A 57,671-nucleotide genomic window follows, 5' to 3' on the forward strand; every position below is an offset into this window, starting at 1 on the left:
TCGAGCAGATCAGGAAGCTGATCGGTGCCCAGCGTATCGAGGTTGTGAGTGAGCACGGCGAGGTCGACGGGCTGACCTTCGATGCTCAAAGCCTGGATCCGCTGATCAGCCAGGCGCGAAGCACATGCCGGTGGTAGCGCAGGTATCCGCGGCCGAAGTCGCTCGGCTGCTCGCACCGATTGATCCAGCGGTGCCTGCCGGGCTGTTCGATGTCGAGGACGAAACCTACCAGGCCATAGACCAGGAAATGGTCAAGCTGGGTGGGCTGCAGGACGCCTCGATCGACTGGGTCTACATCGAAGAAGCGTCCCGACAGTACCTGAGCCAGCAATGCAAGCATTTGCGAATTGTTGCGCACCTGAGTGCCGCATGGCTGCGTAGCGGCTGCTGGCAGCGTTGGGGATTCAGCTTGGCGCTGTTGGCCGGCATGATCGAGTGCTACTGGGAAACTGCTCATCCCAAGCCTGGGCCGAAAGGCTTTCTGGGCAAGCGCAAGTTGGTTGGCCTGGTGGTCAGCCGCTTGGTCGAGGCGCTACCGCGTCTTGACCGTTTCACCTTTAGTCCTACTCATGCAGCGGCGGCGCAGGCGGCGTTCAACCACCTGCAGCAACAGGGCACGGCACAGCTGGAGGCAGCTGTTCTCGACGAATTGGGGCGCCTGCTGCGAAAGCACATAGAGCTCGCCAACGGTGTCGGCGAGGGTGCGATACCCAAGCCACCGGCGGCGAGCGTGAAACCTGCGCCGCTGGCCGACGTCATCGCCACACCCGCGTCACACCTGTCGATGGGCAATGAGCGTGAGACACGGCGGGCTGTGCTCGCCATGGCCGAGCTCATCAACCAGCAGGACCCTTATGACGCTACTGGCTACCAGTTACGGCGTTTTGGGTTGTGGGCGCACATTCAGGCTGCTCCCCCGGCCAGGCAGGGCAACCGTACGGAATTGATGGCGGTTCCGCTGGATATCACGCGGGTCTATGAAGAGGCCATTGCCAGTACGGCATTTGACCCTGCACTGCTTCAGCGTATTGAAAAAAGCGTGACGGCTTGCCCCTACTGGATTCGTGGCAGCTTTCTGGCTGCGACCGTTGCCGCACGGCTGGCGATGGGCGAGGTGGCTGAAGCCATCCGTTGTGCGACTGCCCGGTTTGTACAGCGAATGCCGGCGCTGCAGCAGTTGTGCTTCAGTGACGGCACGGTGTTTGTCGACGACCAATGCCTGGCCTGGCTCAAAGGCATGCAAGGGCCCTCCGAGCAAAGTTCAACCTCCCACGAGTTTGGCGGCCTGCGCGAGGAGCTGGTCAGCCAGCTGGAAACCACTGGTGTAGAGCCGGTGCTCCTCAGGCTGCAAGGGCTGCAAGCGGGCTTTCGTGCTCCCCGTGAGCGCTGCCACGCCACCGTGATCGCTGCCGACCTGCTGGCCGCGCGGGGGGTGTCGTGGCTGGCCCAGAACCTGTGCGCCAGCGTTGCCCAAACGATGCAGCAAACCACCGCCAGCGCGTGGGAGCCAGAAGTGTTCCAGCGGCTTCAGCAGTACGCGACATCCCCAGCGCTGGCAGTTCAAGACAAGGAACAGGAGCCTCGATGAATCAAATATGGACGCAACTCAAACGTTGGGGCTTGCCGTGGGTAACGCGCATTGGCCTGGCGCTGCCGCTGCTGCTTGGGCTTGGCGCCTTGCTGATGCTGGTCGCTATTTGGTGGCTTGGCCCGCAATGGATGTGGCGTGAGCAACAGCCGCTGGCAAGTGTGGCTCATCGCAGCGTGGCAAGCCTGGTACTCGTGCTGGTGCCGCTTTTGTGCTGGCTTGTGGTGGTGCGCCGGCGCTTACGCCGCCTGCAAGCAGAACGCCGGCAGGCACGCGCCGTCGAACTGGATGGCACGCTACCGTTCATGCAGGCGCAAGAGAAGGCGTTGAGCCAAGGGCTTGAGCGATACCTCGACAATGCCGGTGGGCGACGCGCCCTGTACCGGCTGCCCTGGTACCTGGTGTTGGGCGATGAAAAATCGGGTAAAACCAGCTTCATCGACCGCACCGATCAGCGCTTTACCCTGACGCGAATCGACCAGGCCCAGGCACGGGGTCGACAGGCTGAAGCACTGGCCTACCCGGTCGGTTGGTGGGTCAGCGACGATGCCGTGATCATTGATCCGCCCGGTATCTTCATCAGTCAAAAGCCCCCGGCTGGTTCGGCCGCCAACGACCCCTCCGAGTCTGAACCCTTCGCGACGCTCGGTACCGAGGCCCGGTTGTGGGAGCACTTGTTGAGCTGGCTTGTGCGTAATCGAAGCCAGCGGGCGCTTAATGGTGTGTTGCTGGTCGTCGACTTGCCGGCGCTGTTGAATGGCAAGCCCGACCAACGCGTCGCGCTGGCCCATGGGTTGCGCACACGCCTGTACGAAGTCAGCACCCAGCTGGGGTCGCGCCTGCCACTGTACGTGGTACTGACCAAATTCGATCTGCTGGACGGCTTCGATCAGTTCTACGGCAAGCTTCCCGCCGCCAAGCGTGAAAGCCTGTTGGGATTCACGTTCAAGCTGGATGCAGTTGAGGCGTTCGATGCCTGGCTGGATGAGTATGACGAGCACTACGGACAGCTTCTCGCCACATTGAACGAGCAGGTGATCGATCGCCTGGACGTACTGGGCAAAACAGCGCCGCGCGGGCGCCTGTTCTCACTGCAAGCCCAACTGGTCGGGTTGCGACCCATACTGCTGGCATTTCTGCGCGAAGCCTTGGCAAGTGACCGTTTCACCACGCCACCGTTGGTACGTGGTGTGTATTGGTCGTCAGTGGTGCAGCACGGCGACATGAGCAATGCATTTGTCCGTGAAGCGGCACAGCCCTACAAGACGAAACTTCCCCTGCGTGAGGGCAAGGCACAGGGCAAGGCGTTGGCCTATTTCATCCAGCAAGCATTCAGGCGGGTTATCTATCAGGAGGCCGGCCTGGCGGGCGACAACGTCCGGGTAGCGCGCAGCAAGCGCCAATTGCTGTGGATTGGTTCTGGCGTAGGCCTCCTGGCGTTCAGTATCGCCATCGCCAGCTGGCAGCGCTACTTCGATATCAATAGCTCCAAGGCTGCCAGTGTGTTCGCCAAAAGCCAGGAGTACAGCCGTCACGAAGTCGATCTGCGGCTTGATCCGACCGGGCGCAACCTGCTGGAGCCACTGGACCAGATTCGCGATGCGGTGGCGGTGTTTGGCGACTATCGCGCGGCGTGGCTGGGTGTTGCCGATTTTGGTCTGTATCAAGGGCGCAACATTGGCCCCCTGGTTGATGAGGCGTACCTGAGCTTGTTGTCCAGGCGTTTCTTGCCGGCGTTGGCCAGTGGTGTGATCGATGCCATGAACGCAGCACCTTCTGGCAGCGAGCAGCAAATGGCCGCGCTCAGGGTTTACCGGATGATCGAGGACCGCGACAGCCGCCGGCCCGAATGGGTCGAGGACTGGATGGCCCGTCATTGGCAACGGGCATTTCCTGGGCAAGGGCAACTGCAGCGTGACCTCATGCAGCATTTGAAGTACGCCTTGGCCTATGCAGACACGGATTTGCCGCAGTACCGCCAGCGTGTCAGCGAAGTGCAGCAGGCATTGCGCAAATTGCCGTTGCCACAGCGGGTCTATGCAGGGCTGAAGCAACAGGCGCAAGAGCAGTTGCACAGCGGTCTGGACCTGCGCCACCAGGTAGGGCCTGCGTTCGATGTGGTGTACCAGCCGTCTTCCGGGGCCAGGCAAGGGGAGGAGGAGGTACTGCTGGCCGCCATGCTTACCGCCAAAGGCTTCAGGGAATACTTCGAGCCGCGCAGCCAGCGGTTCGCTGAAATGGCGATGGTCGATCAGTGGGCCTTGGGCGAGCGCAGCCAAATCGACTATTCGGACGTCGACCGCAATGCGTTGACCGAACGGCTGCATAACCTCTACAGCGCCGATTACATTGACAGCTGGCGACGCGCCTTGAATGCATTCACCGTCGCCGACTTCCGTGATCTGGACCATGGTGTCACGGTCCTGCAGCAGTTGACCGGCCCAGCAGCACCTTTGCAGCGGCTGCTGGATACGGTGAGGGATAACACCTCACTCGCTTCCCCGGCTGGTGTTGAAATAACGGGTGAACTGAATACGCTGCGCTCAGCAACGCGCAAACCCGAGCAACAGCAAGCCTTGGCCATCCAGCGGGCGTTTGCAGGCTTGGGCGCGATGCTGCAGGCCACAGGAGAAAAGCCGAGCTACTACGATGAAACCCTCGGCGCTGTTGCGGCCGTGCTGGACTACGCCAAGGCCGTACAGGACAGCCCGGACCGCGGCAAGGCCGCACTGCAAGCTGTGCATCAGCGCTTTGCGATGACCGGGCATGACCCGATAGGCACCCTTCAACGTATTGCCACAGGCTTGCCGGAGCCCATCAACCACCAGGTCAGAAAGCTCGCCGACCAGACCGCCCAGGTGCTGAACGTTGAAGCACTGCGCGAACTGGAGCGGCGTTGGGATGCTGAAGTTTACAGTTTCTTCCAGCAACGTCTGGCAGGCCGCTACCCCTTTATGGTGAAGGCACCCGATGCTTCACTCGATGACTTCGAGGCGTTCTTCGGGCCGAAAGGGAGGCTGCAGCAGTTTCATGATCAATACCTGGAGGTCTTCCTGAAGGAGAACCTTGAGGCCTTGCAATCCGCTCAGCACGGGCAATCCTTGATTCGCGCCGACGTGATCGAGCAACTCGAGCTGGCGGATCGCATCCGCGAAACCTTCTTTGACCAGCGCGGCAAGTTGAGTGTGCAGTTCAGCATCGAGCCGTTGGGGCTCAGCGCTAACCAGCGCACCAGTCTGCTGGACCTCGATGGTCAGCTGATTTCCTACACCCATGGGCCGAGCCAGATCACCGGGATCGTCTGGCCCAATACTTTGGGGCAGCAGGTGCGCAGCAACCTTACCTTGCTGAGGCAGAACGGTAACAGCAGCAGCCTGGAGTACCGCGGGCCGTGGTCGATGTTCCGCTTGCTCAGCCGCGGCTCACTCAATGGGCGGACGCCAACCAGCGTAGACCTGAGCTTCCGGACCGGTGATGGCGTGATGCGCTATCGACTGAATGCTGAAAAAGCCTTCAATCCCATCACCCAGCAACCGTTCAAAAGCTTCCGGTTGCCGCGAGGGTTGTTGCAACAGCCGCCCAAGGTGGCTCAGGTAGAGCAGGCGCATGGGCAGCCTTTATGAAAACCAGCCCTTGCGGTGTTCACTGTGAACGCAGGCCACTTAACGCTCTACCGGCCAGATACCCAAAGGTCATCCCCGGGCCAAGGGTAATACCACCACTCGGGTAATACCCGCCCATCACGCTGTGCATGTCATTACCCACCGCAAACAGCCCGGGTATCGGCTGCCCCGCGTGGTCCAGCACCTGGGCCGAGGCGTCGGTGCCCAGGCCGGCGAAGGTGCCAAGGCTGCCTGGCAGCAGTTTAACCGCATAAAACGGCCCCTCCAGCAACGGCCGAAGCGACGGGTTGGGTCCCTGCTGCGGTTCACCCTGGGCCCTGTTGTAGGCCGACGTGCCGCGCTGGAAGGTCGGGTCTTCACCCTGTGCCGCAAAGTGGTTGAAACCGTCCACAGTGCGCTGCAACTGCCCGGCATCGATCCCGCAGCGCTTCGCCAGCTGTGCCAGCGTAGCGCCGCTGTGCAGGTAGCCACAGCGTTGGTAAAAGCGGGTAGGGAAGGGAAACGGTTTGGCCCAGCCGATGCCGTAGCGGCGCTGCGCCGCGTGGTCGCAGATCAGCCAGGCTTCAGGCGGCTCGCCTTGCGGCGTGGCAGCGAACAGTGTGTTCATGAAGTCATGGTAGCAATCGGCTTCGTTGACGAAGCGTCGGCCATCGCGGCGCACGGCAATGAAGCCGGGTTTGGCGCGGTCGATCAGGTGCGGGAAATGGCCGAAGGTTCCATCTTTGCGTGGTACCCGCGAAACCGGTGCCCAAGCGCCGGCTTGGGCCAGCTCGGTGCTTACCAGGCCACCGGCCTGTTCGCCCAGGCGCAGGCCGTCGCCGCTGTTATCTTTGGGCGCGGCAGAGTAATGCCGGGTGCCATCCGGCGCATGCGCCATCAATTGAGCGATGCGCTGGCGGTCGTGCGGGAAGCCGCCACAGGCCAGCACCACACCCCGGCGTGCGTGAATCGCCTGGCCATCGGCAAACAGCGCGCCGCTGACCCGGCCTTCTCCCAACAGGCGGCTGGCCGGCTTGTCGGTCAGCAGCGTCACACCCAGGTCCAGGGCGCTGCGCAGCAGGCGTGCCACCAGTGCGTTGCCATTGACCAGTTGCTGGCCGCGTCGGTGTAGCAGCAGGTCGCGCCCGTGGCGCAGCAGGCGCTTACCTACATGCAACGCTGCCTTGAACGAGCGCGTGGCATTGAAAAAGGCGGCCATGTCGGTGCCGCCGGCAATGCCCATGCCGGCCAGGCTGACGATGTCCAGCGGTGGGCGCAGCCTGTGCAGCCAGGGCCCTAGCAGGCGGCCGTCGTAGGGCAGTGCGCACAGTGAACGGCCGCCGTGTGCGCTGCCGTCACCTTCGCGCATGTCGGGCATGCGGCTGCCGGACTGAAACTGCACAGCAGTGTGCTGCTGGAAAAACGCCACCATCTCGGGGCCGTAGCGCAGGAATGCCCGCTGACGTGCGTCCAGCTCGTGGGTGTGGGTTTGCGCACGCAGGTAGCGTTCTGGGGCATCGTCGGTTTCGACGATGCCTTCGGCAATGGCCAGCGGGTTGCGCGGTACCCATAGCCAGCCCCCCGACCAGGCGCTGGTGCCGCCCAGCTGGCTGGCTTTTTCCGCAACGATCACGCGCAGGCCGTGATGCGCAGCGGTAACGGCGGCTGCCAGGCCAGAAGCACCGGAGCCGATGACGAGTACGTCACATTCGAGGGGTTGCATGCAGGGGTTCCGCTCAGGGGTTGATAGAAGGTCGCTTACGGTTTACTTCAGCGGCGAAAAGCCGGTGGGCCGCATCAGTCGCGATTGCAGGCGTACTACCGCACCCAGTTCGCGGTTGCGCCGCGAGAATTCTGCCCAGCGCGGGTCTGATGCCATCGCGGCGCGGCGCGCTATGCGCTCATCGAGGCTGGTATAGCCCCAGATGTGCACCACCTGGTTCACGTCGCCAAACTCGCTGGTAAAAAAGCCCACCAGGTTACCCAGGTGTTCGCTTTGCACTTCCAGCGCATGGCTTTGGTACAGGGCCAGCCAGTCGGCCATTTTCAGGGGGTCTAGGGTGTAGGTTCTCAATTCGTAGTACATGCAGAGGTCTCCGTTTGGGTGGCCGGCGCCTGCAGGCGCGCGGTGATGTGGTTGGCAGCGAGCCAGCCGAAGGTGAGCGCAGGGCCCAGGGTGATGCCGGGGCCGGGGTAAGTGCCTTTCATCAGTGAGTTCATGTCATTGCCGACCGCGTACAGCCCGGCAATCGGCTGGCCGCTTCGGTTCAGTACATTGGCATCGGCGTTGGTCACCAGGCCGCAGGCCGACCCAAGGTCGCCGGTGTGAATGCGAATGGCGTAGAACGGCCCGCTTGCCAGTGGCGCCAGGCACGGGTTAGGGGTGTGTTGCGGGTCGCCCATGTAGCGGTTGTAGCTGTTGCCGCCTTTGCCGAACGCGCGGTCGATGCCATTGCGGGCATCTGCGTTGAACTGCTCGAGGGTTTGCGCAAGCACCTGTGGGTCAACGCCGATGGCTTGGGCCAGGGCCTCTGGTGTTGCGGCCTGGTACAGGTAGCCGGCGTCGATCAGCGCCTGGTTGTTTACCGGTTTAGGCCGCGCCAGGCCCAGGCCGTAGCGGTTCATGGCCTCGGCATCGCAGACCAGCCAGCAGCTGGCAATGCCGTTGGCGAACATGGTCTGCACGAAGTGGTGGTAAGAGTCCGACTCGTTGACGAAGCGCCGCCCGGTCGGGTCTACCGCGATTACGCCAGGCTTGGCGCGGTCGGTGACCAGGTGCGGGAAGCGTTCACGCTCGCCACTGGCATGGCGCAGTTCGGAAACCGGCGCCCAGAAGAAGTTGGCCGCCAGGCCCTCGCCCTGGGCTGCCGACACAGCCTGGCCAAGGCGCAGGGCAGCGCCGTCGTTGGCAGCGGGCGACATGGTCAGGTGCGGTGTTGGCTGGGCGGGCCGGTAGCCAGCGGCGAGCGCGCCCGCCGCGAACCCACCCATGGCGCACACCACACCGCCACGCGCCAGTACCCGCACACGGCCCCCCTCGTGTTGTACCACCACGCCCGTGACCACGCCCTGTTCAACGATCAGCTCCAAGGCCTCGCTGCGCAACCACAGTTGGGTGCCATGGGCGAAGGCACTGGTGGCCAGGCGTGCGATCAGGGCGTTGCCGGTAGTCAGTCGGGTGCCACGTGGGTGCTGCAGGCGGTCCCGAGCGTAACGCGCCATCAGTTTCAGGCAGTGCCACAGCGACCTGGGTGAGCGGCGTATGCTGAGAAAATGCTGGATATCCACGCGGTTGACCATCATGCCGCCGAACAGCAGCATCCCGGGCGGTGGCATCTGCAGGTCCTTGAAGCGCGGGCCGAGGTGCTTGCCGTCGTATTCGACCATTTCCAGCGCCCGACCAAACTGGGTGGCGCCGGGCGCATCGGGGTAATAATCCGGTGAGTGCGGGCGCAGGGCGTAGCGCAGCTCGGTGTGCTGTTCCAGCCAGCGCAGCGCCTGGTGGCCCTGCTCGATGAAGGCGTCTGCCAATGCAGGCTCGTAGCCATCGCCGATAACGTGCCTGAGGTAGGTGCGCATGGCCTCGGGGGAGTCTTTGGCACCGGCGGCGCGGGCCTGGTCGGTGCCATACAGCCACACCGCCCCGCCGGATATCGCCGACGTGCCGCCGAAGTGCTCGGCCTTTTCCACCACCAGCACCTTCAGCCCGCGCCGCGCTGCCGTGGCTGCAGCGGCAAAACCTCCGGCGCCGCTGCCCAGCACAATAAGGTCAAAGCGCTGCTGTATGTTTTCGATAGTGGCCATGGCCTCAGATCTCCAGTGGCGTCACGCCCATGAAGGCGCCGAGGTGGCCCAGTTGGGCGAAGGCCATTTCCGGGCCAGTCTGGATCGCACAGCCAACCTGCCGAGCCCGGTGCAACAGCGGGGTGATCTCGGGCGAGGTGACCACGTCGGCGACCAGGGTGTCGGGCTGCAGGGTTGCCAGCAGCGCGGCAGACAATGGCAGCTCTGCGCTTGTACCCATACCGACGGGGGAGGCATTGGCCACAAGGTCGAAGTCTTCAAGCCCGCAGACCTGCGTGCTGATGCCGAGCCCGGGGAAGGCCCTGCCAAGCAGTTCGCATAGCGCGCCCAAGCGTGCAGCACTGGGGTCATGGAGGGTGATGCTGGCAATACCGGCCTCACCCAGTGCATAGCTGATGGCACTGCCGACTCCGCCGCAACCAACCACCAAGGCCCGCTTGCCCGCCGGCTCGAAGCCATGCTTGCGCGCAGCCCTCAGGAAGCCGGCGCCGTCCACGTTGTCGCCCAGCAAACGCCCGCCAGGCTCGCGGCGAATCACATTGACCGACCCCAGGGCGGCCGCGCGCGCGCTCAGGCCGTCCAGGCAGTTGGCCAGGGCTTGTTTGTAGGGCACAGTGACCACGCAACCACGCAGGTTCTGCCAGCCGCGCAGGCTGTCTGCAAAGCTGTCCAGCGCTGCTTCGTGCAGGTCGATGGGCAGCATGGCGATGTTGCAGTTGTTGTTGGCGAACCAGGTGTTGAAGTTCTCGGGGGACTTCACCTGGGCGATGGGCGAACCGACGATTGCGACGAGTTCAGTGGAACCACGAATCATGCTGACCTCCTTATTGTTTTGTTGTGGAGGCAAGCGTGCTGCACGGGCGGGGGCGTCAACAATGCGCTGATCGGGCTTTTAGTGCGATAATCGCAATCATGAGCCGGTTATCGCAGTGAACGGCAGTTTTGCAACCCGTTATGAGCCAAAACAATGAACACGTCCGTCATCCACTCCCGGGACCTGATCGCCGGGTTGCAGAAAGGCCTGGCCCTCATGCAATTGTTCAGCGCCGAGCAGCCACGCCTCAGCGTGCCGCAGGCGGCCAGGTTGTCTGGCCTTACCCCCAGCGCCACACGGCGGTTTTTGCTGACCTTGGTGCACGAGGGATTTGCCGAAACCGACAGCCGCGAATACTGGCTGACACCCAAGGCTTTGCGTATTGGCCAGGCGTATGTGGACTCGGCGCAACTGCCGCGCATGCTGCGGCCGATCATCGAGCAGGTGGCGCGCCAGACCCAGGAACATGTGTCGGTGGGTACCCGCGATGGGGACGAAATCATCCACCTGGTGCGCAGCCGTTATAGCCATGTGGCTTCGTTGTCGATCAGGCCCGGCTCGCGGGTGCCGATGTATTGCACGGCCGGGGGGCGGATCTGGCTGGCCTGGCTGGGTGAGGGGGAACGGGAGGCGTACTTTGCACGCAACCCCCTGCGGCCGTTGACGCCTTATACGCTGACAGACCGGGCGCAGCTGGACGCGGAGTTGCAGCGGGTGAAGGGGCAGGGTTTCTGTATCGTTGATCAGGAATTTGAAATCGGCATGCGGGTGCTGGGTGTACCGTTGCTGGACCGGGCCGGTCAGTTGAAAGCGACGCTGACCATCACAACCCACGCTTCGCGGTTGAGTGTTGATGAAATCCGTTTGCGCTATCTGCCACCGCTTTATGAGGCGCAGGCGCTGTTGCGGCCGGTGCTGGATTGAGGCGTTCATACCGCAGGTAGCCCGCTGCGATCCGAGCTGCGATAGCTGGCCTGGCGCACGCGCGACCACTGTGGGAGCGGGCATGCCCGCGAACACCGGCGCAGCCGGTGCCATCCTTCGCGTCGCCTGCTCCCACACTGTCCGCGTCAGCTTCAGCTGAGCCTATTCAACCACCTCGGCCACGCCCTGGTCTTCACCCAGGAACCCACCACTCTGGTGCTGCCACAGCCGGGCATAGGTGCCATTCTTCGCCAGCAGTTCGGCGTGTGTACCTTGCTCGATGATGCGCCCTTCATCCATCACGATCAGCCGGTCCATGGCGGCAATTGTCGACAGCCGGTGGGCGATGGCGATGACGGTCTTGCCTTGCATCATTTCGTCCAGGCTTTCCTGAATGGCCACTTCCACTTCCGAGTCCAGCGCACTGGTGGCTTCGTCCAGCAGCAGGATCGGCGCGTTCTTCAGCATTACCCGGGCAATGGCGATGCGCTGGCGCTGGCCGCCGGACAGCTTGATACCGCGCTCGCCCACCAAGGTGTCGTAACCGTTGTGGCCCTGGCGGTCGCTGAGCTGGCTGATAAAACCATCCGCTTGTGCATTGGCTGCAGCGGCGCGGATTTGGGCGTCGGTTGCGTCCGGGCGCCCATAGGCGATGTTATCCCGAATCGAGCGGTGCAACAGCGAGGTGTCCTGGGTGACCATGCCGATGGCGCTGCGCAGGCTGTCTTGCGTGACCTTGGCGACGTTCTGCCCATCGATGCGGATTTCGCCACTGTCCACGTCGTAGAAGCGCAGCAGCAGGTTGATCAAGGTGGACTTGCCGGCGCCAGAGCGGCCGACCAGCCCGACCTTTTCGCCTGGGTGAATGTGCAGGCTCAAGTCGTTGAGCACCTGGCGCTCGCCGTTGTAGTTGAAACTGACCTTGTCAAAGCTCACCGCGCCGCCGCGGGTTAGCAGCTCGGTGGCACCTGGCGCATCCTGTACCTTGGGACCGCGGGTGAGGGTGGCCATGCCGTCCTGCACGGTGCCGATGTTCTCGAACAGCGAGGTCATCTGCCACATGATCCAGTGCGACATGCCATTGATACGCAGGGCCATGGCGGTAATGGCCGCGACTGCCCCAGTGCCGACCTGGCCCTGGTGCCACAGCCACAGCGCGTAGCCGCCGGCACCAAAGATCAAGCCCACCACCAGTGCCTGGTTGACGATCTCGAACTGGCTGACCAGGCGCATCTGGCGAAAGCCGGTCTGCTTGAAGTCCTCCATGGCCGCGCGGGCAAAGTGCGCTTCGCGTTTGGAGTGCGAGAACAGCTTTACCGTGGTGATGTTGGTGTAGGCGTCGGAAATTCGCCCGGTCATCGACGACCGTGCGTTGGCCTGTTCTTGCCCGACCTTGCCCAGGCGGGGCACGAAATACAGCATGGCCAGCCCGAACAGCACGAGCCAGGCAATGAACGGCAGCATCAGCTTCAAGGCAAAGCCACCGGCCAGGGCGATGATTGCAATGAAGTACACACCGATGCCGGGCAGGATTTCGATGAGCGTGAACAAGACCTCGCGCACCGCCAGCGCCGTTTGCATCACCTTGGTGGTAACCCGGCCAGAGAACTCGTCGGAGAAGAACGACAGGCTCTGGCGCAGCATCAGGCGATGGAAGTCCCAGCGCAGACGCAACGGCAGATTGATTGCCAGCACCTGGTGCTGCACCAGGGTGCGCAGGGCCACCAGCCCGATGCTGGTCACCAGAACGATGCCAATCCCCCACAGTACGTGGCTTTCCTGTGTGCTTGCCGCGCCACCGGCCTGCCAGGCCGAGAGCAGGTCGACCACTTGGCCGAGAAAGGCAAACAGCCAGGCTTCGTAAATCGACACCCCGGCACTGAGCAGTGCCAGGGCAAGAATGTAGCCGCGGGCGCCCCGGGTGCAGGCCCACATGAAGCGCAGCAGGCCAACCGGCGGCGGCGGTACCTCGTCGGGGGGGAAGGGGTCTAGCCAGCGTTCAAAAATGCGAAGCATGCATGTCTCCGGTAAATCAGCATCTGCCTGACAGGTAACCATACCGCACATCGGCATGTTCGACCTGCGCTACAGCAGGTTGACAGCTTGTCCGCCGCCCGAGCATTATCCAGCCATACCTACGCAACGGGTTTGCCAGCATGTCCATGTCCAACCACGCCATTTCCGCTTCGGGCTTCATTGCTCAGGCAGGTGCGTGCGTTGCCGTTGCCAAGAAATCCAAGAAACAGCCGCTCATCTGACCGAGGCGCGCTGTCTCGTCAGGTGGGCTGACGAGACAGAAGGCGCCAGGTATCCCTGCCAGACCACTTCGACTCTTCACCCGCTGACGCTGACTTTCGGTCAACATCAGGAGTTTATGCATGTCGAATTTTCGTGGTATCTGGATCGCCCTTGTCACACCCCTGCGCGCCAATGAAGTTGACTTCGCCGCCCTTGAAAAGCTGGTGAAGAAGCTGCTCGAAGAAGGCGTGGCCGGTTTTGTGGTGTGCGGTACCACGGGGGAGGCGGCGGCACTGTCCAAGGCCGAGCAACTGGCTGTGCTGGACGCTGTGCTGGCCTGGGTGGCGCCAGACAAGGTGGTGATGGGCCTGTCGGGTTACAACTTGCGTGAATTGCTGGCCTTCCAGGCCGAGATCCAGCGGCGCAACATTGCTGGGCTTCTGGTACCGGCGCCTTGCTACATCCGCCCTTCGCAGGCCGGTATCGAAGCCTTCTTCAACACGGTAGCCGATGCCGCCAGCGTGCCGCTTATCGTGTACGACATCCCTTACCGCACCGGCGTGCGCATCGAGCGCGAAACCTTGCGCCGGATTGTGCGCCATCCGCGCATCGCGGCAGTCAAGGACTGCAGCGGCGACAGCGAAACCACGATGGCCTTGATCCAGGACGGCCATGCCCAGGTGCTGGCCGGTGAAGACCTGCAGATATTCAACAACCTGTGCCTGGGCGGTGCAGGGGCCATTTCGGCTTCGGCCCATGTGCATGCGCACCTTTACGTGCGCATGCTGCGGCAGGTCGATAGCAGTGACTGGGCGGCTGCGCGTGGCACGTTCTACCAGCTGCTGCCCTGGATCAGGATGGCCTTTGCCGAGCCCAACCCGGCTGTGGTCAAGGCGGCATTGCAGTTACAGGGCTTGATGACCGACGAGCTGCGCGAACCGATGCAGCCTTGCACTCAACCAACCAGAGACAAACTGCTGGCGGTGCTGGCGCTACCCGGAGCCCTGTAGGAGCAGCCTTTTTGCTGCGAGGAGGCCTTGAAGCCGAACAAGGCCTTCAGGCCCGGCGCGCCACGCGTGCCGACGGCGAGGTAAAAGCCCCTGCGCGCGTCGTGGACTCCCCCGCTGCGTTCAACAGTAGGGTGGGTGCGGTGCTGGCGGCCCTGCCGGGTTAAAGTGTCTTTACTGCGACTGAAGCTGGCATCGTGACTGGAGGCGTTGCAATGACAAAGACCGTTGTTAAAGCCCGCTTCGAAGCAACGCTTCTTCGTCCGGCAAACCCTGGGGATGATTCGTCATGGGCATTCGTGGTACTGCCAAAAGAGGCGAGTGCACAGCTTCCCAGGCGCGGAAGGACGACAGTTGAAGGCACATTGAATGGATACCCTTTCCAGGCAACCCTTGAACCGGATGGTCAACTGAGCCATTGGCTGCAGATCAGCTCTACGTTACTCGACGCTGCAAATGCTGCCATTGGCGACATCGTTACACTGGAGGTGAGCCCTGTGCCGAAGGAGCCCGAACCTGGCATCCCTCCCGATTTTCAGGAGGCACTGGCAGCCACGCCTGAGGCTCGTCTGGTCTGGACCAATACGACGACCCTCGCACGAGTAGACTGGATACACTGGATCACGTCAGCCAAGCAGGCCCAGACGCGCGCAAAACGAATCGCCAATGCATGCGATATGCTTGCCTCCGGCAAGAAGCACGTTTGCTGTTTCGACCCGTCTGGTTACTACAGCAAGGCCTTCCGTGCGCCTGAGGCGCAAGATTGAGAAACGCCGCCGCGGGTGGGAATCCTGAAGCACAAGGGGTCAACCACCCATCCCAGATGCCTCACTAGCACCAAGCATACTCATGGATCGAAAAGCAAACCCGTCATCCACCCCTGACTGGGTCATACGCAGCACTACGCCTGGCAGCGTGGAGCGCATCGAAGCCTGGTTTGGTGGCCATGGCTACGACCCGCATCGTCATGACACATACTCGATAGGCCGTACCCTTGCCGGTGTTCAGAGCTTTCACTACAAGGGGGCGCTGTGCCACGGCGTGCCAGGCAATACCCTTGTGCTGCACCCGGATGAAGTACATGACGGCATGGCTGGCACGGAGGTGGGCTTTCGATACCGTATGGCCTACATCGACCCGTCGTTGATCCAGAACGTGCTCGGGGGCGAACCGTTGCCTTTCATCGCCGGCGGGCTCTCCTGCGACCCGCGTTTGTACCGCGCCAGCGAGGCGTTCGTACAAGCCTTGGACCATCCTCTGGAAACACTGGAGGAGCAGGACGCCGTGTATGACCTGGCCATGGCGCTGCGTGCCGTCGGTGGTAAGCCACGTGGCCGCAAACGCCTGGACTACCGCAGCGCCGAGCGCGCCAGAGCGTTCATCATGGAGCATCTGCACGTAGGCATCACGCTGGAGATGCTCGAACAGGCCAGCGGGCGTGAGCAATGGAGCTTGTCGCGGGACTTTCGCGCCCTCTACGGCACCAGCCCTTACCGGTTTGTCACGCTACGGCGCCTGGACTGTTTTCGCAGGCTGATCCTGGACGGCTTCACCCTGGTCGATGCCGCCCTCGCCGCAGGCTTTCACGATCAGAGCCACATGACCCGGCACTTCACTCGCACCTACGGCGTACCGCCATTGCGTTGGTTGGAACGCTTGCGTGCTGTTCGCTGAGTTGCAGGATCGTACAAGAAAGCCGTGTTTCCCATTCGATAGGCTGGTCGCTCCAACTAGAGAGGATCGGCCATGTCCTGCATACATCAGCAATGCGTACCGCAGCCTGTGAACCTGACTCAAAAAGCTTCGCTTATCGAGCAACAGTGGAGTCCACGGGTGGTCGCGGAAATGAACGACTACCAATTCAAGGTGGTTCGCATCGAAGGTGAATTCATTTGGCACTCGCACCCCGAGACCGATGAAGCGTTTCTGGTACTCGAAGGCCTCTTGCGCATCGATCTCCCAGAGGGCTGCGTGCATGTGAAGCCGGGCGAGCTGTATGTGGTGCCGCGTGGGGTAGAGCACAGAACAGCGGCAGAGACGGAGACGAAACTCATGATGATCGAGCCGCGAGGTGTGTTGAATACCGGTCATGAAGGCGGGGAGCGAACGGCTGTGAATGACGTCTGGATCTAAGTTGACGTCTCTGATATTGGCTGGCTTCTTCAAGACTTGGAACAGACAACTATCCGAGGTGGAGGGGCCGTTTCGCGAGTCACTGGCGACAAGTTCAGCTTCCGTCAGTGTTGCGTAGCCCTGGAGGTTTTGGTGCAATTCTTGTCGGAGCCGGCTTTCAGGCGATGAGGCCGGTATTTGACCAGATGAGGTCGACAATCGTCATCCGCCAGCGGTTGACAAGGATATGGCGAGGCTCCTGCATAAGTGATAACTTAGATTAATTCTCATTTGCAGCCAATTGTCATGGACCGACCTCGATCACCTTCTTCCGATCCCATTGGCGAGCTGTATGCGGGGCACCACCCCTGGTTGGTGGCGTGGCTGCGGCGGCGCCTGCAATGTCCGCATCAGGCTTCGGACTTCGCCCAGGACACGTTCTACCGTGTACTCACCGCCGGGCAGTATGCTTCCCCTCGTGAGCCTCGTGCATTTCTTGCGACCATTGCGCGCCGTATCCTGATCGACAACGGCCGCCGCTTGCGCCTGGAGCAGGCATACAGGGAGGCGCTTGAGGCCAGTGTCGAGCATATGGAGCAGGCGTTCTCGCCCGAGCAAATCCTGCAGGCCATAGAGCTGCTGGAACGTATCGACCGAGCGCTGTCACGCATGAAGCACAGAGTTCGTGAAACCTTTATCCTCCGTCACCTTGAAGGCTTGTCCCAGGATGACATCGCACGCCATCACGACATTTCGGTGAGGACTGTACAGGCCGATTTAGTCGAGGCCATGCTGGCTTGCGACGCTGCCATGGAGGTGAGCGATGCCTGACCAGACTGCCGATTCGGTCCTGCGCGAGGCTGCGCGCTGGCTGGTGCTACTCGACGACGAGGCCGACGTTCAGTTACAGGCGCAATTCCAGGCATGGATCAGCGCGGCCCCTGAACATGCGGCAGCGGTCGCGCGCTTGCAAGGGCGTCTGAGTTCGTTGCAGCAACTACCCCGCCAGGCTGCCGGAAAAGCCCTCCGCCACGCACCACGCGCGCCCCAGGCCAGCAAGATGCAGGCCCTGGCCTTGACGCTGGCCCTGCTTCCCATGGCCTGGATCACCACGACTTGCTGGCAACAGGGATATCTGCTGGCAGACCTGAGCACCTCAGGGGGCGCTTGGCTTGATCGCCGACTAGACGATGACAGCGAAATCCATCTGGACGGGGACTCGGCCGTGAACGTGCATTTTGATGCAGGTGAACGTCGGGTCGAGCTGCTGCGTGGCGAAGTGTTGGTCGATGTGGCCAAGGACCCTCGCCCATTCCTGGTAGTGACTGCACATGGCAGTGTGCGGGCGCTTGGCACGCGCTTCACGGTGGCGCGGCAAGGCGACTCGACGCAAGTGACCATGATCGAGTCGACCACCGCCATCAGCAGTGCCGGCCACTCACTGAAGCTGACGGCCAACCAGCGCGTACGTCTTGGCGCACAAGGCCCAGGCAACGTCGAACAGGTACGGGCAGATGCCCTTGAACAGGCTTGGCACAAGCACCAGTTGCTGGCCGAAGATGAGCCACTGAGCGATGTGCTGACGCGCTTGTCGCGCCACTACCCAGGCCTGCTGTGGGCCGATCATGCTGCCCTCGCAGGGCTACAGGTGACGGTGATGCTGCCGCTGGATGATCCGCGCCAGGCATTGCGGCTGCTGCAACGCACCTTGCCGATCCAGGTCAGCCAGTACACCCCTTGGATAACCCGGGTAACCCTGAAGCCCGAGGTGGGGCGGAAATAGTTTCAATAATCATTTCGTGTTTTCGAATTTCGTCCGTCCTCCCATGGCCAACACCATAGGAGTATCGAAAACATGAAGTCGCCGATTCGAGCGCTTACCCGTTCTACCGCGCACGGCCTCTACCTGGCCGTGCGCCTGGCACTTTGTACGGCACCACTGGCAGTGCCTGCCAGCGCATTGGCCGAGCAATCCCTGCAGCGCTATGACATCGCTGCCGGGCCGTTGGGCGAAGCCCTGGGTCGGTTCGCCCAGGCCAGCGCAACGCCCATCTCTTTTGAGTCCCGCCAGGTGCAAGGATTGACCAGCCCCGGTGTGCACGGGAGCTTCACCATCGATGGCGGTTTTGCACAGGTACTGTCCGGGTCTGGACTGTTAGCGAGCCCAACCGAAGATGGCTATCAACTCCAGCAGGCCGTACCGGTCACAGGCGCAGTCAACCTTGCAGCGACCACCATTGCCGGCAATACACCCGGCTCGATTACCGAGGATAGCGGCTCCTACACCACAGGATCGACCAATACGGCGACCAAGATGGCCCTGAGCCTGCGGGAAACCCCGCAATCGGTGACGGTGATCACCCGCAAGAAGATGGACGACCAGAACATCCAGAACCTGGACGATATCGCGCGCACGGCAACCGGTATCACCCTGACCAAGATTGGCACTGACCGCTCCACCTATTACGCGCGTGGCTTCGAGATCAGCGATCTGCAATACGACGGGATTCCGACCAACATCTCGGAAAACTACTCGATGGACGTCATGTCCACGTCGAACATGGCTCTCTACGACCGTGTCGAAGTTGTACGCGGGGCCAACGGCCTGATGCAGGGCACGGGCAACCCGTCGGCGGCGATCAACCTCGTGCGCAAGCGGCCGACCCAGGACTTTCGCCTGGGCGCGGAATTGGGTGCAGGCTCCTGGGACAACTACCGGAGTCAGGTGGATGTTTCCGGGCCATTGACCGCCACGGGTAATATTCGCGGCCGCGCAGTGGCCTACTACAACAACGCCAACAGCTACCGGGACGGCGCCGAGCGGGACAACCAGTTGCTGTATCTGGTCGGCGAGGCGGATCTGAACGACTCCACCGTGCTGACGCTAGGTGCCACCCTTCAGAAGGACAACCAGAACGGCTATGACTGGGGCGGCCTGAATACCCGCAGTGACGGCTCCTTCTACCCGCTCTCGCGCTCCACCAACCTCAACGGCAAGTGGGCGCACCTGGATCGCAACAACTACACCCTGTTCGGCGATGTCACGCACAAGTTTGACAACGAATGGACGTTGACCTTGGCCATGAACGCGATCTGGTCGAACGCCGATTTCCTTTCGGCCTATCCGAGCCGGGTATCGGGCGACAACTATCGCATGACCGTCTCCCAGGCTGACTACGACGACACCCAGTTCGCGCTGGACCTCTATGCAACCGGGCCCTTTGAGCTGTTCGGGCGCAAGCACCAATTGATGTTGGGGGCCAACAGTCGCCAGGACGAGTTCACTGCCGTCATCAAGAGCGCGGTCAACAACCCCACGATCACCATCACCGACTTCGACTACAGCGCTCTGCCCAGCCCCATCCTCAATGCGCTCGGCTCGGACTACAACTACAAGCGCAAGGAGCGAGGCCTGTACGGTGCCTCGCGCTTCAGCCTCACGGATGACCTGAGCCTGATCCTCGGCACGCGGGTGAGTTGGTCGGACTACGAGGTGGCCAGCCCGTACACCAATGATCGATACCGGGAGAATGGCCGGTTGGTGCCGTATGCCGGGCTGGTACTGGACCTGGATAAGCACCACAGCTGGTATGCCAGCTACACCGAGATCTACAAGACTCAGAGTTACTACGGTGTCGGTAACACCTTGCTTGACCCTATCGAGGGCGACAACTACGAAACCGGCATCAAGGGTGAGTATTTCGATGGCCGCCTGAACACCACGCTGGCCATTTTCCAGACCAACCTAGAGAACATGCCCGAAGCCCTGTCGGTGTCGCCAACCTGTGGCGTGACGGGTACCAGCAAATGTTATGAAGCCGGCGCGAAAGTGCGTAACCGCGGCTTTGAACTGGAGATTTCAGGCGAACCACTGGAGAACTGGAACCTTAGCGCTGGATACACCTACAGCGATCCAGAATATGTGGCTGGCAGTAACAAGGGCTCGGACTACTATCGCAAGATCCCGCGCCGCCTGCTAAAGGTGTCGACGGACTACCGCTTGCCCGGTGCCCTCGACCAGTGGCGCGTGGGTGGCGACGTGTATGCCCAGAGCCGCACCGCCGCCGATGTCAACGGGTATGCCATCAAACAAGGTGGCTACGCATTGCTCAACGTGCACGCCCATTATCAAATCAATCAACAGTTCAGCGTGCAGTACAACCTCAACAACGCCTTGGGCAAGGTCTATTACCAGTCCTTGCCAACTTCAAACAACTTCGGTGGCCTGTACTACGGTGATCCGCGCAATGTCGCAGTCACGCTACGCTACCAATATTGATGCCGTGGGTATTGGATGATCCGCATGCGCTACATGCGTGAAGCCTGTCGGATCATCATGCGGGCTCCCGAAGCAGTTGCCAACCCGTTCCGCAGGGTCATTTGAGAGATGACACGAGCTGAGTGGCCTGGCAGGTCGATAGTTAGCCATTGGTTCTCATCGGTTTGACTGACCCCCCAAGGCCCCCCCAAGGCTTCAACCTTGGGTGTCCGGTAGGTAGGGCAGCAGTCGCTCGGTTTCTTTCTTCACCACCGCGTAGCATTCGCAGCTCAGCAGTTCCAGGCGTGCCCGGTCCAGTACCCTGATCTGCCCGCGGTTGTACTCGATCACCCCCAGGCGCTGCAACTTGCCGGCGGCGTCGGTCACACCTTCGCGGCGCACGCCCAGCATGTTGGCGATCAGTTCCTGGGTCATGCACAGGCGGTCGCCCGGCAGGCGGTCGAGCGACAACAATAGCCAGCGGCACAATTGTTGGTCGATGGAGTGATGTCGATTACACACCGCTGTTTGTGCCATCTGGGTGATCAGTGCCTGGGTGTAACGCAGCATCAAGGTCATCAATTCGCCATGGCGGTTGAACTCGTCCTTGATCTTTTGCACGGGCAGACGGTAGGCATGCCCGGCGCTTTGCACGATGGCCCGGCTGGGCGTGCTTTCGCCGCCCATGAACACGGCGATGCCAACCACCCCTTCATTACCAACCACGGAAATTTCGGCTGAGGCGCCGTTTTCCATCACGTACAGCAGCGAAACGATGGCATCGACCGGGAAGTGGACATGGCGCAGGCTATCGCCGGACTCGTACAGTGCCTTGCCCAGGGGCAGGTTGACGTGCTCCAGGTCCGGCGCCAAACGGCTGAACGCCTCTGGCGACAGGGCAGCCAGCAAGTGGTTGTGTTGGGGTTTTACCGTGTGTTGCATGCGTGGGACCATCGATGGCAGCGGCTGTGGCAACAAGATTAGCCTAGCTGGGCCAAGGCTTGCGCAAGTGCGGCCGTGACGCGCCCAACGGTTCAGATGGCAGGCAAGGAGCAGCCCCGGCACTCGGCAATGACGTGGTGCTCGCATCTGTCATCCTTCAGCCGCAGCTTGGGTTCGACAAGCCGTTCGCCGTCCAGGCTCAGGCTCAGTTCGCTACCGTTGCCGTTGCGTACCTCGATGCGGTAGTAGGTGCTACCAAACCGGTAATGCAGGACATAACCCGGCCAGCCTGCCGGCAGCAACGGTTGCAGGCGCAGGGTGTCGCCACTGCGTTGCAGGCCCAGCAGGCTTTCGACGATCAAGCGGTACATCCAGCCGGCAGAGCCGGTGTACCAGCTCCAGCCACCCCGCCCGGCGTGGGGCGCAACCGCATAGACGTCGGCGGCCATCACATAGGGCTCGACCTTGTAGGTATCGATCAACGCGTCGCTGCCCTGGCGCACCGGGTTGATCAGGCGCAGCAGTTCCCAGGCCTTGTCAGCGTCGCCCAGCTGCGCGTAGGCCATGCTCGCCCAGATGGCCGCATGGGTGTACTGCCCGCCGTTTTCACGCACCCCTGGCAGGTAGCCCTTGATGTAGCCAGGGTCCAGGTGGCCCTGGTCGAAGGGTGGGTCGAGCAGTTTGACGATGCCGATGTCACGGCGTACCAGGTGGCTGTCCAGCGCCGCCATGGCCAGGCGGGCTCGTTCGGGCGAAGCAACACCCGACAGCACTGCCCAGCTCTGCGACAGCGAGTCGATGCGGCATTCCTGGTTGCTCGCCGAGCCCAGTACCTGGCCATCGTCGAACCAGGCGCGGCGATACCAGCCGCCGTCCCAGGCGTGCGCTTCCAGTTTTTCGGCGAGTGCGGCGGCCTGGGTGGTGCAGCGCAGCGCAAAGGCGCTGTCGCCCTGGCGCAAGGCGACGCAGCCGAATGCCCGCAGCACCTCGTGGCCAAAGAAGCCAAGCCACACGCTTTCGCCTTGCCCTTGTTCGCCGACCCTGTTCATGCCGTCGTTCCAGTCGCCACTGCCCATCAACGGCAGGCCGTGTGCCCCGCACTGCAAGGCGTGGCCGAGGGCACGCTGACAATGCTGGTACAGGCCCTCGACCAGGGCCGAGTGGCCAGGCAGGTCATAGTAGGATTCTTCCCCGGCGTTTAGTGCGCGACCTTCCAGATAACCGACCGGCTCGTCAAGCACAGCATAGTCCCCGGTGGCCTCTACGTAGCGGCTGGCGGCAAGCGGCAGCCACAGCAGGTCATCGGAGCAGCGGGTACGCACCCCGCGCTGCAACGGTGGGTGCCACCAGTGCTGCACGTCGCCTTCGACATACTGACGCGCAGCGCAGGCCAGCAGGTGCTGGCGCGCCGCCGCCGGCGCGGCATGGACCATGGCCATGCTGTCCTGCAGCTGGTCGCGAAAACCGATGGCACCGCCGGACTGGTAGAAGCCACTGCGCGCCCAGAACCGGCAGGCGATCACCTGGTACATCAACCAGCCGTTGGCCAGCACATCCAGTGCAGGTTCCGGGGTCTCGATCTGCACGGTGTCCAGTGTGCGTCGCCAGTAGGCGCTGACCTTGTCGAACTCGTCCATGGCGGCCTGCAACCCCCGGTATTGCTGGACGCAGCGGGTGGCGGCGCGGGTGTCCCGGGCGGCGCCCAGGCGGAACACCACCTCCCGGCTTTCGCCAGGCTCCAGCTGCAGCGCCACTTGCAATGCCGCGCAGGGGTCCAGACCGCCGCCGGTCCGCCCCGACAGCCGTGACTGGCGCATGCCCAAAGGCGCCTGGCAATCGCCGTTGCGCCCCAGGAATTCGCCGCGATCACAGGTCAGGCCCTGTATCGGCAGGTCGCAATCGAGAAACGCCACGTGCGTGGAGAATTCCACCGAGTAGCTGTTGCGGGCGAACAGCGCGCCGCTGAAAGGGTCGGTCTCACTGACCACGTGCATGGCGGTTTTGCCAGGCAGGTCGCCCAGCACCCACTCGACGAAGCAGGTCACCGACAAGCGGCGTACCCGTGCTGACGTGTTGTGCACTTTGAGCCGGCTGAACTTGACCGGCGCATCCTGCGCCACATGCACCCAGAGCTCGCTGCGCAGGTCTTGTTCGACATATTCGAACACGCTGTAGCCAAAGCCGTGGCGGGTGCAGTAACGGCCAGGGCCTGGGCAGGGCTGCGGCGTCGGTGACCAGTACTCGCCGGTATCCTCGTCGCGCAGGTAGAAGGTTTCACCACTGGCGTCGGTAACGGGGTCGTTGTGCCAGGGCGTCAAGCGGTACTCGTGGGCGTTTTCGTACCAGGTGTAAGCGCTGCCGGCCTCGGAGAGCACGCTGCCGAACTGCGGGTTGGCCAGGATGTTGACCCATGGCGCGGGTGGCGGTGAGCCGGGTAGCAGCGCAATGACGTACTCGCGGCCGTCGGCGCTGAACCCGCCATAGCGATTGCCCAGCATCACCGTGGTTTGTTCGGTCGGTGAGGGGTTGGCAGGTGCCGGTCGGCGGCTGGCAGGGTTGGCTTGAACAGCCGCCGGGACCTTTGGCTGACGGCGCAGCTGCAGTTGCTCTTCCAGCGTGCCGAGCGTGTCGTCAAGCACCAGCCGGGCGACGGACAAGGTCAGCAGCCGGTCCTCGGCAGACAGTTGCTGCGCAGGCCTTACATAAATGCCGCCGGGGCGGTCGAGCAGGGCCGCTTCACTGCCGGAGGTGACGATCCCCATGATCAGGTCTTGCAGTTGCTGGCGGTAACCGGCCTGGTCTTCGTTCCAGATCAGCAGGTCGAGTGCGAGCCCTTTCTGGCGCCAGTAGGCATGGGCCAGCACCATTTGCTTGACCAGATGAATGTTGGCCGGGTCGCCGATCTGCACCAGCACGATCGGCAAGTCGCCCGATACCCCCTGGCCCCACAGGCCGGACTGGTTGCGCCGGTTGCTGGCCAGCAGCGCTGCGTTGGGCCGCAGGCTGGCGTTGGGGTACAGCACCGAGGCGGCCATCTGTTCGAACAGCCTGGCGTCGGCCAGCGAGCCGTTGAGCTGGTGCAACAAAACCTGGCTGTGCGGCCAGGCGAGGTCGAACACCCGGTCGGCCAAGTGCCGGTCGCGGTACTTGGCCACTTGCTGCAGGCAGGTGTCGCGGCTGTCGGCGATGCCTGTGACCAGGTCGACCGTGGTCGCATGGCCGGGCATCAGGGTAATGCGGCAGCGGATGGCCACGATCGGGTCCAGCACCGCCCCCGCGCTATCGGACAGCGCCTCGCTGTCTTGATCCATGGCCGCCGGCCGCGCCAGGGTGCGCCCGCGGCCGATGAAGCGGGCCCGATCGGTTTCGTAGGACAACGCCTCGATGTCGGCCCCGTGCACCGCCAGCACGTGGCACATCCACGGCACGGCGTCCAGCTGCGAGCGCGGCCGCCGCGTGCACAGAATGGCTTGCAGCGGGCGGATCAGTTCGGTCTGGATGAACAGCTTGCTGAACGCCGGGTGCAGGGCATCGCTCAAGGCCGGTGCCAATACCACTTCGGCGTAGCTGGTCAGCTCCAGGGTGCGGGGCTGGTCGCCATGGTTGGTCAGGTGCAGGCGTCGCAGTTCGATGTCGTCTTCGGGCGACACGGCAATTTCGGTATGGCAGTCGAAGTCGTGTTCGCGCACGCGAAACTCCGCGCGGCCGTCGCTGAAGATCGCTTCCTGGAGTTTGGTGCGGTGCCGTGTTGGCTGGTAGGAGGTGGACCAGTAGGCGCCGCTGGCGACATCGCGCAGGTAGCAGAAGCTGCCCAGGTCGTCGCGGCTGGCGTCTTCGCGCCAGCGGGTCACCGCCAGTGTGTTGCGCTGGCTGTAGCCACTGCCCACGTGGTTGACCATGACGTGATAACGGCCGTTGGACAGCAGTTGCACAGCCGGTTGGGCCCGGTTTGGCTCTTTGAACACCCGCAGCCGTGCCTCGGGGTCGCGTTCGGCGGCGTCCTCGGCCGGGGCCTGGAGGGTATGCAGGTACGGCGCAGCGGTTTTCGGCACGCGCTCCTGCAACAGCAGCATACTGGCCTGGAACCGCGGGTCGGAGGCGAAGCGCCGTTGCATGGGCTTGTTCAGCAGCAACGCGGTCAGGGCCAAAAAACCCATGCCCTGATGGTGGGCCATGAAGGAGCGGATCACGACGGCGTCTTGCCCGGGGGGCAGGCGTGCCTCGCTGTAGTCCACGGCCTCGTAGAGCCCGAACCGGCCAGCCAAACCAAGTGTGGCCAGCCGCTGCAGGTTATGGCAGGCGGCAGCGGGCGTCACCATCAAGGCCAGTGCGCTGGCATAGGGCGCCACCACGCGCTCTTCTCCCAGGCCACGCTTGAGGCCAAGCCCTGGTACGCCGAATGCCCGGTACTGGTAGTTGAACTGCGCGTCCAGCGCGTTGTAGGCCGATTCCGAGACACCCCAGGGCAGGCCCGACAGTTTGCCGTGTTCGATCTGCCGTTTGACGGCGGCATGACAGGTTTGGTCGAGGAGTGTGCCCTCATAGTTCGGCATCACCAGCAGCGGCATCAGGTACTCGAACATCGAGCCGGACCAGGACAACAACACAGGCACGCCGGCATTGCTGGTGAGCAGCCTGCCGAGGGCGAACCAGCTGTCCTGGGGCACCTGGCCCTGGGCGATGACGACGAAGTTGGTCAGGCGCATCTCCGATGCCAGCAGGTCATAGAACGCGGTGTCCAGGCGGTGTTCGTCGGCGTTGTAGCCGATGGCGAACAGGTCGCGGTGGCTGTCGTACAGGAAGGTGAAGTCCATGCTGGCCAACGCGTCAATGCGGTTGGCCAAGGCGTGTGCCTGGGCGATGCGCTGGCGGGCAACTGCCCGGACGTTGGCCACCGCCAGGCGCTCGGGGGGCGGCCACTGGTCTGCGTCAAGCTGTGCCAGCTGGCGCCAGGTCAGCGGAGCGTGGGGGGCCTGATCGTTACCGGGGGGCAATTGCAGCTGCTGCAGTTCGCGGTTCAGGTCCAGGCATTGCTCATTCAGGGCATTCAGCCAGAACGTACAATCGTCGGCAGCTTCTGTGCCAGGCGCCAAGGCAGCCCGTTGCGTGATCAGCGGCTGCAACTGTTCGACCAGCATCGGCAACAGCGTGGCGTATACGTCGCCCACTTGTCCATGAGCGAGCCGCACCTGCTCGCGCAGGGCCGTGATCGGTTGGGTGTCCGCGCTTGTGCGGGCATAGGCGGCCAGCAGCGTGTCGAAGGTGTCGAGCAACCCCTGGGTCAGTCGCCGGTCGAGCAGGGATGTGTCGGCCATTTCCAGCAGGCCGGGCCTGAGCGTCAGCAGCAGGGCGGCCAGGTTGCCGCTGTCCACGCTGGAGACATACAGCGGTGGCAATGGTTTGAGGGTCTGGGTGTCGTACCAGTTGTAGAAGTGCCCTTTGAAGCGTTCCAGGCGGGCCATGCTGTCAAGCATGCAGGCCAGGCGCTCGAACAGGCGGCCCGTACTGAGGTAGCCGAAGTCATGTGCCGCCAGGTGCGAGAGCAGGGCCATGCCCATGTTGGTTGGGGAGGTGCGGTGAGCGATGCTGGCGAAGGGCGGTGCCTGGATGTTGTCGGGGGGCAGCCAGTTGTCGGCAGGGCAGACGTAGCGGTCGAAGAAGGCCCAGTTGGCGCGGGCGAGGCGATGCAGGAAGACCATGTCTTCGGCGCCGGGCATGAGGGCGGTCAGGGCACTCGGGCGGCTGAGCCACCAGGCCAGCGCCGGGCCGAGCAACCACAGCGCAAGGATCGGCGAGGCCATCAGCAGTACCATCGGCTGCATCGCCAAGGCACCGGTCAGCACCGCCACCAGGGCCGGTTGCCCCCATTGCTCGCGATACACTGCCTGCAAGGTATCTGCACTGCTGCGTTCGTCCTCGCGCGAGGGGTTCCATTGCAGCAGGCTTCGTTTGCTGACCGCCAGCCGCCACAAGGTGCGAAGGATGGCATCCAGGCTGTACCAGGTCTCGAAGGGTAACCAGGCCAGCGACAGGCCGGCGCGCACGAAGTAGGTACCCGAGGTGCGCAAAGCGGCCAGCAGGTGCTCTGACAGAGGTACATCGGTGGCCTTGCCCAGCACTTCGAGCAGCGAATCCAGCACTGGCCGCGTCAGCAACAAGGCCAGCAGGGCCAGCGTCCAGGCGAGCGGCGTAGCACTGGCCAGCCAACCCCACAGCAGCAGGGCCAGCAGCGCCGCCGGCTCAAGGCTGCGGCGCAGGTTGTCGAAAATCTTCCAGCGCGACAAGGCGCTGAGCGGGCTTTGCGCCACGCTGTGGCTGCCCGTGTGCAGCCACGGCACCAGCCACGGCACCAGCCACGGCAGCAGTTGCCAGTCGCCGCGTATCCAGCGGTGTCGGCGCTTGCTGTCGGCACTGTAGCGGGCCGGATAGGTTTCGAACAGTTGCACATCGCTGAGCAGGCCCGAATGCGCGTAACACCCTTCGATCAGGTCGTGGCTAAGTACACGGTTGTCGGGAAAACGGCCCTCCAGCGACTGCTCGAAGGCGTCCACCGCATAGATGCCTTTGCCAATGAAGGAGCCGCTGAGAAACAGGTCCTGATAAACATCCGAAACGGCCCGTGTGTAGGGGTCGACACCGGCGTCACTGCCAAACAGGCGCGCATAGCGCGAGCGCGACACGCTGGGCAGGCTGATGCCTACCCGCGGTTGCAGGATGGCGTAGCCTGCCTGGACCCGCCCCGTGTGCGCGTCGAACCGTGGGCGGTTCAGAGGGTGCTGCATGGCACCAACGAATTGCTGTGCGGCACCGCGAGGCAATTGGGTGTCGGTGTCCAGGGTGATCACATAGCGCACATGGCCGAGTGCTTGCAGGTCGCCGACAATACCCATGAAGCACGCGTGGCCGTGCCCGCGCAGCACCGCGTTCAACTCGGCGAGCTTGCCGCGCTTGCGCTCGCGGCCCATCCAGCAGCGCTCGGCGGCGTTCCATACGCGTGGCCGGTGAAACAGATAAAAGCGCGCGCCGCCCGGGCTTGGGTACTTGCGGTTGAGGGCCCGGATACCTTCACTGGCCTGCTCGAGCAGCGCCTCATCCTCGGGCCGGCTTTGTTCACGGGCATCCATGAAATCGCTGAGCAGGGCAAAGTGCAGGTGCTCGTCACGGTTGGCCAGAAAGCGTACTTCCAGCCCTTCGACCAGCTCTTCGACATCGCCGGCATTGGCCAGCAGGGTGGGCACCACCACCAGCGTGAGGGCGTCTGCGGGAATACCGGTGGTGTAGTCCAGCCTTGGCAGGAAGGAGGGTTTGACGGTCAGTGTCACCAGCCAGTTCACCAGGCCGATGGCCAGACGGCTGGTGCTCAGCAGAACCGGCAGGGCCATGGCGGCCAGCACTGCCAAAGGCCAGCCCTCCTGGTCAATGGCGCGCATGAAGCCCCACGCCAGCAGGCAGGACAGCAGTGTTACAGGCACAAGGTAGAACGCCAGCGGCGCCCGGTGCAGCAGGCGTTGCCAGCGCTCGGCCAGCGGCACCCGTACGGCCAGGCGCTGTTCCAGCAACGGCAGGCCGCCCCCCACCAGGTAGAAACCCACATGCTCAGCCGGTTCGCCCGGCGCGGTGCCTGCTGCCTGGGCCAGTTCGATGGCCGTGCGCGCCACCGCGACCTCGCTGAATGCGCTATGGCGCGCCAGGCGCTCGACGCTGTGCCGGTAGTGGTCACGGCTGGTGAAGTCCATGGCGGGGTAAATGCCCGTAGGGTCGCGGTTCAGCGCTTGTTCGACATGGCTCAGTTGCTCGACGAACAGCTTCCAGTCGATGGTCGACAGCAGGCGCAGGCTGCCGATGCTGTTGCTGATGGACACCTGGTCGATGGCCTGCTGCTGGGCATCGAGCTGCACATGGCCTTCGATGCTGCGCGCCGACTCGCTGAGCATCTGTTCCACCCACAGCAGCGGCTGGGTCAGAGAGGCACTGTGGCCCTGCAGCCGCCTGGCCAGTTCGGCGACGAAGGCAGCGGTCATCGGCGGTTGCGAGCGGGCCATGTCGGCAACCACCAGTACCACGCTCTTGGCGTCGCGCTCGGCGGTTTCGCCAAGCCGGTCGGCCCAGACATTGGCCAGGTCGCGGTCAGCCCAGTTGGCCATGACCCGGGCCGCCACACGGCGCAGGTTTTCTATCAGGGCCAGGCGCAGCATGATCGGGATGGCCCAGAGCTCACCCAGGGTCAGGGTGCAGGCCTGCTGATAAGCCTCGACGAAACGACTGAAGCTTTCCGCGTCGATGCGCCCGTCACCGTGGGAAATGGTTTCCAGGGCAATGTCGTAGACACGCGGCAGGCCGGTCGAAGGGCCGTTGTCCAGTTGTGGCAACTGCAGGCTGTAGTTGGCCGGCAGGTCGTGCTTGGCAATGCGGATATGGGTTTCGACCAGGTAAAAGTTGTCGAGCAACCACTGCGCGGCCGGTAACGCTGGCCGGGAGCTGGGCAGGGCGCCTGCGAGGGCAGTGCAACTGGCAGAGAGCATGCGTTCGTTGTCGGCCAGGCGGTCCAGCAGGGCGTCGTTGGCCGCCCGCAGGCTCAAGTGGTGCTGCTGGGCCAGCCGCAGGCCGTGCTCGGCCATCTGGTCGGCGTTGTACAGCTCCGAGCGCAGCAGGCTTTCATAGGTGAAGGTATGCCGGGGTGAACGCCAGCGCCCCGCGTGGGCGTACAGGCGTCGAAGGTAGCTGCGTGCGCGTAGCCAAGGATTGTCCATGGTGTGCCGGGTTGCCGATCTGGCCTTTCAGCACTCAGTCTGCGGCGGTTGCCCTGGCAGCGTCTGTACGTTAGCGAACAGACCCGCCACGGCGCTGCGCCTATGCTGAATCCCCGCAATCCCTGCACCCTTTTGCCATGGCGCGCGGTGCTTTCATGCCTGCCCATCCGGCAGGGGCAGCAATGCCCGCATCAGCTGAAAGCCAGGCATCCCTGCGCCACACGGGCGCGCCTACACTGTCGGCAGGCGCTTTTCCATTGGCTGGTAGACCAGTCCCTCAAATTCGCCCACTTCGCCTGCCAGGGTGAAACCGTAGCGTTGGTAGGCCGGCACCGAAGACAACGACGCCTTGACCGTCACCACGTCAACCCGGGCATGTTCCAGCGCTGCATTCATCAGGCGCGTGCCGATGCCCTGGCGTTGCCAGCCCGGAGCAATGAACAGCATCGCAACGTGGCGGCCTTCCTTGAGCTCGATCAGCCCCGCGATAGCGCCCTGCGCGACACAGGCGAGCATCAGGTTGTCACCTTGCATGCGCTCGGCAAAGGCTTGTGGCGCTGCCACCCTGGTGAAGGTTTCGACACCCTGCGCAGACAGCGAGGGTGCGACCGCCTGCGTGAAGGCGTCCAGGCACAAGGCGCTGACGTGGGGGAGGTCATCGGGGGTGAGGTTGCGTATTTGCATATTGCTCGTCCATGTCTGTAAACGTAATCAGGATGTCTTCGAAAAACGCCCCGATCGGTTCGGTGGGGTGGCACAACTGTATTTCCAGTACCCACACCACTTCGCTCGGGACGATTTCCACCTCGGCCAGCTTGTCCTGGCCATACAGTACGTGCGGGAAGTCGGCGACGCGATGCCCGGCCAGGTTGCGTTCCAGCTGCCAGCCCTTGGCCTGGGCACTGCGTTCGGCGAAGTCATAGAGCTCGCGTCCGGTCAACCCACGGCCCCACGCCAGGCGGGTTTCGTCGAACACCGCGTGCAGTGCCTTGACGCAGGCGTGGTGCAGCTCGTGCTGGCCAAACACGAAGGTGTCGCCATAGTCGCCTTCGTAGCCATCCCAAACCGGGCCGACATCGACCACGACAATGTCCGTAGTACGTAATACACGATCCGGGTCGATGCCTTGGCGCGGTGTACGTACGGTGTCGTCGCCAAAGCGGATGTAGGTGGGGTGCCAGGTGTGGGACGCGCCCATTGCCTGCAGTGTTTGCGCCGCCATCTCCAGTGCCTGGGCGGTGGTCATGCCGACGTGCAATTGGCTGGCGATCGCGGCCACGGCCCGTACTGACTGCTCGCGGGCAGCGAGCATGCCATCCAGTGAGTAACGCGGGCCGACCTTTTCCAGCTCTGGGTGCAGTGTGTTGGCGGTTGAAAGCTGGGGCGCCAGTGCGCCGCTGGCGACAAAGGCCTCCGCGACAAAACGGTGGGGTGGCACGCCTGCGGCGAGGCATTGCTCGCGGGCCTGGCTGATCATCGTGGCATTACCGCACGCGTAGACCTGGGTGTCGGCCCACCGATGCGCCTGGCCCAGCGCCACCTGCTGCACGCGTGCCTCAGCCGAGAGCACCGGGTGCCAGCGAAAGTGGGGGTATTCAAGGCTGGCCTGTTCGAGAAACGCGCGGTCATAGAAGTCCGCCGTCGATGAACCACCCCAGTACAGCGTGACCTCGGCAGCGTGGGCCATGGCCGTCAGCAGTAATGGCTTGATGCCGGCGTAACCTGTGCCGGTGGCGAACAGCACCAGCGGGCGTTGGTCTTCATGCTGCCAGGTACAGGCGCCCACCGGCCCCTCAAGCTTCAGTACAGCGCCTGCTTGCAGGGTGGGCAGCAGGCCTTCGGTGAACACGCCGCCGCTGACCTTACGGATGTGAAACACCAGTTGCCCCTGATCCTGAGCGGGCAGGTTGGCGATGGAGAAGCAGCGGCTGTCACCGTTGTCGAGCCGAAATCTCACGTATTGGCCGGCCCGCACTTCCAGTGGTTGAGCCGGTTGCAGCACCAGTTCGACGATATCTGCACTGAGTTCGCGCTTGCTGTGAACCTGTGCGTGAAACGCCAGCGACGGGGCGTCCAGCGACCAGCCGGGGATCTCCAGGCGCATGTCGCTGCAGGCGTGGCTCTGGCACAGCAGCATCTCATCGGCGGCCAGGGGGTAGGAGGGCGCGGGGGTGTCCGCATCTCGCTGCTTGGCCTGATACCGCCCCGACACGACTTTGACCTTGCAGGACCCGCAGGCGCCGCGGCGGCAGGAGAACGGTACCGGCAGGCCGCTGGCGAGCATGGCGTCGAGCAGCAGTTCCTGGCGGGTTTCGAAGGTTTTGCCCGAGGGCGACAATTCGATGACGTGGCGGTTTTGCATGAACACCTCGGGGCAATTGAAGGTTCGATTGTTGCTATAGTCCAGGACCAGCAGAACCTCCAGTTTTGGATAATTCACATGGTCCAGCTTCGCAAATGGCAGCCACTGCTCAGGCTCGATGGCGCGCAGGCTTCATACCGGCAGATCGTCGAAGGCCTGGTGGCCGCGATCAGCGAGGGCCGCCTGCGCCCTGGCACGCCGTTGCCGGGCACGCGGGAGATGGCGCAACTGCTGAACGTCAACCGCAAAACGGTGATCCTTGCCTATGAGGAAGCCGAAACCAAAGGCTGGCTGCAGAGCGTGCAGCGCCGGGGTACCTTCGTCAGCCAGCAGCTGGCGACTGGCACAATCACGGCGCCCGCCGCCTCGCGCTCCTTCGCCTTGGCGCTGCCAGAGGAGCCCGCCGTTGCCTATTTCGAGGCAAACGAACGGGCGGCAGCGCAGCAGGGGCGGCCAGAGGCCTTGTTCTTCGACAACGGTGCCTGTGACCATCGCCTGCTGCCCCAGGCTGTTCTGCATCGCTATTACCGCAATGCCCTGCGCAACAGCTTTGCCAGCAACAGCGTGCGCCACGGCAGTGATTGCAGCAGCCTCTACCTGCGCGCCGCCTTGGCCGACATGCTCAGGCACAACCGCAGCCTGAACGTTGGCGCCGAGCATATCTGCCTGACCCAGGGTGTGCAGATGTCACTATCACTGTTGGCCAGCGTGTTGCTCAAGCCGGGGGATGCGGTGCTGGTCGAGCGCCTGAGTTATCCGCCGGCGTGGGAGATTTTCCGCCAGCTGGGGGCCCGACTGGTGACCGTGGACCTGGACCATGAGGGTTGCCGGGTGGACCAGATCGATGCCCTGTGCCGGCAGCACAAGGTGCGGATGATGTATTTGACGCCCCATCACCAGTTTCCGACCACGGTCAGCTTGCCAGCCGGGCGCCGGCAGCAGTTGCTGGAGCTGGCGCGGCTGCACGATTTCTGCGTGGTCGAGGAAGACTACGATTACGAGTACCACTTTTCCGGGCGGCCCTATCTGCCTTTGGCCAGCGACCGGCAGCAGCGGCATGTGATTTACATCGGCACACTGTCCAAGCCCTTGGGCAGCACGTTCCGTTGCAGTTATATCGTCGCACCGGTGGAGGTAACGGCAGTGCTGGAGCGCAGGGCGACGCTGACCCTGGGGCAGGGCGATGCGGTGATGCAGCGGATGCTGGCGGACTTGATCAATGATGGCGAGCTGAAGAAGCACTTGCGCCGGGTCAACCGCGAGTACCGTCGGCGTCGGCAGACCCTGTTGGCTTGCCTGCACGATGCGTTTGGCGAGCAGATTACCGTGCAGGAGCCGGAAGGTGGGCTGGCGCTGTGGGTGCGGTTTGCCGACACGATCAATGTGGATCAGTTGGTCGACAAGGCACTGGAGCTGGACCTGGTGGTGCGCAGCGGTCGCCAGTTCTCGCCGTTTGGTCATGCCGAGAATGCCTTGCGCCTGGGTTTTGCTTCGCTGGATGTCGATGAGCTCCGGCAGGCCACCCAGCGCCTGGCGCAGGCAGCAGAAAGGTGATGTCACGACCACGGGGATTCAATTGTCTGGTGCCGCCTGGACTGGCCTCATCGCCGGCAAGCCAGCCCCCACAGCATTCATGCAAGACCTGAGGTCAATGCGGTCCAGGTGGGAGCTGGCTTGCCGGCGCAGGGCCGCACAGCGGCCCTGCGGTTGAGCAGGTTATCGGCGTTGCCACACCTCGCCTTGTTCGGTCACTACCCAAGGCCTGTCAGCCGCATCCACCAGCACCCCGCCAACCCAGCGCTGCGCAGGGTTGTGATCCAGCCAGTGGGCCTTGCCTGCAAGCACTTGCTCGGCAAGCGGCGTCAGCCGCAGCAGTCGCTGCGCCCAAGCTTCTCCCGGGCCTTCAACCAGCAGCGGGTGTGGCGCGTGGATCAACGGCTGCAGCAGCACATGGAACATCTGGTCACCGAGGTAAGGCAGCGGGTCATCCTGCATCATCAACTGGCCAAACACGCGGCCGGCCGGTAGCGCGCCGCGTGAAGCCAGCACGCGCAGCAGCAGGCGTTCGGTAAGGCTCAAACCGTCATGTGCCCCCGGTAGCTCCTGCAGCTGGCGCGCCAATGCCCCGCCCAGCAACGGCAAGGCCGGGTGTGCGTGGCCAGCGAGGCTCGCCCAGCCTTTTGGATTGGGTGCGGTGTAGGCCGCCCATGCCTCGCGGGCCAGGGCGAGTGCATCCTCACCCAGCGCGCGACGTTGCGGCCACAACCAAGCCAGCAGGTCGGGGGCCAGTTGCCCAATGCCGATAAAGCGCTCGATGCCGGGCACCTGGTCAATTTCGATCAGCTCCAGCCGACGCGGCAGGCCAGGCAGGCTGGCGAGTACGCGAATCAGGAACAGCTGGTCGTAAGCGTCGGCCTCGCACCACAGCACAATTTCGCTGTCGCGGTTAAGCCCTGCCAATGCGCTACGTTGTGCTGCCTGGCGCTGTTCAAGGTCTTGGGGGCTCAGCCGGAACGCTTGTTGAACGTAGGCGCTGCGAACCTGCCAGTACTGCTCATCAGGCAGTGCCGGTACAGGCCCCATCACCATGGGGTCGTCGAACATCTGGAAAGCGCCGGCAAACCCGGCGGTGCGCAAGCTGTGGGCGATGTCGTTGCCGCAGCGCCAGTGCTGCACGTTAGCCTCGTCATCGGCAGAAAAACCGGGGTGGCGTGCTGCAAAAGCCACGGCATCGGCATGGGCCTTGAGCTTGGGCCAGCTGGCAAAACCGGCCTCGCGGGCCACCAGCCATTGGGTATCGGCAAGCCGGTAGTCGGGGCCGGGCAGGCCAAGCGTGCGCAATTGCTCGCGGGTGTCGTCGGCTTGGTGGGTTTTCAGTTCGGTCAGCAAGCGCTTGGCGCGTTTGCGCAAGGCGGGCAGGTCGAGCAAGCCGTGGTGGCGGGAAGCATTGATGGCGGGCATGCCAACTCCTTTGGGGCTCGGTCCGCCGACAAGCCGGGAGCTGGTATGGAAATGGAGTGAAGCATGGCTCGGGCAACCCCTTTGCGCGGACCGCAGGCGCAGCCGGCGCCCAGGCCCCGACTTTAACGGTGTAGCGCAGCGGGTTGCAAATGATAGTTTTCCCATGGGTTGCCGTGCGCTTTATAGTGGCGGGCTTTTCTCCGTTGAAGTCAAAGGAATGGCGACCATGCGCATACGCACCCTGCTTGCAGCAATCGGGACCAGCTTGTCGCTGGGCTCGGCATTGGCTGCGCCAAGCCAGCCAGTGCCTGTAGCGGGCGAACGTATTTCGGTAAAGATCGAGGGCACCGGGCCGGACGTCATCCTGATCCCCGGGCTGGCCTCTTCCCGTGAGGTTTGGGCGGGGCTCGCCAGCACACTGCGCCAGCAGCATCGCCTGCACCTTGTGCAGGTTGCAGGCTTTGCCGGCTCGCCTGCCGTGCCCGCTGTGGACGGGCGCGTGGCCGCTCCTGTAGCCGAGGCGGTTGCTGACTATATCCGTAGCCAGCGCCTTGAGGCGCCGGCCATCATTGGCCATTCGCTGGGCGGTGAGGTGGCGCTGATGCTTGGCGCACGCCACCCGGAGCAGGTCGGGCGGCTGATGGTTGTCGATGCGCTGCCGTTTTACACGTTATTGATGGACCCCACGGCCACTGCCGAAACGGCTGCACCCCAGGCTGCCACATTCCGTGATGGGATGCTGCTGGCCCCGGCAGCGCAGGCCGAAGCCATGCAGCGTGCGGCCATTGACCGGCTGGCCAAGACCGCTGCGGCCAGGCCCGCATTGGTAGAGGCCGCGCTGCGCTCGGACCGCAAGGCGGTAGCCGACGCTACCTATGAACTGATGACCACCGACCTGCGCCCGGAGCTTGGCGATATCCAGGCGCCGGTGCAGGTCGTCTATGCCTATGACCCCTTGTATGGCATACCCGCTACCAGCGTCGATGCAACCTTCGCAAACGCCTATGCCGGGACGCGAAACATCAGCTTCAAACGTATCGATGGCAGCTTCCACTTCGTCATGCTGGACCAACCGCAGGCCTTCGCGCAGACGGTAGTCAATTTCCTCGATCGCTGAGGTTGGCCGCGGCGCAGCCTGCGCCCGGCAACATCTGTTCGGTTATCGCCCATAACCTGCTTCCTGCGCCTCAAGCCTGCGCCGGTACCTCCGATAGCAGCACACCCACCGTCGAATTTCGACCAGAAGTGGTGCCAATAAGGAGTACTGCCCGCATGCTTGCCAACCTCAAGATACGTACCGGAATGTTCTGGGTGCTGTCGTTGTTCAGCCTGACCCTGCTGTTTTCCACCGTCAGTGCATGGCGGGCAGCAGTGGGCAGCGGTCAGCAGATCACCGAACTGGACCAGACCGCACACCAGTCGGACCGGTTGAACAATGCGTTATTGATGGCAATCCGTTCCAGCGCCAATGTGTCCTCGGGCTTCATCGAGCAGTTGGGCGGCCATGACGAGAGTGCAGGCAAGCGCATGGCGCTGTCAGTCGAGCTGAACGACAAGAGCCAGAAGCTGGTCGACGAGTTCGTTGAAAATGTCCGCGAGCCAGCCCTTCGCACGCTGGCAACCGAGCTGCAGGCTACCTTTGCCGAATACGCCAAGGCGGTAGCCGGGCAGCGCGAAGCGACCCGCCAGCGTTCGCTGGAGCAGTACTTCAAGGTCAACATCGATGCCGGCAATGCCATGGGCCGACTGCAAGCGCTACGCCAGCAGCTGGTTGGCGTACTGAGCGAACGTGGCCAGCAGATCATGCTGGAGTCAGACCGTCGTCTGGCGCGTGCACAAATGCTGAGCCTGGGGCTGCTAGGGGTGACCTTGCTGCTGGCTGCACTGTGCTGGGCCTTCATTGCCCAGCGAGTGCTGCATCCGCTGCGTGAAGCCGGTCGGCACTTCCAGCGCATTGCCGGTGGCGACCTGAGCGTGCCGGTGCAAGGGCAGGGCAACAACGAGATCGGCCAGCTGTTCCATGAACTGCAGCGCATGCAGCAGAGCCAGCGCGACACCCTGGGGCAGATCAACCACTGTGCCCGGCAGCTGGACGCAGCCGCCACTGCGTTGAACGCGGTTACCGAGGAAAGCGCCAGCAACCTGCGTCAGCAGGGGCAGGAGCTGGAGCAGGCAGCTACTGCTGTGACCGAAATGACCACGGCCGTGGAGGAAGTTGCGCGCAACGCTATCACTACATCGCAAACCACCAGCGAGTCCAACCAGCTGGCCGCACAAAGCCGCCAGCAAGTCAGCGACAACATCGATGGCACCGAGGCCATGACCCGCGAGATCCAGACCAGCAGTGCGCACCTGGAGCAATTGGTGGGGCAGGTCCGGGATATCGGCAAAGTACTGGAAGTGATCCGCTCGGTGTCCGAGCAAACCAACCTGCTGGCACTCAATGCTGCCATCGAGGCGGCCCGCGCCGGTGAGGCCGGGCGCGGCTTTGCGGTGGTGGCAGATGAGGTACGCACGCTGGCCTACCGCACGCAACAATCGACCCAGGAAATCGAACAGATGATCGGCCGCGTGCAGGCGGGCACCGAGGCGGCGGTGGCGTCGATGCAGGCCAGCACCAACCGCGCCCAGTCGACACTGGACGTGACCTTGGCCTCGGGGCAGGTGCTGGAAGGTATCTACAGTGCGATTGGCGAAATCAACGAGCGCAACCTGGTCATCGCCAGTGCGGCCGAAGAGCAAGCTCAGGTGGCGCGGGAAGTGGACCGCAACCTGCTGAACATTCGCGAGCTGTCGATCAACTCGGCGACAGGAGCGCAGCAGACCAGCGAGGCGAGCAAGGCGCTGTCGGGGCTGGTGGGGGAGATGACGGCATTGGTGGGGCGGTTCAGGGTGTAAGGGTAGCCGGGCGACGGGCTTAAAACTCGCACCTGATCGTTGTTACATTAAAAGTGGGTGAAACTTATTTAAAGTTCCCCTTGCGGGTTGACTTCGATACTACCCTTGAATAAAGTTCGATCGCCCCGAGAAAGGGCCTTTTTTCCATTCACTGAAGAATTCAATGGACACAGTATCTAGTCGCTGCCTGACCCCTGCCGTATGGCCTGGTCAGGCACTTGAACCGGAACACCGGTCCCGACACCCTGGTCGGGCAAGCCGCGCCAGAGCCTGATGCTCCGTCGTGACTTGCCGCCACCGGTGTCTGCCGGTTGGAGGCAAGCTCATGAACCTCACTTCATTCGCTTCACACCGCCTGTTCGCCGGCCTTGCGCCGCAGCTGGCCCGTGCCCGACCGTGCCGCCTGCACGGGTACCCTGACGACAGCCAGGAGCCCCCAAGTAGATGCGGGCCGCTGGCGCGTCTTCATGCCCGCTTGAGCGCCCAGACTTCTCACTGAATAAAAGATATTCAGCGGTATCTTCCCTCCCGAACTTACTAAGTTGAAAGTTTGCCGGGTAACTATTGCCCCGTGTTTATGAAAAGGAATCAATCCATGGACTGCGCGAGTAGAAAGTTCGCTGCCGACACAACTTCCGACCCTCGGCAGCGGACAGACAACTGTCGGAAAAACCCAGCATTTTTCTGCGACCCGACATGCCTTCGTTCACTGGCTGAGTGAAACGTCTGTGTGTCGTGCCGCCGCAGCGGCAGGAGCACAGCAACATGACTGTCAAACACCGCAACACCTCATCGGCCAAGGCCGAACGCGAAACTCGCCTGTCTACCCGCGCCGCCCGTGAAGCGCGCAATGGCCTGGCCGTTACCCTCGCCAACCTCGATGCCAGCGAGCAGGGCCTGACCGAGCACGAAGCTGCCAAGCGCCTGGAGCGCGATGGGGCCAACCAGGTTGCCCACGATCCGCAACCCCACGCCTTGGTGCAATTGCTCAAGGCCCTGCATAACCCGTTCATCTATGTACTGCTGATTCTGGCCGGGATCAGCTTCGTCACCGACTACTGGCTGCCGGTCAGCGCAGGCGAAACGGACGACGCCGACCTGACCAAGGTCATCATCATCATGACCATGGTCAGCCTTAGCAGCCTGCTGCGCTTCTGGCAGGAATACCGCTCGAACAAGGCCGCCGACGCGCTCAAGGCAATGGTGCGCACTACCGCAACCGTGCTACGCCGCGAGCAGGTCGGGCAGGCCCCGCGCCTGCGCGAAGTGCCCATGGACAAACTGGTGGCCGGCGACATCGTGCAGCTATCTGCAGGCGACATGATCCCGGCCGATATCCGCCTGCTTGAATCGCGCGACCTGTTCATCAGCCAGGCGGTGCTCACTGGCGAAGCGCTGCCGGTCGAGAAGTACGACACCTTGGGCAATGTCGCCCAGAAGTCCGCCACCGGGCATGGCGCCAACCCGGACAACCTGCTCGAGCTGCCAAACATCTGCTTCATGGGCACCAACGTCGTCAGCGGCCGCGCGCGCGCTGTGGTGGTCGCCACCGGCCGACGTACCTATTTCGGCTCGCTGGCCAAGGCCATCGCCGGTTCCCGCAGCCAGACCGCCTTCGATCGCGGCGTGAACAGCGTCAGCAGCCTGCTGATCCGCTTCATGCTGGTGATGGTACCGGTGGTGTTCATGATCAACGGTGTGGTCAAGGGCGACTGGGGGGATGCCTTCCTCTTCGCGCTTGCCGTGGCAGTGGGCCTGACCCCTGAAATGCTGCCAATGATCGTCAGCGCCAACCTGGCCAAGGGCGCCGTGGCCATGGCCCGGCGCAAAGTGGTGGTCAAGCGCCTGAACGCCATCCAGAACCTGGGCTCCATGGACGTACTGTGCACAGACAAGACCGGCACGCTCACCCAGGACCGGATCATCCTCGAACACCACGTGCGCTTCGATGGCCAGCGCGATCGGCATATCCTTGAACTCGCCTGGCTCAACAGCCACCACCAAAGCGGCATCCGCAACCTGATGGACCAGGCCGTGCTGCATTTTGCTGGCCAGGACCGCCAGTTCCAGGTGCCTTACGCTTACGCAAAGGTAGACGAACTACCGTTCGACTTCATCCGCCGTCGCCTGTCCGTGGTAGTGAAAAATGCACTTGGCGATCACCTGCTGGTAAGCAAGGGGGCGGTCGAGGAAATGCTCGCCATCGCCACCCATGTGCAGGAGGGCGACCGTGTCGTTACCCTGGACCCGCTCCGCCACCAGCAGCTTCTGGCCAGCGCCGATGCCTACAACCAGGACGGCTTCCGCGTGCTGGTGGTCGCCACCCGCGAGATCCCGTCGGCCGAAGGCAAGGCGCAGTACCACACCGACGATGAGCGCGACTTGGTGATCCAGGGCTTCCTGACCTTCCTCGACCCACCCAAGGAAACTGCCGGCCCGGCCATTGCCGCCCTGCGTGACATGGGGGTGCGGGTGAAGGTGCTGACCGGCGACAACCCGGTGGTTACCTGTAAGGTCTGCCGTGAGGTGGGCCTGGAGCCAGGCCTGCCACTGCTCGGCCAGGACATCGAGCGCATGGACGACACCACCCTGAAGCTTCAGGTCGAGGAACGCACTGTCTTCGCCAAGCTCACCCCGCTGCAGAAATCACGTGTGCTCAAGGCCCTGCAGGCCAATGGTCACACGGTCGGCTTCCTCGGCGACGGTATCAACGACGCCGCCGCCCTGCGCGATGCCGACGTCGGTATCTCGGTGGACAGCGGCACCGACATCGCCAAGGAGTCGGCCGATATCATCTTGCTGGAAAAAAGCCTGATGGTACTGGAGGAGGGGGTGCTCAAAGGCCGCGAAACCTTCGGCAACATCATGAAGTACCTGTGCATGACTGCCAGTTCCAACTTTGGCAACGTGTTCTCGGTCCTGGTGGCCAGTGCGTTCATTCCGTTCCTGCCGATGCTGGCGATCCACCTGCTGCTGCAGAACCTGATGTATGACTTCTCCCAGCTGTCGCTGCCGTGGGACCGCATGGACAAGGAGTTTCTCAGCAAGCCCCGCAAATGGGACGCCCGCAACATCGGCCGCTTCATGCTGTGGATCGGCCCTACTTCGTCGATCTTCGACATCACCACCTTTGCCCTGATGTGGTATGTGTTCGCCGCCAATAGCGTCGAGATGCAGGCGCTGTTCCAGTCTGGCTGGTTCATCGAAGGGTTGCTGTCACAGACCTTGGTGGTGCACATGCTGCGCACCCGCAAGGTGCCGTTCTTCCAAAGCACCGCTGCGCTGCCGGTGGTGCTGGCAACGGGGCTGGTGATGGCATTGGGTATCTACATCCCGTTCTCGCCGGTGGGCGCGATGGTGGGCCTGGTGCCGCTGCCATGGGCATACTTCCCTTGGCTGGTTGCTACCCTGCTGGGCTACTGCGTGGTCGCGCAAGGGATGAAGACCCTTTACATCCGCCGCTTCGGGCAGTGGTTCTGAGCCAGGCGAGGAGAGCAGAGCATGCGAGTACTGATCTGTGCGGGACGCAACTATGCCGACACCCGGCGCTGCCGCCAGGCCCTGGATGACGTTCAGCGCCAGCGGCCGATCCGGGTGTTGATCCACGGTGGCAGCCAGTTCCTGGGCGGCGAGATCGAAAGCTGGGCACGTGAGCACGGTGCCGATCTGGTGCGCTACCCGCCGAACTGGCAGTTGCACGGCAAGCAGGCCGAACGCCTGCGCAACCTGTTCATGCTTAACGACAGTCGCCCTGATCTGTTGCTTGCCCTGCCCGGGGGCGATGACACAGAGGAACTGCTGGCCAGGGCTCGCGGCGCGGAGGTTCCGGTGATTTGCGGCAGGCAACCACGGCGGCCCGAGCGGGATGAACCTGGCGTGGGATAAGCCTGCCTGCCACCAGTCCTGTGGGAGCGGATTCACCCGCGAAGAAGACACCGCCGTGGATGGCACGGGCTTCGCCCGTGTTCGCGGGGCAAGCCCGCTCCCACAGGGATCGCGCCAGCTTTTAGAAGTTGAGCAAGACAGTTGCGCCCACAATGACCGCGCTAGGTTTCACGTTTTTTGCGAGACAGTCGCTGGTACAAGTACAGCGTGGGCCGAAGCCGGCGCTGTACTTGCGGCGCCTCGGTGCCGAGCTGCTCAGCCCGGCTGCGCAGCAAGGTTATTGCTCACGTTGCGCCCCAGCACCAGCACGGTGACAAAACCACAGCCCACCAACGCGGTAGCCAGGCTCAACAGCACCGCCGTGCCCATATGGTCGACCACCTGCCCGCCGAAGAAAGAGCCCAGCGCAATGATCACCTGGAACATGGCTACGAACAGCGGCATGCCACGTTCAACATCCTTAGGTGCCACCACGAACATCCAGATGTTGGCGCAGGCCGGGAACGCACCGAAAGCGAAGCCCCACAGCGCGATCAGCATGGCAGCGCCCGTCATGCCGGTGGCGAAGTGCGGGAACAGGGCGGTGCTGACAGCAATCATCAGCGCAACCAGCATCAGGGTATGCCGCACGCTGCGGTTGGCAGCGTAGCCCGCGAAAATGTTACCCATGAACCCGGCGACGCCATACAGCAGCAACAGCGATCCAATCGTAGGCCCGTCAAAGCCGGCATTCTGTTTGAAGAACGGGGCAACATAGGTGTACGCGGCAAAGTGCGCCAGGCCGATCAGCAGCACGGCAATCAACCCGACCCGCGCTTGTGGGTTGATGAACAAGGCCGGCAGGTCGCTGATGCGAATGGCCTTTTCCGGCAGCAGCCGCGGCAGCAGGAATACCTGCGCCAGCAGCACAGGTATGCCCACCAGTGCGGTGACCAGGAACGTCATGCGCCAGCCCATCAGGCCGCTCAGCCAGGTGCCCACGGGCACGCCCACTACGGTCGCCAGGGTTACGCCGGCCATGATGATGGAGTTGGCCTTGGCTACGCCCATGCCGTCGGGGGCCAGGCGGCCGCTGAGGGCGATGGCGGTTGCCCAGAAACCACCGATACTGACACCCAGCAGCACGCGGCCGACCAACAGCAAATTGAAGTCGACGGCGTAGGCCACGATGGTGTTGGCGATGATCATGATCAGCGTCAGGCCGATCAGCAGGTAGCGCCGGTCCAGCGCGCCGACCCCCACGGAAATCAACGGCGCGGCCAGCGCGGCCATGATACCGGGCAAGGTCACCATCAGGCCGGCAAGGCCTGCACTGATGCCGAGGTCACTGGCCACATCGTTGAGCACCCCCACCGGGAGGAACTCGCTGGTGACCAGGGCGAAGGCACCCACGGCGACCGAGAGGATTGCCAGCCATTGCTGTGTGACGCTCTGCTGATTATGTTCGGGAAGGCCGCGAGGGGCCTGGCGGTTGCTTGGCATGGGGGTCGGTTCCATGAGGGATGGCGCCTGTAGCAGGCGCAGGAGCGGAGGGATTTGCAGGCGATTATAGGGATGGCCTTGCCAGGCCGACAGGCAGGCCGCTTGATAGTCATCATCAGCGTAATCGATGAAACCCCTGGTTTAGAGCGGAAACTATTGCGTTGTGGGGCCACGAAGCCAGTTTCAGGGCGGTGTCACAGCCGTTTGCTTCACCGGTAAGACACCGCCCAGCACCATCTGGGTGACCGTGCGGGTGGCGCGATCAAAGTCCAACTTGTCAGGTATAGCCACGCCTCTGAGCTGCGACATTTGCCAGGCAAGATTGGTATAGGTACGCGTTGCCGACCAGATGAAAATCATCAGGTGTTCGGGGTCACAGGGCGCCAACCGGCCATCCTCGATCCAGTTGCGCAGGCAGGCGACGTTGCGCCTGGCTTCCTCCTGCAGCATGTTCTTGCACACCTCAGGTAGGCGTTTGCCGCCTGAGAGCAACTCCTGGCTGAACACGGCGGCGCTGAACGGGTGCTCTCGAATGATGCGTATCCGGGCTTTGACATAGGCCCGCAGGCCCACTATCGGGTCGTCGCTTTTTCGCAACGCTGCCGAGGCCCTGACCAGCGGCTCGATGAAGCTCATCAGCACCTGGACGTACAAATTCTCTTTTGTCTGGAAGTAGTAATAGAGATTGGCCTTGGGCAACCCGGCGCGCTCGGCAATTTCGTGCGAATGGGTGGCGGTGAAGCCGGTGACGGCAAACGCTTCGCTGGCCGCCTGCAGAATAAGCTTGTGATTCTTGCGCCGGATACCGGGGTTGCCCAGCGCGTGGTCGACCGAGCCGAAAGTGGCGTCAGCACCCTCGCTGGTCGTGTGTGGCAGGTCGGGTTGGGCGTACATCACGGTTTCATCTGGGCTTTTTGAGAATCGGTGTATAGAAAAGTATATAGCGAGTGTTATGCTTTTCTTCAGCCGTTGCAAGGCTGCCATTTACACACCAGGGCCAAACTCATGCATTTTTTGATCAGGCAGGCGACGGCCGCGGATTGTGATGCGATCAGCCAGGTCGCGGCACGCACTTTTGCGCTGGCTTGCCCGGCGAATACGCCTGCGACGGAAATTAGCGCCTACATCCAAGGCGCGTTGATGCCAGCCGACTTTGAACGCTTGAACCGGGAACCGGAAATGCGCCTGTCGGTAGGCCTGATGCGCCGTACGGTCGTCGGCTACAGCCTGGTCAACCTTGCCCCAGAGCCCCTGGGCATTCCGGCTGCCGATGGCATCGCCGAGCTCAGCAAATGCTACGTGCTGCCCGAATACCACGGGGCGGGTGTGGCCCAGCGGCTGATGGCTGATGTGCTGCAGGGCGTTGTGGGGGCTCTGCGGTTGACGGTCAATGACAGCAACAGCCGGGCTATTGCTTTCTACTTGCGCAACGGCTTTGCAGTGGTGGGTGAAACCACGTTCCAGTGCGGGGCGGATGTACATCGGGACCTGGTGATGCTGCACGCAGGCCGGGCAGCCCCCTGAGGGGGGCGGCCCGCCTGGTCTTGCGTGCTAGGGCGTGACCAGCACATCACACTGCGATTCGTTCAGTACATGCTTGGTAACGCTGCCAACCAACAGCTCCTCCAGCGCGCTCGCACCCTGCTTGCCGACGACGATCAGGTCGCACTCCAGCGCCTGTTCCTGCTCGGCAATGCGCCAGCCAGGGTCACCGTGCTCCAGAATCTGCCGTGCATCGGCAATGCCCGCGGCCTCACTCAATGCAGCGAGTTGTGCCTGTGCGTCCTTGCGGATGACATTGCGGTAGTGGGTGAGGGTGCCGTGGTCGATATGGGCGAAACGCACGCTGCCTTCGAACGGGGCTTCGTACACATGCAGCAGAATGATTTCGGCCTGTGGGGCAATGGCCCTGGCCAGTTTGATGGCGCGCAGCGAAGCGGGAGAGAAATCGACCGGCACCAGCACCGTGCGATAGGTATCACGAGGGGCCGGCTTGACCACCAGTAAAGGGCAGGGCATGTGGTTGAGCATTTTTTGCACGGTTGAACCCAGCAGCAGGCGCCGCGCCACGCTCTGGCCCTTGGCGCCGCATACCAGCAGGTCGCTGTGTTTGTCCTGCACCACCCGGGTGATTTCCGTGATCACCGAGCCGCTGGCGACCTGCACACCCGCGGAAATGTTGTAGCGCTGGAACAGCAGGGCTGCCAGTGCGCGGGTTTTTTCGCCGGCGCTGTCCAGTACCCGCTTCAACAGGTCGTCATCAGGCGCCACCAACTGCTTGAGGCGCTCGAAGGGGGCCGGGTTGGCAACGTAGAGCAGGTCCAGTGAGGCCTGTTGCGCGTTGCTCAGGTAGGCAGCGCGCTCTGCCGCGTTGCGGGCATAGGGGGAGAGGTCGGTGGCTACCAGTATGTGTTTCAGCGGGTTCATGTGGGGCTCCTTGTCCATGGCCGCGCGCAGTGTTCGACGGTTGTGCACTGTGCGCCTGGCGGTGCTTGAGTCATTCCTTGCTTGCAGCCATCGTCGCGCGAACCCGGCGCGAGGGCTTGATTTGAGTCAATGGAGCGTAGATGCCGCAGCGGATCATGCCGGCAGCAACAGGCGCAGCCCCCCCGTCATCACGATGGTAAATACCACCACCGGCAAGAGGGAAAACCGCGTTGCTGCGTACACCGTAAGCCCCAGCGCAATCAGGTCGGCCGGTTGCCCGGAAACGAACTTGGGTGCGATTACGGCAATCAGCACGCAGCCGGGCGCGGCGTTCAGCACCTGCGTCAGTTGCGGCCCAAGGGTGCGGTTGCGCAGCAGTAAAAAGCCCAGCGCACGGGTCAGGTAGGTGACCACGGCCATGCCCACGAGGGTGACCAGTGTAGGAAGGTCAATCATGGTTTGGCCCATAGGTAAGCAGTGACCAGGCCGGCCACGGTGCCCGCGAGCACGTACCAGCCACCGGGAATCAGCAGGTAGAACAGTGCGGCGGTGAGCAGGCTGAACAGCCAGGGCACGGCGGCGTGTACGCCTTTCCACATGCCCTTGAGCAGCACCAGGAAGACCGCGGCAAAGGCCATGTCGAAGCCATAGCTGCGCAGGTCGCCGAGCAGCGGCCCAACCTGCGCGCCGAGGCTGGTGAACGTGACCCAGGTGGCCCACAGGCACAGCGACACACCCATGAAATAGCGCAGGCTGAACCCGCCGCGCTGGCGCGCATCGGCCAGGCCCATGGCCCAGCTTTCGTCACACATGAAGAACAGCGCCCCCAATGCCTTTGGCAGCGGCAGGTGGCGCATGTACGGCGCCAGGATTGCGCCCATCAGCAGGTGGCGGCTGTTGACCAGCAGGGTCATGGCGATAATCACCCATATTGCCGGCGGTGAGGTCCACAGCTCGACAGCGGCAAACTCCGAGCCGCCACCGAAGTTAAGGCCTGTCATCAGAGCCACTTCGCCTGCTGCCAGCTGGTGCTGGGAAGCCTGCGCGCCGAGTACCAGGGCACAAGGGATGAACCCCAGCAGCACCGGCAGGGCGGCAACGGCACCACGGCGCAGTTCGCTTTGCGGCGTGGTGGCAGGGGGATCGTTCAGTACAGGTTCAAGGGTATTCATGGTCACCTCCAGTGGAGGTAAATTATTCCAATGGAGCGCTAGAATTGGCTTGCGTAGTTGTGCTGATGCACACAGCATTTGGTATCTGCTACCGACAATATCGAAAAAGAGATCTATAAATGCCAATCAAGCTCGATGCCATCGATCGGCGCATCCTACGGGCGCTGCAGCGCGACGGCAGGTTGCAGAACCAGGAGTTGGCCAAGCAGGTGGGGTTATCTGCTTCGCCGTGCCTGCGTCGGGTGCGCCTGTTGGAGGAGGCTGGAGTGATCGAGCGCTACGTGGCACTGGTTGACCCGGCCAAGGTCGCGCTGGGCCTCACCCTGTTCGTGCGGGTGTGGCTCAAGCGCCAGGACCAGGACACCACCGACGCGTTCGTCGAAGCCGTGCGCCAGTTACCCGAAGTGGTGGAGTGCCATGTGATGGCGGGCGATTGCGACTTGCTGTTGCGGGTGGTGGCGGCAGACCTGGAAGCCTATCGACGCTTCCAGATCAAGCACCTGACCAGCCTGAGCGTGGTGCAGAACGTCAAGACCGAAGTGCCGATGGAAAAGATCAAGCTGACCACCGAGCTGCCGGTGTAGTCGTGCTTTGGCTCAGGCTCGCCTGGCGCGTTCTGCAACACGCCTAACTGCGACTGGGCTGTCCGCCCTGCAAAAGCAGCTCGCTAAGTTTGTCCATGGCCGGTGTCGCTTGGCTGCCTTTGCGAGTGACCAACTCGTAAGGGTCGCTGACCGAGCCCATGGCCAGGGGCAGCATGCGTACTTGCTGGTTCATCGCGCATTGCCGGGCCACGTCAATCGACACCAACGCCACAAAGTCGGGGCGGTCCTGCAGCAGCGACAAGGTCGCCAGGATCGAGGTGGTTTCAACCAGGTGCAGCGGGAAGCGCAGCCCGGCGTCGTGGAATTCACGCTCCAGTTGCACGCGCATCGGCATGTTGGCCCGGTATACGATCCAGCGGCTTTCGGCCAACTCGGCAAGGCTGACGGTTTGGGCGTGTTTGAGCGGGTGGTCGACATTGGCGATGACCGCCAGCGTCTCATCCTGGACAAAGGTGCTGGCAAACAGCTGCGGCGCGTTGCTGACACTGGTGCGGCACAGGGCCATGTCCAGCCGGCCGCTTTCGATCTGTGCCAGCAGCGACTGGCTGGTGTCTTCGATGATCTCGAACGACATCTGCGGCTGGATACTGGCCAGCTGTGATACGGCCCGCATCAGCAAGGGCACGGCGCCCATGATGGCGCCCACCGCCAGCCGGCCGCCCACACCGCGCAGGATGGCATCCAGGTCATGGCGCAGGTTGGAAATATCGGTTTGCACCACGCGCGCGTAGCGGATGGCGCAGTGCCCGGCGGCAGTGGGCTCCAGCCCGCGGTTGGTGCGGTTGAACAGCACCGTGCCGAAGGTGGTTTCGATTTCCTGCAGCGCCTTGCTGGCACCGGGCTGGGTAAGCCCGACGCTGCCAGCCGCACCCAGCAGCGAGCGGTGCTCGTCCAGCTCGATGAGCAGGCGCAGGTGACGGGCGTGCAGCCTGGACATGATCGAATTGAGTGACGGGGTCATCTGGTATGCGTCCTGGTTATACCGATATGGATTGTTCTCAATACCATGGCCAGGCGCGCATTCCTATACTGGCGCTGCACAGTGTCGCATCCAGTGCGGCTAAACCGCCCAGAAAAACAAAGCCAGGAGCCTGCTGAGCCTTATGTCCCTGATCAACTACATCACCCAGATCCAGTTCGATATCGGCGCCATTGCCCTTTTGCCTGCGGAATGTGAGCGCATTGGTATAACCAAGCCTTTGATCGTGACCGACCGTGGCGTGCGCGCTGCCGGTATCGTCGATACGGCGTTGAACACCTTTGCCGACAGCGCTGCCCAACTGCCGATCTATGACGGTACCCCACCCAACCCCAACGAGACCGCGGTGCGCGAAGCCGTGGCCATGTTCAAGGAGTGTGGCTGTGACGGCATCATCGCCATCGGCGGCGGCTCGGCGATCGACCTGGCCAAAGGTGTGGCCGTGTGTGCCAGGCACGATGGGCCATTGAAAAACTTTGCGGTGATCGAGGGTGGCCTGGCGCGAATCACGCCGGCAACCGCGCCGATGATTGCCGTGCCAACCACGGCAGGGACGGGCAGCGAGGTAGGGCGGGGCGCCATCCTTATTCTCGACGACGGGCGCAAGGTGGGCGTGATTTCGCCCCATGTGGTGCCCAAGGCCGCCATCTGCGACCCGGCGCTGACCCTTGGCCTGCCTGCACAACTCACCGCTGCCACCGGGATGGATGCGATTGCTCACTGCCTGGAAACGTTCATGGCGCCTGCATTCAACCCACCTGCAGACGGCATCGCCCTGGACGGCCTGTGGCGCGCTTGGCGCTTTATCGAAAGCGCTACCCGAGACCCGCAGAACCTCGAAGGCCGTATCAACATGATGAGCGCTTCGCTGCAAGGTGCACTGGCCTTCCAGAAGGGCCTGGGCTGCGTGCACAGCCTTAGCCATGCATTGGGCGGGATCAACCCGCGCCTGCACCATGGCACCCTCAACGCGATTTTCCTGCCTGCTGTCATCACCTTCAACCGCAAGGCCGCAACTGTGCTGAACGAGCACAAGACGGCGCGTATCGCCCAGGCGATGGGGCTGGCAGACGAAAACCAGATCGAACAGGCCATCCGCGACATGACCCGCGCGTTGGGCCTGCCGACCGGCCTGCGCGAACTGGGTGTCAGCGAAGAGCAGTACCCACGCATAATCCAGGGCGCGTTGGCCGATCACAGCCATCGGACCAACCCGCGTGAGGCGTCTGCCGAGGACTACCAGGGGTTGCTTGAAGCGTCGATGTAAGGCGCCAATCCGCTGTTCAATCAATAACAACAAAAGTGAACGCCCATGAATACCAAGTATGCGCAAGCCGAGCTTGCCCCCTCGGGGGAAGCGGTCGCGAGCCCGAACCCGTTCAAAAAGTACCAGGTCATCACCGTCAGCCTGTTGCTGGTGATCGGCATCATCAACTACGTCGACCGCAGTGCGCTGTCGATCGCCAATACGTCTATCCAGCGCGACATGGGCATCACGCCGTCGCAGATGGGCATTTTGCTGTCAGCGTTTTCCCTGGCGTATGCCTTCTCGCAGCTGCCGCTGGGCATGATCATCGACCGCCTGGGCAGCAAGATCTCGCTGAGGGCGGCACTGCTGGGCTGGTCAGTGGCGCAGACGGCCTCCGGCCTGATCAACAGTTTTTCCGCATTCATCGGCCTGAGGGTGGTGCTGGGGATTGGCGAAGCACCGATGTTCCCGTCGGCCGCGAAAGCCCTGGCGGAGTGGTTCGAGGCCGAAAAGCGCGGCACACCGACGGGCATCGTGCTGTCATCGACCTGCATCGGGCCATGCCTGGCGCCACCGTTGCTGACCCTGCTGATGATCACCTGGGGCTGGCGCGGCATGTTTATTGTCACCGGGGTGTTCGGCATCCTGGTCGCCGCCTGCTGGTTTGCCTTCTACAAGAGCAAGGCGCGTTACCTGGCCGAGCTGCCTGCAGAGGAACGTGAGCGGCTGCTGGCGACACAGGCCCATAAACAGCCAGTGGCAAGCGCCAGGCCGAGCCTGCGGGCACAACTGGCGGCCTGGACCGAGCTGTTTCGCCACAAGAGCACCTGGGGCGCCGTACTGGGCTTCATGGGGGTGATCTACATGCTGTGGCTGCACCTTACCTGGCTGCCGGGCTACTTCGAACGTGAGCATGGCTTGAGCTTGTACCAGACGGCCTGGGTGGTATCGCTGGCCTATGTATTCGGCGCGTTGGGCACCATTGTCGTGGGCCGCATCTGCGACCGCCTGGTGAAGAATGGCGCCAGCGTGTTGGGTAGCCGCAAGCGGGTAGTGGTGACGGCGTTGTTCGCGGCGGCGGCATTCACCGTTCCCCTGTCGTTCGGCAGCGGCTTCATGCTCAGCGTGGCGCTGCTGTGCTGCGCGCTGTTCAGCGTGAATATGGCCAGCTCGACTGCCTGGATGATTGCCAACACTGTGGTCGATAGCCAGCGCGTGGCTTCGTTTGGCTCGATCCAGAACTTTGGTGGCTACCTGGCAGGCTCGGTGGCACCGATCGTAACCGGGTTCAGCATCCAGCAGACCGGGTCGTTTGCCTCGGCGTTCCTGATCAGTGCTGCGGTGGCGGCGGTGGCAGCGATGGCTTATGTATTGCTGCTGAAGCAGCCGGTTTCTGCTGACCAGTGATCGTCAGGCCTGTGCAATCCCTGTGGGAGCGGCCTTGTGTCGCGATTGGGCCGAAGAGCGGCCCCAGGATCCTTGCAGGACCGTCGAGACCGGTGGGGCCGCGTTGCGGCCCAATCGCGACACAAGGCCGCTCCCACAAGGATCGCATCAGCTTCCAGAAGTCGTTTCATAACGGTTTGTGATGCCAGGCATCATGACAATATATTTATCCTTATCAATTCCAGGCCCTAGCATCGGTTGCCCGGCATCGCCCATTTCCATGAGGTCTTGATGAACAGTTCGCTTTTCGTACCCCAACGTACCGCGGCCCTGTTGCTGCAGCACTGGCGCAGCGGTGAATTGCTGACGGAACTGCCTGCCAGCCTCAGGCCCGAAACCTTGAAACAAGGCTATGACAGCCAGGACCAGTTCTTCGCCGCCGCCGCTGGCCAGCGTGCAGGTTGGAAACTGGGTGTCGGCAGCCCCGCAGGCATGCGTGCGGCCAACCTGTCCCGGCCGCTGATTGGCCAACTGGAAGCAAAGCGCTGCCACGCGGATGGCGTGCACATCGAACTGCCGGCCGTGACCCCTGTGACCATCGAATGCGAGATCGCCTTCGTGCTTGACCGCGATATCCCCCCGCAAGCGGGACGCCTGCCGGCCAGCGAAGATATCCGCGCTACCTGCGTCACCTTCGAAGTGGTGCGCTCACGCTTCGTCGACCGCAAGCGCGTCGGCTGGCCAAGCTTCGTGGCGGACAACGTGGGCTTTGAAGCGTTGGTCGTGGGCAACAGCCTCGGGGCAGGCATCAACGTACCCTTGCTTGCAGACCTGGCCGAGACCACCGAGGTGTACGTAGATGGCGAATTACGCGCCCGCGGCTTGTCTGGCGATGCTGCGACCGACCCGCTGGTGTCGCTGGCCCACCTGTATGCCCATGCTGCCGAACGCGGCCAGACATTGAAGGCAGGTGATGTGGTGACCACGGGGGCCATGTGCCAGCCGTTCGACCTGAATCAAACAGGCCATCAGGTTAGCGCCAGGTTCCTTGGCCAGGCGCTGTCGTTCACGCTGTAACCGCCGACCATTGATCAAACGCCGCCTGCATCCTCTGCCGGGTTTGTGGGTCGGCGGGGATCAGGTGCTCGATCCGCAGTGATTCCACGGTGATATCCAGCGGCATGCCGAAGGTGGTGAAGGTCGACAGGAACCTGAGCTCGCCATAGGGGGTGCTCACGCGGGTCAGCAACACGGGCGCGATACCTGCCGCCTGCTCTGGGTTGGCCGGGGTTGGAAGATTGCGCAAGTGTTCTGCCAGCGTCGGGTTGCCCACTGCCTCCCTGGATGCACGTTGCCAGGCAACGGCACGAATTTCCTGCGCATTGGCCAGATGATCGCCCAGGCCGCCAGGGCGCAGCAGTGTATCCAGAAGGTTAAGGCCAGGCCCCGCCTGCGCCGTAACACCCACCATCGCCAACAGCAGGCCGGTACTGGCATTGGCAGCGATGACCTGCCAGTTGCTGTCGATGACGATTGCAGGTGCAGGGTTGTTCGCCTGCAGGATGTGTTCGATGGCGGCATGCACCAATGCCAGTTCAGGCGCGTCGAGCGGCGAGGCCGCGTAGCGGGGCGCGTACCCGGCGGCAATGAACACTTCGTTGCAGTGCTCCAGTGGCGCGCCAAGGGCCGAAAGCAGGGCATGCAAGGTGCCAGGGCTGGCCTTGGCGCGCCCGGTTTCCAGGCAGCTCAGGTGGCGCTGCGATACGCCAGCCAATAGCGAAAGCGCCAGCTGGCTGAGCCCGGCCTGCTGGCGCAAGTGACGCAGATGCTGGCCTGCCGAAGTATCCGGCGCAGGGCTTTTGCGATGGAACAGATGATGACTCATGCCTTGATCCTTATCGTCCTTGATTGCAGCGTCCATGACCTCACAGGTCATTGAGCGCAGGCAACCCTATCACTACGGTGCCGGCAAACCCTACAGAGGAAAGGACGATGGGCTTGCGTATCTGCGCGCTGGCGTTGCTGGTGCTGTTTTCGCTGTATACCGGCTGGACGATGCAGATTGCCGAGCAGTCGCTGCTGGCGTTCGGGCTAACGCTGCTGTCGCGGCCAGACACTGCTCAGGTGGTCATTGACCTGTATCTGATGGCGGGGCTGGCCTGCGTCTGGATGGTGAGGGACAACCGTATGCGGGGCGGGAAGGGGATATCGTTGCTGCCCTACCTGTTGCTGACGGCTGTGTTCGTTTCGGCGGGGCCGCTGTTGTATCTCGTCAACAGAGGCGTTGCCGGGGTGCGTCAGCCATGAGCAATGCCTTGAGTGTTTATGCGCTGTGGATGCCATCGGGGCTGTCTGCCTGTTGGGTTTCTGCGCACTCATTACCGCGAGCGTAGGTAAATGAACCAAAATATTGCATGAGTCATCTTGATGCTTTGACATAAGACTACTAATACTTAAGCACTGCCGAAGAGGGACGATCATGCAGACGCGCTTCGTTGTGGTGCCCGCAGTGCCAGTAAAGCGAGAGGTTTACCCTCGGCGTCTTGGCTTTCCCGCCGCCCTGGGAGAGGGTTATGACCTTTACGACACCCAGGAAAAGATGCGCTTGAGCCTCAACTTTGTCACACGGGCCCAAGCCGAGTTCGAGTGTGCGTGCCGCAACCGCAGCCAGGAAGGCGATGAAGCGGGTATTGTCGGTATTGGCTGATTCGGTGAAGCCCAGATAAGGGACGGGATAGCTTTAATGATGGCACCGGCGCAGCCGGTGCCAGCCATCGAGCCCTCAACCTTGTTTGCGCAGCGCTTCTACCAACTCTGCCTTGGTCATGGTGGAGCGGCCCTTGATGTCTTTGCTGCGCGCTTCCTTCATCAGGCTTTGCTTGCTCTGGCTTTCCAGAGAAACACCCGAACTGCGCGAATGACCCTGGCGTGACTTGGCCGCGCGTTTGGCTGAGTCGGAGCGGGCTGTCTTCTTCTCGCTGGCAGCCGTGTGGCTCCCCGAGCCACCCTTCTTGTCGCCACCTCCGGACTGTTTGTTGACGGTGGCCCAGGCACGGGCTTCGGCCTCTGCTTTCGACAATCCCCTGTCTTCGTAACTCTCCTCTATATGCTCGGCCTTGCGCTTCTGTTTGTCTGTGTATTTGTCCTTGTCACCGCGTGGCATGGTGTTCACTCCTGCTGGATTTGCCTGCACGGTTGAGGCCAGGCGTCCATCGAGAGTGCCGGACCATGGACGAGCGGTGCGTCATGGCACAGGCAAAAAGCTCTACCGTGCGGCCTGCCACTCAACAGTCACAAAGCTGTAACACAGCTGATGCAAAGTGTGCCGGCCATCACAAGGAGCACTTTTTGATGAAACGCCTGATGAAGTCTGCTGCACTCGCCGTTGCGGTCTCCCTTTGCGCCACTTCGGCAGCCTTTGCTGCAGAAAACGTTCGCCTGACAGGTTCCGGCGCCAGCTTCCCTGCACCGATCTACCTGACCTGGTTCAAGGACTTCAGCAAGAACACTGCTGGCGTCACCGTTGACTACCAGTCCAAGGGCAGCGGGGCGGGCGTTCAGGACTTCCTGAACAAGACCGTCGACTTCGCCGCCAGCGACTCGGCCATGAGCGAAGCAGACATTGCCAAGGTTGGCGAAGGCGTGCAGTTGCTGCCAATGACCGCCGGTGAAATCGTCCTGGCCTACAACCTGCCGGGCAACCCTAAAGGGCTGAAGCTGCCGCGCGAGGTGTACTCCAACATCTTCCTGGGCAAGATCACCCAGTGGAACGACCCGCAAATCGCCGCGGCCAACCCTGAGCTGAAACTGCCAGCTACCCCGATCACTGTGGTCGTGCGTGCCGACTCCAGCGGTACCACTGCGGTCTTCACCAAGCACCTGTCGGCCATCAACGCTGACTTCAAGCAAGGGCTGGGTGAGGGCAACACCGTCAACTGGCCGGCCACCGACAAGTTCATCAAATCGCCGAAGAACGATGGCGTAACCGCCACCGTCCGCCAGACCCCGGGCGCCATCGGCTACATCGAATACGGCTTCGCCAAGCTGGCCAAGGTCGACTTCGCCGTGCTGCAGAACAAAGCTGGCCAATACGTCGTGCCAAACGCAGAGAGCGGTGCCGAAGCACTGGCTGCGGTAAACATGCCGGAAAACCTGGTGGCCTGGCTGCCTGACCCGGACGGTGCCAAGTCCTACCCGATCACTTCCTACACCTGGATGATCTTCCGCAAGGACAACGGCAACCCGGCAAAAGCCAAGGCCATGCGTGAAATGGTCGAGTACAGCCTGACCAAAGGCCAGACCATCGCCGACTCGATGGGTTACATCCCGCTGCCTGCGTCGGTTGTCGACCAGGTGCGTAAAGCGTCTGCCAACATCCAGTAATACCCAGGCGCTCCCGGTATCGGCATGAAGCCATGCCGGGGGTGTTTGTCCCTTGTCCCGGAACTTGCCCATGAACACACCCTTTGCCATACCGGATAACCCCGATTCCGCGTGCCAGCCACCGTCTGCGAAAGACTTCCTGGTCGATCGCACCTTCCGTGCGCTTGCACGCATTGGTGTGGTGCTGGTACTGGCGCTGGTCTTCGCGCTGGTCTACGAAGTGGGCCGCAAGGCACTGCCCGGCATCGAAAAGCATGGCTTTGACGTGCTGTTCGGCAGCGTCTGGGACGTCAACCAAGGCAAGTACGGTATTCTGCCAGCGATCTGGGGCACGCTTTACAGTGCCTTCATCGCCCTGTTGATCGCCGGTTTCTTCGGCGTCAGCATGGCCATTTTCCTCACCCAGGATTTCCTTCCGGCCAAGCTCGCCGCAGTGTTCCGCACCATCGTCGAACTGCTCGCCGCCATCCCCAGCGTGGTCTACGGCCTGTGGGGCATCTACGTTGTCATCCCGGCGATTCGCCCGCTGACCGCCTGGTTGAACAGCGAGCTGGGCTGGATCCCGTTTTTCGGCACCTCCCTGAGCGGGCCCGGCCTGCTGCCTGCTGCGCTGGTACTGGCGATCATGATCCTGCCGACCATCGCTGCCGTTTCCCAGGATGCGCTGACCAGCGTACCGATGAAAACCAAGCAGGCTGCCTACGGCATGGGCACTACCCACTGGGAAGCCATCCTCAAGGTGATGGTGCCATCGGCTGCTACTGGCATCTTTGGTTCGCTGGTACTGGGCCTGGGCCGCGCGCTCGGTGAAACCATGGCACTGGCCATGCTGGTCGGCAACGCCAACACCATTTCCCTTTCCTTGTTCGCCCCGGCCAACACCCTGGCGGCGCTGCTGGCGCTGAACTTCCCGGAAGCCGGCCCGAACGAGGTCGAAGTGCTGATGTACGCGGCACTGGTCCTGATGTTCATCACTCTGCTGGTGAACGTGCTCGGCTCGATGATCATGCTCTACGCCCAGCGTGGTAACAAACAATGACTGACTTGACGACCCCTGTAGCCGCATTGCCCAGCCTGCAACGCAAGCTGGAAGGCCGTGCCCTGCGCAGCGTGCTTTTGACCACCCTGGCATGGCTCGCGGCGCTGGTGGCCAGCGTGCCGCTGATTTCCGTGCTGTACATGCTGATCACCCGCGGCGGTGCACGCCTGAGTCTGGAAGTGTTCACCGAGCTGCCGCCGACCGGCTTCGAGATGGGTGGCGGTTTTGGTAACGCCATGGCCGGTACCTTCGTCATGGTCGGCATTGCCGCCGCCATCGCGGTACCGGTCGGTATCCTGGCAGCAGTGTTCCTGGCCGAACTCGGCCCCGACAGCAAGCTGGCCAACGCCGCGCGCTTTGCCGCCAAGATGCTCACCGGCCTGCCGTCGATCCTGGCCGGGGTGTTTGCCTACGCCCTGGTGGTGATGACCACCGGAACCTACTCGGCGCCGGCTGGCGGTGTGGCCTTGGCAGTACTGATGCTGCCGATCGTGGTGCTGACTGCTGAAGAGTCGATGAAGATGGTGCCCAAGATCATGAAAGACGCCGCTTACGGCATGGGCTGCACCCGTGCCCAGGTGATCTGGAAAATCGTCCTGCCCACCGGCCTGCCGGCCATCCTCACCGGCGTCATGCTGGCCGTGGCCCGCGCCGCTGGCGAAACCGCGCCATTGCTGTTCACCGCATTGTTCAGCAACTACTGGATCTACCATGACGGCAGCCTGGCGGTCATGAACCCTACGGCTTCGCTCGCCGTACTGATTTACAACTTCTCCGGCATGCCATTCGACAACCAGCTCGAGC

General features: G+C 62.8%; 43 protein-coding genes and 1 pseudogene (2 of these 44 only partly in view). 26 read left to right on the top strand and 18 right to left on the bottom strand.

Going from position 1 to position 57,671, the window contains the following annotated elements:
- The 3 genes and pseudogenes from CKW35_RS01865 to tssM all read left to right on the top strand — a co-directional run.
- Positions 1–137, top strand: a pseudogene (locus CKW35_RS01865) (type VI secretion system-associated protein TagO) (its annotated part extends 64 nt beyond the left edge of the window); the annotation flags it as partial.
- Positions 125–1,588 carry a type VI secretion system protein TssA gene (gene tssA, locus CKW35_RS01870; protein WP_070086878.1) on the top strand — a complete coding sequence of 488 codons (1,464 nt, stop codon included), beginning with the start codon at positions 125–127 and terminating at the stop codon, positions 1,586–1,588. The pseudogene CKW35_RS01865 and the gene tssA, both read left to right, overlap by 13 nt.
- Entirely contained in the window at positions 1,585–5,211 is a 3,627-nt protein-coding gene (tssM, locus tag CKW35_RS01875; protein WP_095114881.1) for a type VI secretion system membrane subunit TssM, read from the top strand. The genes tssA and tssM overlap by 4 nt, the downstream gene beginning before the upstream one ends.
- 19 nt (positions 5,212–5,230) lie before the next feature.
- On the opposite strand, the gene CKW35_RS01880 is transcribed toward tssM, so the two are convergent.
- From CKW35_RS01880 to CKW35_RS01895, 4 genes are read right to left on the bottom strand one after another with little or no spacing between them, the layout of a single operon-like run.
- Complete coding sequence (locus CKW35_RS01880; protein ID WP_095114882.1) at positions 5,231–6,913, bottom strand: FAD-dependent oxidoreductase; 1,683 nt, start codon at positions 6,911–6,913, stop codon at positions 5,231–5,233.
- Positions 6,914–6,955: 42 nt separating this feature from the next.
- Positions 6,956–7,276: an NIPSNAP family protein gene (locus tag CKW35_RS01885; protein ID WP_060518607.1), complete on the bottom strand. Its 321-nt coding sequence runs from the start codon at positions 7,274–7,276 to the stop codon at positions 6,956–6,958.
- Positions 7,261–8,994, bottom strand: coding sequence for an FAD-dependent oxidoreductase (locus CKW35_RS01890; protein WP_095114883.1), 1,734 nt, complete (start codon positions 8,992–8,994; stop codon positions 7,261–7,263). Before CKW35_RS01890 ends, CKW35_RS01885 begins: the two co-directional genes overlap by 16 nt.
- Positions 8,995–8,998: 4 nt before the next feature.
- Positions 8,999–9,808: a shikimate dehydrogenase gene (locus CKW35_RS01895; protein WP_095114884.1), complete on the bottom strand. Its 810-nt coding sequence runs from the start codon at positions 9,806–9,808 to the stop codon at positions 8,999–9,001.
- Positions 9,809–9,961: 153 nt separating this feature from the next.
- Here CKW35_RS01895 and CKW35_RS01900 point away from each other — a divergent pair, with 153 nt between their 5' ends.
- On the top strand, positions 9,962–10,732 hold the full coding sequence (locus CKW35_RS01900; protein ID WP_016486129.1) for an IclR family transcriptional regulator: 771 nt from the start codon (positions 9,962–9,964) through the stop codon (positions 10,730–10,732).
- Positions 10,733–10,894: 162 nt separating this feature from the next.
- Here the strand turns inward: CKW35_RS01900 and CKW35_RS01905 are convergent, their stop codons facing one another.
- Positions 10,895–12,748 carry an ABC transporter ATP-binding protein gene (locus tag CKW35_RS01905; RefSeq protein WP_095114885.1) on the bottom strand — a complete coding sequence of 618 codons (1,854 nt, stop codon included), beginning with the start codon at positions 12,746–12,748 and terminating at the stop codon, positions 10,895–10,897.
- 362 nt (positions 12,749–13,110) lie between these two features.
- On the opposite strand from CKW35_RS01905, the gene dapA reads away from it, so the two are divergent.
- The 7 genes from dapA (at position 13,111) to CKW35_RS01940 (ending at position 20,368) form a co-directional block, all read left to right on the top strand.
- Entirely contained in the window at positions 13,111–13,980 is an 870-nt protein-coding gene (gene dapA / locus CKW35_RS01910; RefSeq protein ID WP_095114886.1) for a 4-hydroxy-tetrahydrodipicolinate synthase, read from the top strand.
- A gap of 212 nt (positions 13,981–14,192) precedes the next feature.
- Positions 14,193–14,744, top strand: a complete 552-nt coding sequence (locus CKW35_RS01915) for a YdeI/OmpD-associated family protein (RefSeq protein ID WP_095114887.1) — start codon at positions 14,193–14,195, stop codon at positions 14,742–14,744.
- Between the two features lie 82 nt (positions 14,745–14,826).
- The gene (locus CKW35_RS01920) at positions 14,827–15,651 is read left to right on the top strand and encodes an AraC family transcriptional regulator (protein WP_023049340.1); all 825 of its coding nucleotides are present in this window, start codon (positions 14,827–14,829) and stop codon (positions 15,649–15,651) included.
- Positions 15,652–15,723: 72 nt separating this feature from the next.
- Positions 15,724–16,110, top strand: a complete 387-nt coding sequence (locus tag CKW35_RS01925) for a cupin domain-containing protein (RefSeq protein WP_095114888.1) — start codon at positions 15,724–15,726, stop codon at positions 16,108–16,110.
- A 285-nt stretch (positions 16,111–16,395) separates the two neighbouring features.
- Positions 16,396–16,920, top strand: coding sequence for a sigma-70 family RNA polymerase sigma factor (locus CKW35_RS01930; protein WP_016486136.1), 525 nt, complete (start codon positions 16,396–16,398; stop codon positions 16,918–16,920).
- Positions 16,913–17,872, top strand: coding sequence for a FecR family protein (locus CKW35_RS01935; protein WP_095114889.1), 960 nt, complete (start codon positions 16,913–16,915; stop codon positions 17,870–17,872). Before CKW35_RS01930 ends, CKW35_RS01935 begins: the two co-directional genes overlap by 8 nt.
- Before the next feature lie 72 nt (positions 17,873–17,944).
- Positions 17,945–20,368, top strand: a complete 2,424-nt coding sequence (locus CKW35_RS01940) for a TonB-dependent receptor (protein WP_095114890.1) — start codon at positions 17,945–17,947, stop codon at positions 20,366–20,368.
- Positions 20,369–20,563: 195 nt separating this feature from the next.
- Here CKW35_RS01940 and CKW35_RS01945 read toward each other — a convergent pair whose 3' ends face one another.
- The 4 genes from CKW35_RS01945 to CKW35_RS01960 form a co-directional block, all read right to left on the bottom strand.
- Positions 20,564–21,289, bottom strand: coding sequence for a Crp/Fnr family transcriptional regulator (locus CKW35_RS01945; protein WP_095114891.1), 726 nt, complete (start codon positions 21,287–21,289; stop codon positions 20,564–20,566).
- Between the two features lie 92 nt (positions 21,290–21,381).
- Positions 21,382–30,039: a GH36-type glycosyl hydrolase domain-containing protein gene (locus CKW35_RS01950; protein ID WP_095114892.1), complete on the bottom strand. Its 8,658-nt coding sequence runs from the start codon at positions 30,037–30,039 to the stop codon at positions 21,382–21,384.
- A 231-nt stretch (positions 30,040–30,270) separates the two neighbouring features.
- Positions 30,271–30,723: a GNAT family N-acetyltransferase gene (locus tag CKW35_RS01955; RefSeq protein WP_060518579.1), complete on the bottom strand. Its 453-nt coding sequence runs from the start codon at positions 30,721–30,723 to the stop codon at positions 30,271–30,273.
- Entirely contained in the window at positions 30,695–32,479 is a 1,785-nt protein-coding gene (locus CKW35_RS01960; protein ID WP_095114893.1) for an NAD(P)H dependent flavin oxidoreductase family protein, read from the bottom strand. Before CKW35_RS01960 ends, CKW35_RS01955 begins: the two co-directional genes overlap by 29 nt.
- Between CKW35_RS01960 and CKW35_RS01965 the strand changes: the two genes are divergently transcribed.
- Entirely contained in the window at positions 32,480–33,955 is a 1,476-nt protein-coding gene (locus CKW35_RS01965) for a PLP-dependent aminotransferase family protein (RefSeq protein ID WP_016486143.1), read from the top strand.
- Positions 33,956–34,117: 162 nt separating this feature from the next.
- Here the strand turns inward: CKW35_RS01965 and CKW35_RS01970 are convergent, their stop codons facing one another.
- Positions 34,118–35,362, bottom strand: a complete 1,245-nt coding sequence (locus tag CKW35_RS01970; protein WP_016486144.1) for a DUF1835 domain-containing protein — start codon at positions 35,360–35,362, stop codon at positions 34,118–34,120.
- Positions 35,363–35,588: 226 nt separating this feature from the next.
- On the opposite strand from CKW35_RS01970, the gene CKW35_RS01975 reads away from it, so the two are divergent.
- The 4 genes from CKW35_RS01975 (at position 35,589) to CKW35_RS01990 (ending at position 42,145) form a co-directional block, all read left to right on the top strand.
- Positions 35,589–36,479: an alpha/beta fold hydrolase gene (locus CKW35_RS01975; protein ID WP_095114894.1), complete on the top strand. Its 891-nt coding sequence runs from the start codon at positions 35,589–35,591 to the stop codon at positions 36,477–36,479.
- Between the two features lie 155 nt (positions 36,480–36,634).
- Positions 36,635–38,260, top strand: coding sequence for a methyl-accepting chemotaxis protein (locus CKW35_RS01980; RefSeq protein WP_016486146.1), 1,626 nt, complete (start codon positions 36,635–36,637; stop codon positions 38,258–38,260).
- Between the two features lie 765 nt (positions 38,261–39,025).
- Positions 39,026–41,740: a magnesium-translocating P-type ATPase gene (gene mgtA / locus CKW35_RS01985; RefSeq protein ID WP_095114895.1), complete on the top strand. Its 2,715-nt coding sequence runs from the start codon at positions 39,026–39,028 to the stop codon at positions 41,738–41,740.
- A 21-nt stretch (positions 41,741–41,761) separates the two neighbouring features.
- Entirely contained in the window at positions 41,762–42,145 is a 384-nt protein-coding gene (locus CKW35_RS01990) for a DUF2493 domain-containing protein (RefSeq protein WP_016486148.1), read from the top strand.
- Positions 42,146–42,400: 255 nt separating this feature from the next.
- Here the strand turns inward: CKW35_RS01990 and CKW35_RS01995 are convergent, their stop codons facing one another.
- Positions 42,401–43,627, bottom strand: a complete 1,227-nt coding sequence (locus CKW35_RS01995; RefSeq protein ID WP_024717803.1) for an MFS transporter — start codon at positions 43,625–43,627, stop codon at positions 42,401–42,403.
- 183 nt (positions 43,628–43,810) lie between these two features.
- A complete protein-coding gene (locus CKW35_RS02000; RefSeq protein ID WP_095114896.1) occupies positions 43,811–44,521 on the bottom strand; it encodes a TetR/AcrR family transcriptional regulator in 711 nt (236 codons plus the stop codon).
- A gap of 246 nt (positions 44,522–44,767) precedes the next feature.
- Here CKW35_RS02000 and CKW35_RS02005 point away from each other — a divergent pair, with 246 nt between their 5' ends.
- Positions 44,768–45,151, top strand: a complete 384-nt coding sequence (locus tag CKW35_RS02005) for a GNAT family N-acetyltransferase (protein WP_231995325.1) — start codon at positions 44,768–44,770, stop codon at positions 45,149–45,151.
- Positions 45,152–45,178: 27 nt separating this feature from the next.
- Here the strand turns inward: CKW35_RS02005 and CKW35_RS02010 are convergent, their stop codons facing one another.
- The 3 genes from CKW35_RS02010 to CKW35_RS02020 all read right to left on the bottom strand — a co-directional run bounded on the left by CKW35_RS02010 (position 45,179) and on the right by CKW35_RS02020 (position 47,226).
- A complete protein-coding gene (locus CKW35_RS02010; RefSeq protein ID WP_095114897.1) occupies positions 45,179–46,054 on the bottom strand; it encodes a universal stress protein in 876 nt (291 codons plus the stop codon).
- A gap of 153 nt (positions 46,055–46,207) precedes the next feature.
- On the bottom strand, positions 46,208–46,510 hold the full coding sequence (locus tag CKW35_RS02015; RefSeq protein ID WP_095115099.1) for an AzlD family protein: 303 nt from the start codon (positions 46,508–46,510) through the stop codon (positions 46,208–46,210).
- Positions 46,507–47,226 (bottom strand): AzlC family ABC transporter permease, encoded by a 720-nt coding sequence (locus tag CKW35_RS02020; RefSeq protein ID WP_095114898.1) that lies wholly within the window; start codon positions 47,224–47,226, stop codon positions 46,507–46,509. The genes CKW35_RS02015 and CKW35_RS02020 overlap by 4 nt, the downstream gene beginning before the upstream one ends.
- Positions 47,227–47,345: 119 nt before the next feature.
- Here CKW35_RS02020 and CKW35_RS02025 point away from each other — a divergent pair, with 119 nt between their 5' ends.
- Entirely contained in the window at positions 47,346–47,810 is a 465-nt protein-coding gene (locus tag CKW35_RS02025) for an Lrp/AsnC family transcriptional regulator (protein WP_095114899.1), read from the top strand.
- A 43-nt stretch (positions 47,811–47,853) separates the two neighbouring features.
- Here the strand turns inward: CKW35_RS02025 and CKW35_RS02030 are convergent, their stop codons facing one another.
- The gene (locus tag CKW35_RS02030; protein WP_095114900.1) at positions 47,854–48,792 is read right to left on the bottom strand and encodes a LysR family transcriptional regulator; all 939 of its coding nucleotides are present in this window, start codon (positions 48,790–48,792) and stop codon (positions 47,854–47,856) included.
- 142 nt (positions 48,793–48,934) lie between these two features.
- Between CKW35_RS02030 and CKW35_RS02035 the strand changes: the two genes are divergently transcribed.
- The 3 genes from CKW35_RS02035 (at position 48,935) to CKW35_RS02045 (ending at position 52,522) form a co-directional block, all read left to right on the top strand.
- Positions 48,935–50,077, top strand: a complete 1,143-nt coding sequence (locus tag CKW35_RS02035) for an iron-containing alcohol dehydrogenase (protein WP_095114901.1) — start codon at positions 48,935–48,937, stop codon at positions 50,075–50,077.
- Positions 50,078–50,122: 45 nt separating this feature from the next.
- Positions 50,123–51,466, top strand: coding sequence for an MFS transporter (locus tag CKW35_RS02040; RefSeq protein WP_095114902.1), 1,344 nt, complete (start codon positions 50,123–50,125; stop codon positions 51,464–51,466).
- 270 nt (positions 51,467–51,736) lie between these two features.
- Positions 51,737–52,522: a 2-keto-4-pentenoate hydratase gene (locus CKW35_RS02045; protein ID WP_016486159.1), complete on the top strand. Its 786-nt coding sequence runs from the start codon at positions 51,737–51,739 to the stop codon at positions 52,520–52,522.
- Here CKW35_RS02045 and CKW35_RS02050 read toward each other — a convergent pair.
- Positions 52,512–53,330 (bottom strand): helix-turn-helix domain-containing protein, encoded by an 819-nt coding sequence (locus CKW35_RS02050; RefSeq protein ID WP_095115101.1) that lies wholly within the window; start codon positions 53,328–53,330, stop codon positions 52,512–52,514. The two genes, CKW35_RS02045 and CKW35_RS02050, sit on opposite strands and share 11 nt — an antisense overlap.
- A gap of 107 nt (positions 53,331–53,437) precedes the next feature.
- On the opposite strand from CKW35_RS02050, the gene CKW35_RS02055 reads away from it, so the two are divergent.
- Positions 53,438–53,752 (top strand): DUF2834 domain-containing protein, encoded by a 315-nt coding sequence (locus CKW35_RS02055; protein ID WP_016486161.1) that lies wholly within the window; start codon positions 53,438–53,440, stop codon positions 53,750–53,752.
- A gap of 172 nt (positions 53,753–53,924) precedes the next feature.
- On the top strand, positions 53,925–54,152 hold the full coding sequence (locus CKW35_RS02060) for a hypothetical protein (protein ID WP_016486162.1): 228 nt from the start codon (positions 53,925–53,927) through the stop codon (positions 54,150–54,152).
- A gap of 75 nt (positions 54,153–54,227) precedes the next feature.
- Here CKW35_RS02060 and CKW35_RS02065 read toward each other — a convergent pair whose 3' ends face one another.
- Entirely contained in the window at positions 54,228–54,608 is a 381-nt protein-coding gene (locus tag CKW35_RS02065) for a hypothetical protein (RefSeq protein ID WP_060516778.1), read from the bottom strand.
- A 188-nt stretch (positions 54,609–54,796) separates the two neighbouring features.
- Here CKW35_RS02065 and pstS point away from each other — a divergent pair, with 188 nt between their 5' ends.
- The 3 genes from pstS to pstA all read left to right on the top strand — a co-directional run.
- On the top strand, positions 54,797–55,828 hold the full coding sequence (pstS, locus tag CKW35_RS02070; RefSeq protein ID WP_016486164.1) for a phosphate ABC transporter substrate-binding protein PstS: 1,032 nt from the start codon (positions 54,797–54,799) through the stop codon (positions 55,826–55,828).
- Positions 55,829–55,898: 70 nt separating this feature from the next.
- Complete coding sequence (gene pstC / locus CKW35_RS02075) at positions 55,899–56,867, top strand: phosphate ABC transporter permease subunit PstC (protein ID WP_016486165.1); 969 nt, start codon at positions 55,899–55,901, stop codon at positions 56,865–56,867.
- Positions 56,864–57,671 carry the 5' portion of a phosphate ABC transporter permease PstA gene (pstA, locus tag CKW35_RS02080; RefSeq protein WP_016486166.1) on the top strand. It continues 86 nt past the right edge of the window, so only the first 808 of its 894 coding nucleotides appear in the window; its start codon is at positions 56,864–56,866; its stop codon lies beyond the right edge, outside the window. The genes pstC and pstA overlap by 4 nt, the downstream gene beginning before the upstream one ends.

The sequence above is a fragment of the Pseudomonas sp. Irchel 3F3 genome (assembly GCF_900187545.1).
GTDB classification, from domain to species: domain Bacteria; phylum Pseudomonadota; class Gammaproteobacteria; order Pseudomonadales; family Pseudomonadaceae; genus Aquipseudomonas; species Aquipseudomonas fortuita.

Excerpts from the sequence above, each read along its gene's own strand:
- CKW35_RS02050 (WP_095115101.1), bottom strand. The coding sequence starts at position 53,330 with ATGAGTCATCATCTGTTCCATCGCAAAAGCCCTGCGCCGGATACTTCG.
- mgtA (WP_095114895.1), top strand. The coding sequence starts at position 39,026 with ATGACTGTCAAACACCGCAACACCTCATCGGCCAAGGCCGAACGCGAA.
- CKW35_RS01915 (WP_095114887.1), top strand. The coding sequence starts at position 14,193 with ATGACAAAGACCGTTGTTAAAGCCCGCTTCGAAGCAACGCTTCTTCGT.
- CKW35_RS01890 (WP_095114883.1), bottom strand. The coding sequence starts at position 8,994 with ATGGCCACTATCGAAAACATACAGCAGCGCTTTGACCTTATTGTGCTG.
- CKW35_RS01905 (WP_095114885.1), bottom strand. The coding sequence starts at position 12,748 with ATGCTTCGCATTTTTGAACGCTGGCTAGACCCCTTCCCCCCCGACGAG.
- dapA (WP_095114886.1), top strand. The coding sequence starts at position 13,111 with ATGTCGAATTTTCGTGGTATCTGGATCGCCCTTGTCACACCCCTGCGC.
- CKW35_RS01930 (WP_016486136.1), top strand. The coding sequence starts at position 16,396 with ATGGACCGACCTCGATCACCTTCTTCCGATCCCATTGGCGAGCTGTAT.
- CKW35_RS02035 (WP_095114901.1), top strand. The coding sequence starts at position 48,935 with ATGTCCCTGATCAACTACATCACCCAGATCCAGTTCGATATCGGCGCC.
- CKW35_RS01995 (WP_024717803.1), bottom strand. The coding sequence starts at position 43,627 with ATGCCAAGCAACCGCCAGGCCCCTCGCGGCCTTCCCGAACATAATCAG.
- CKW35_RS01900 (WP_016486129.1), top strand. The coding sequence starts at position 9,962 with ATGAACACGTCCGTCATCCACTCCCGGGACCTGATCGCCGGGTTGCAG.
- CKW35_RS01880 (WP_095114882.1), bottom strand. The coding sequence starts at position 6,913 with ATGCAACCCCTCGAATGTGACGTACTCGTCATCGGCTCCGGTGCTTCT.
- CKW35_RS02040 (WP_095114902.1), top strand. The coding sequence starts at position 50,123 with ATGAATACCAAGTATGCGCAAGCCGAGCTTGCCCCCTCGGGGGAAGCG.
- CKW35_RS02010 (WP_095114897.1), bottom strand. The coding sequence starts at position 46,054 with ATGAACCCGCTGAAACACATACTGGTAGCCACCGACCTCTCCCCCTAT.
- CKW35_RS02045 (WP_016486159.1), top strand. The coding sequence starts at position 51,737 with ATGAACAGTTCGCTTTTCGTACCCCAACGTACCGCGGCCCTGTTGCTG.
- CKW35_RS01920 (WP_023049340.1), top strand. The coding sequence starts at position 14,827 with ATGGATCGAAAAGCAAACCCGTCATCCACCCCTGACTGGGTCATACGC.
- CKW35_RS01950 (WP_095114892.1), bottom strand. The coding sequence starts at position 30,039 with ATGGACAATCCTTGGCTACGCGCACGCAGCTACCTTCGACGCCTGTAC.
- CKW35_RS01975 (WP_095114894.1), top strand. The coding sequence starts at position 35,589 with ATGCGCATACGCACCCTGCTTGCAGCAATCGGGACCAGCTTGTCGCTG.
- CKW35_RS01965 (WP_016486143.1), top strand. The coding sequence starts at position 32,480 with ATGGTCCAGCTTCGCAAATGGCAGCCACTGCTCAGGCTCGATGGCGCG.
- tssA (WP_070086878.1), top strand. The coding sequence starts at position 125 with ATGCCGGTGGTAGCGCAGGTATCCGCGGCCGAAGTCGCTCGGCTGCTC.
- CKW35_RS01990 (WP_016486148.1), top strand. The coding sequence starts at position 41,762 with ATGCGAGTACTGATCTGTGCGGGACGCAACTATGCCGACACCCGGCGC.
- pstC (WP_016486165.1), top strand. The coding sequence starts at position 55,899 with ATGAACACACCCTTTGCCATACCGGATAACCCCGATTCCGCGTGCCAG.
- CKW35_RS02065 (WP_060516778.1), bottom strand. The coding sequence starts at position 54,608 with ATGCCACGCGGTGACAAGGACAAATACACAGACAAACAGAAGCGCAAG.
- CKW35_RS02055 (WP_016486161.1), top strand. The coding sequence starts at position 53,438 with ATGGGCTTGCGTATCTGCGCGCTGGCGTTGCTGGTGCTGTTTTCGCTG.
- CKW35_RS02060 (WP_016486162.1), top strand. The coding sequence starts at position 53,925 with ATGCAGACGCGCTTCGTTGTGGTGCCCGCAGTGCCAGTAAAGCGAGAG.
- pstS (WP_016486164.1), top strand. The coding sequence starts at position 54,797 with ATGAAACGCCTGATGAAGTCTGCTGCACTCGCCGTTGCGGTCTCCCTT.
- tssM (WP_095114881.1), top strand. The coding sequence starts at position 1,585 with ATGAATCAAATATGGACGCAACTCAAACGTTGGGGCTTGCCGTGGGTA.
- CKW35_RS02020 (WP_095114898.1), bottom strand. The coding sequence starts at position 47,226 with ATGAATACCCTTGAACCTGTACTGAACGATCCCCCTGCCACCACGCCG.
- CKW35_RS01940 (WP_095114890.1), top strand. The coding sequence starts at position 17,945 with ATGAAGTCGCCGATTCGAGCGCTTACCCGTTCTACCGCGCACGGCCTC.
- CKW35_RS01955 (WP_060518579.1), bottom strand. The coding sequence starts at position 30,723 with ATGCAAATACGCAACCTCACCCCCGATGACCTCCCCCACGTCAGCGCC.
- CKW35_RS02000 (WP_095114896.1), bottom strand. The coding sequence starts at position 44,521 with ATGTACGCCCAACCCGACCTGCCACACACGACCAGCGAGGGTGCTGAC.
- CKW35_RS01980 (WP_016486146.1), top strand. The coding sequence starts at position 36,635 with ATGCTTGCCAACCTCAAGATACGTACCGGAATGTTCTGGGTGCTGTCG.
- CKW35_RS02005 (WP_231995325.1), top strand. The coding sequence starts at position 44,768 with ATGCCAGCCGACTTTGAACGCTTGAACCGGGAACCGGAAATGCGCCTG.
- CKW35_RS02030 (WP_095114900.1), bottom strand. The coding sequence starts at position 48,792 with ATGACCCCGTCACTCAATTCGATCATGTCCAGGCTGCACGCCCGTCAC.
- CKW35_RS02025 (WP_095114899.1), top strand. The coding sequence starts at position 47,346 with ATGCCAATCAAGCTCGATGCCATCGATCGGCGCATCCTACGGGCGCTG.
- CKW35_RS01885 (WP_060518607.1), bottom strand. The coding sequence starts at position 7,276 with ATGTACTACGAATTGAGAACCTACACCCTAGACCCCCTGAAAATGGCC.
- CKW35_RS01925 (WP_095114888.1), top strand. The coding sequence starts at position 15,724 with ATGTCCTGCATACATCAGCAATGCGTACCGCAGCCTGTGAACCTGACT.
- CKW35_RS02015 (WP_095115099.1), bottom strand. The coding sequence starts at position 46,510 with ATGATTGACCTTCCTACACTGGTCACCCTCGTGGGCATGGCCGTGGTC.
- CKW35_RS01895 (WP_095114884.1), bottom strand. The coding sequence starts at position 9,808 with ATGATTCGTGGTTCCACTGAACTCGTCGCAATCGTCGGTTCGCCCATC.
- CKW35_RS01970 (WP_016486144.1), bottom strand. The coding sequence starts at position 35,362 with ATGCCCGCCATCAATGCTTCCCGCCACCACGGCTTGCTCGACCTGCCC.
- CKW35_RS01935 (WP_095114889.1), top strand. The coding sequence starts at position 16,913 with ATGCCTGACCAGACTGCCGATTCGGTCCTGCGCGAGGCTGCGCGCTGG.
- CKW35_RS01945 (WP_095114891.1), bottom strand. The coding sequence starts at position 21,289 with ATGCAACACACGGTAAAACCCCAACACAACCACTTGCTGGCTGCCCTG.